The sequence below is a fragment of the Mesorhizobium sp. ESP-6-4 genome, assembly GCF_020164735.1.
Taxonomy (GTDB): Bacteria; Pseudomonadota; Alphaproteobacteria; order Rhizobiales; family Rhizobiaceae; genus Mesorhizobium.
Genome location: NZ_JAIUGS010000025.1, coordinates 1 through 53,408, shown reverse-complemented (window position 1 = coordinate 53,408; position 53,408 = coordinate 1). Strand labels below are relative to the sequence as shown.

Here is a 53,408-nt window from a genome sequence, read left to right as displayed (position 1 = left end):
GAATTGGGCGCCAAGGGCTTGCTCATGGGATCTCCCGGAAGATGAAGGCGGCGCCCTGCCCGCGCGCCGGTGGAACGACGATGTCAGTGCCGCTCATGTTGTGATCGATGGCCCCGGCCGCAAGCGCGTGCGCCGCTGTAGCTTTGTCGCGGATCGAGAAAACAACCGCCTCAAACCGTAAATGCGATGAGGCTTCGGCCGCCAGGCCGAAGCGCTGCGCGTAGCTCTCGGGCGTGACCACGCTCAAGATTGTATTCGGCAACCGCACCATGTCGCCGTCTGCCTCCGACCCGGCGGCGATCGAGATCAATGCGATCTGTGCGGAAGGCACATCGCTCACGGCGATCACCTCGACGATGCCGGTCACGCCATTGGCATGGGCCTGCAACGCCGTGCGATCGATCTTCGGCGGGTTCACGCGCTCGCAGGCGAAGAGGAAGGCGTCCGTCGCTCCCTTGCCGACCGCGAAGGCCAGCTTGAAGGATGCCGTGTCGCTCTTTCCGTTCGCATCTGTGAACGCGCGCGAGAAACGCAGCGTATCGCCGGCCGACAGACCGGCTTCGACAAAACGCATATGGTCGGCATCGGCATTGCCGGTTCCAAGCACGACGGCGGAAAAACCTTCATCGCCCAGTCGTTCGCGATAAAGGCGGTCGCGCGCTACGAAGACATTGCCGGCCGCAATCGCCTGTTCCGTCGCCTGCGCATCTCCCACCGCCAACGGCTCGAGATAGGTGCCGTCGGCGAAAAAGACGCAGGCATTCTCAGTGCCGAACGGGTGGATGCCTGTGGGCGCGACGACAAAGCCGAGCGAGGTCAGACGCGACCGGACGGCATCGAGGCTCGGTGTCGGCAGCACGAGATGGTCAAGCGGATGGGCGGAGTTTCTGGTCATGCCGGCGCGGTGTGCCTCATTCCGGCCGGCTGTTCAAGAGCGGCGGCCCGACGGACCGTGCTCTGCCGCTTCAGGCAGCGGCCACGACATCGGCCGAATAGCGCAGTTCGCGCAGCGGCTTCACCTTGCTGGTTGTATCCGCATAGATCGGATGCGCCTTGTAAGCGGCAAGCGCCGCCTCGTCCTCGAACTCGGCATAGACGACGACATCGATCGCATTGGAGAACTGATCGACCTTGGTATTGAGCGTCACCTCGAAATGCTTCGAGTGCGGAATCTTGCCGAGCGCCAGCAGGCCCGAGCGCACAGTCTCGACATCTTCCTTGCGCCGCACGCTGAAGAAAACGATGTGCCGGATCAAGCCAGCCTCCCTGGTCTTCGCTTCAGCGGCGTTTTTGTGGGAGCAATTCCCAGGCGTCAACCGGCAACGATGTCGCGCCCGCGATGCGAAACCGGCGAGACCTTACCCGGTAACATAGCGCACGATGCGCGAGACTTCCCGCACGGTCACATCGAGGTAGTGGCCGCGATTGTAGAGTCCGTCCCAGAACAGGAAGAAGGTGATGGAGGCGATGACGATCACATAACGCATGGCTAAAACTATCCCATGCGGACGGCCTGAACCAGAGGGGGGAGCGACGGCAGTCGTTCCAGTTAACCGCTTTTTGCCTGGCGCTTTCGGCCAACGGCGCCTGCGCAAGAGGGCCTGGCCGCAGAGTGCGAAGCCACCCTCTTGAGGCGACGGAATGAAACCGCGATCGGCCATCAAGCATCTCCGCTGCCCGCAGGCGGCGGCCTGGGAATCAGCTTTTGTCGTCGTCGCCTTGCGTGATCAGGCGCGCGCTGCGCTGGCCCGTAAAGTATATCCATAGCCAGCTAAGCGAGACCGCCAGGCGGTTGCGGAAATCGATCAGGAAATAGATGTGCGCTATGCCCCAGAGCCACCAGGCGAGCCAGCCGGTGAGCTTGATCCAGCCGAAATCGATGGCCGCGGCGCGCTTGCCGATCGTCGCCAGATCGCCGTCATGACGGTATTGGAAAGGACGCGTCGCCATGTCGCCGGCGAGCCGCGCCTTGATCGTCGCGGCAACATGCTTGCCCTCCTGCTTGGCAGAGGGCGCCACACCCGGCACCGGCTTTCCATCTGGCCGCAGCACATGCGCGGTGTCGCCGATGACGAAAATGTCGGGACTGCCCGGCACCGTGAGGTCCGGTTCGACGATTACCCTGCCCGCCCGGTCGGCCGGCGCTCCCAGCCATTCGGCCGCCGGCGAAGCGGCAACGCCAGCCGCCCAGATGATCGTCCTTGCCGGCAAGCGCGTGTCGCCGAAGACGACACCCTCGGCATCGAGGTGCGTGACCGGACGCCCGAGCTCGATGGTGACGCCCAGCCGTTCCAGCGCCTTGCGGGCATAGTCGGAAAGCTGCGGCGCGAAATTGGCCAGGATTCGGTCGCCGGCTTCGATCAGCACGACGCGCGCCTGGCCTGGGTCGATGTTGCGAAACTCGCCGCGCAACGTGTCATGCGCGAGTTCGACAATGGTGCCGGCGAGCTCGACGCCGGTCGGCCCGCCGCCGACGATGGCCAGAGTCAGCAGTGCCTGGCGCTTGGCCGGATCGGTTTCGCGTTCGGCCTGCTCGAAAGCGAGCAGGATACGGCGCCGGATCGTCGTGGCATCCTCAAGCGTCTTCAGACCCGGCGCGAACGGCTCCCATTCGTCATGGCCGAAATAGGCGTGGCGCGCGCCGGTGGCGAGCACCAGCGTGTCATAGGGGATCGAGCTGCCATCCTCGAGCAGCACGCGCTTGCCGGCGCGGTCGACGCCGGTGACATTGCCAAGAAGCGTCGTCACGTCCTTGCGCCTGCGCAGAAGATGGCGGATCGGCCAGGCGACTTCCGAGGTCGCCAGCGACGTCGTCGCCACCTGGTAAAGCAGCGGTTGGAAGAGATGGTGGTTGCGCTTGTCGATCATGGTGATGCGCACCGGAGCTCCCGCCAGCGCGCGCGTGAGTTCGAGACCGCCGAAGCCGGCGCCGACGACAACGACTTTATGCTCGGTTTCGCTCATTTCATTCCACCTCGCCAAAGTGCAATCCTACCGATGATGTAAGTATTTTTGTGCACTGCAACAATATTGCGCATGGCAACGGTCATGCCCGGGAGTCGTCGTGCGGCGTCGTGAATGCACATGCGGTCGCACACGTGCGAGTATAGCGTGAAACAAAACGACAGGAGCCAAGCATGGCTGACAAACACGACGACGAAGGCCCGGCCCAATACGCCTCACCGCCCTGTTTCATGCACGAACTCGACCCGGAATACCGGGAGCCGCTCTCCGACTGGACGGATGTTCGGCGATGGCGCAAGGCCGAGCGTGAGCGACTCATCACCGGGCGCCTCGCCGTTTCAGCCGATGCGCGCGCCGCGATGTCGGCACGCATCGCGGAAGGCCTCGACGCGTTGATCGGCGACATAGCCGGCCGGATGGTCAGCCTCTACTGGCCGTTTCGCGGCGAGCCGGATCTGCGTGGCTGGATGGCCTCGATCAACGAGCGCGGTGGGCGCACCGCGCTGCCCGTCGTCATCGAGAAGGGACAGCCGCTGGTGTTTCGCGCCTACAAACAGGGCGACCGGCTGGAAAAGGGCGTGTGGAACATTCCGATCCCGGCCGAGGGCAACCCGGTGCTGCCCGACATCGTGATCTCGCCGATCGTCGGCATCGATCCGAGCAACTATCGGCTGGGTTATGGCGGCGGCTTTTACGATCGCACGCTTGCCGCAATGCCGTTCAGGCCGCTGGTGATCGGCGTCGGCTACGAATTGCAGCGCATCCCGACCATCTACCCGCAGCCGCACGATATCCCAATGACTACTGTGGTGACCGAAGCCGCAGCGGTTTAAGCCATCTCAGGCCGCAGCCCGACCGCCGTGCGATCGACGATCTCGCGCAGCGCGAAGGACGAGTTGATCTTGGTGACGTGCGGCATGGCTGACAGCCATTCCTTGTGGATGCGCTCATAGTCGACGAGATCCTTCGCCGCGATGCGCAGGATGTAGTCGTATTCGCCCGACATCAGATGGCAGGAGAGCACGTTCGGGCAGCGCTTGATTGCCGCCTCGAAATCCGACAGCGTTTTTTCGAATTGCCCCGACAGCGATATGTGCACGATCGCCGTCATCTGGTGGCCGAGCGCGGAATTGGACAGCCGCGCGTGATACCCGCGGATGGTTCCGGACTTCTCCAGATTGTCGAGCCTGCGTGAACAGGCTGATTGGGAAAGGCCGACCTTCTCCGCGAGCGCCGCATTGGGGATCCGGCCATCCTTCTGCAAAGTCTCCAGAATGGCGATATCAATCCTGTCGAGCCGCATTTTTCGTGGTTCCTGCGAATTTCAAGTCATTTTGCGCAACGATTATCGAAGAGCGACCATTACCGCAAGTGCATTCGCAAACACATACGGAACGATTCGTGGTTGACTGCGGTTACTGCGTGTCCACCCTCCGCAATTTCGACCCGGTGACATGCACGAGCGACAGTGAGAGCGCCCCCTGAAGGGCGCGGACAGGGAGAAGAAAAATGCGTGTCGGCTGCCCCAAGGAAATCAAGAACCATGAATATCGCGTCGGCCTGACGCCGGGCTCGGTCCGCGAATATGTCGCGCATGGCCATGAAGTGCTGGTCGAGACCGGTGCTGGCACCGGCATCGGCGCCGACGACAACGCCTATCGCGCCGCCGGCGCCACTATCGCCAAGACGGCCGCCGACGTGTTCGCCAAATCCGACATGATCGTCAAGGTCAAGGAACCGCAGCCAAACGAATGGGTCCAGCTGCGCGACGGCCAAATCCTCTACACCTATCTTCATCTGGCTCCGGATCCGGAGCAGACCAAGGGTCTTCTTGGCTCGGGCGTCACCGCGATCGCCTATGAGACCGTGACCGACGACCGCGGCGGCCTGCCGCTGCTCGCGCCGATGTCGGAAGTCGCCGGCCGCCTATCGATCCAGGCCGGCGCGACTGCGCTGCAGAAGGCCAATGGCGGCCGCGGCGTGCTGCTCGGCGGTGTGCCCGGCGTGCTGCCCGGCAAGGTCACGGTGCTCGGCGGCGGCGTCGTCGGCCTGCATGCGGCCAAGATGGCGGCCGGCCTCGGCGCCGACGTCACCATTATCGACCGTTCGATCCCGCGCCTGCGCCAGCTCGACGACATTTTTGGCGGTCGCGTCCACACACGCTACTCGACCGTCGAAGCGCTGGAGGAAGAATGCTTCTCGGCCGACGTCGTCATCGGCGCCGTGCTGATCCCGGGCGCCGCCGCGCCCAAGCTCGTCACCCGCGAAATGCTTTCCGGCATGAAGAAGGGCTCGGTGCTGGTCGACGTCGCGATCGACCAGGGCGGTTGCTTCGAGACCTCACATGCCACGACGCACGCCGATCCGACCTATGAGGTCGACGGCGTGATCCACTATTGCGTCGCAAACATGCCCGGTGCCGTGCCGGTCACTTCGGCGCACGCGCTCAACAACGCGACGCTGCACTATGGCCTACAGCTCGCCGACAAGGGCCTCAAGGCGCTGGTCGACGACCACCATTTGCGCAACGGCCTCAATGTTCATAAGGGCAAGATCACCAACCGCGCCGTCGCTGAGGCGCTCGGCTACGAAATGGTCGAACCGAAGGCGGTCCTTGCCGCCTGATAATTCGCAACGATTTCCTTCAGTCGCCCGCCGGGTCATTTCGGCGGGCTTTTTTCTGGCGCGGAAACTGCGCTTCCGTCGAAAAATCCGGTCAACAAAAAAGCGGAGCAAAAAGCCCCGCTTCCTCGACTGTCGCGATCTGCCGCCGGTCCATCCGCGGTCGACACATCGCAACCGCTGCGTTTTAGCGCAGTAGTACGACGAGAATACGACGGCCTTGCAAATGCGCTTCTTTTCGTTCTTCCGCCATTATGCGGTCTTGTGTGAAATGCTTCACATTCGCTCGACGAGAAAGCTGCCTAGAGACGGACCGTTACTGGCGGTCTGAGCTGCTTGCCGGGTCGGGCAAGTCCGACCCGGACGGCACTGGCCCGACAGCTTCTGTCAGACCCTCCAACGGCCCGCCCGACCATCGGCGGGCTTCTTTTTTGGTCATGCCCGCTCGATGCGGCATTGATAGCAATTGTTGCGGGCCGAGCGGACATGGATGTAGGCGATGTCGTCGCGCCCAAACAGCGTCCGCGCGCGGGCGGCAATCTCGCTGGTCGGCGTGACGGCGCCGCTGCCATAAACGATGCGATCGTCCCTGCCGTAACCCCTGACGATATAGTCGCTGCTTTCGAGCATCTCCGGCAGCGCGTCCCCTTCGGCTGCGCGCTCGCATTCCTCCGCATGCAGGAAGATTGGGCCGGTTTCGGCATAGGGCTGCAGTTCTGGAAACGGGCGGTAGGCAACGATCAGATAGCCGTCACCCTCGGCGACGTTCCTGAGGCAATGCCTGCATGGCACGCCGTCACCGTCGGAGATGCGGTGCTCCGGGGTGCGGCCGTAGGCATCGGGCCCTCCCCGCTGCAGAGCGCGCACGGCTTCGGTCGGCAAGGCTTTGAACTGGATGCTCATGGCGAAATCTCCGTGTCGATGTTCGGAAATTATGCCTTGGCGACAATGCCTCCCACCCGATTCCTGACTGGCGGAACCGTTCTCACCAGTCCTGGAATTGCTCTAGTCTCGCATGACGCTGGCCGACCGCTCGGCGAAGGTCAGCGGATGCACGACCTCCCTCTTCTGCGCCACGGGCGTGAAGCCCAGCTTCTGATAAAGCGGAAGAGCTGCCGGATGATCGAGCGTGCAGGTCTGCACAGTGACGCGCCTTGGCCCGTGCGCCCAGGCCGCCGAGATCGCGGCGCCAAGGAACCAGCGGCCGATGCCCTGGCCATGCGCATGCTCCATCATGCCGAAATAGGCGAGCTCCACTTCGTCCGGAAGATGCGGCTTAAGGTCGAAGAAGCCGGCGGGAGCGCCGTCGAGATAGAGCACGCGGATGTCGCGGTCCTCGCGGTGCAAGCCGGCGGCAAGCTCCTCGTCGCTCAGCCTCAGCACGTTGACCCAATGCCATTTGCGACCGACGCGATCCATCAGATAGCGGTAAAAATGAAGCGGGATATCTTTCGTCTTCAGCAGCGCGATCTGGCGATTGTAGGGGATCGGCGGCGAAACCGCCGGAGCCGCGTGCATCTCCAGGAATGTGACCGTGACTTCGATATCCTGCAGCGCGCCGTGTTCCATCATTCTTTCCCCGTCACCACTGGTGTGTCGCTGAGACCGCCCCACTCAGTCCAGGATCCATCGTAAAGCCGGTTGTCGGTATGGCCGAGCGTCTCGAGCGCCAGCGTGATCGCCGCCGCCGTGATGCCCGAGCCGCAGGACGTGACAACGGGCTTCGAGAGGTCGATGCCGGCATCCTCGATGACCTTGCGCAGGCGATCCTTCGGCAGTAATTCGCCATTCTCGGCAAGCGCCGTGACAGGAACGTTGTGCGCACCCGGCATATGGCCCGAACGGATGCCCGGACGCGGCTCCGGATCGGTCCCGGCAAAGCGGCCGGCCGAGCGCGCGTCGGCGATCTGGCTCTCTTGGCTGCCGACGATCCTGCGCATCTCGTCGAGGCCGACAACCCGGCCGGCATCGAAATCGGCATAAAAGACGCTCGGCGCGATCTTTGTCGGCTCGGCCGTCACGGGTCGCCCCTCGGCCTTCCAGCGATCGATGCCGCCGTTCAGGATGTAGACCTGGAAGACGCCCATGACACGGAACATCCACCAGGCGCGGGGCGCCGAGAACAGGCCGGGCCCGTCATAGACGACGATGGTGTCGTCAGCCGAAACGCCCATGGCGCCAACATATTGGGCGAAGTGCTGCGGCGATGCCAATGTGTGTGGCAGTTTCGAATCCGGATCGGACACCGCATCCTGGTCGAGGAAGCGCGCTCCGGGAATGTGGGCGGCATCGTATTCGGCGCGGGCGTCGCGCTTTTGCGCCGGCAGGTACCAGGAGGCGTCGATGATGGTGAGACCCGGCTCGCCAAGTCGCTTTTCCAGCCAATCGGCGTCGAAGATGAAGGGACTGTCCTGCGCCATTTTATTCTCCTGCCCCGCCCAGCTTTAACGTCAGTTCGCCGGCATCGGTCCGAATCGGATGCGGAAGCGCCGGTTCTCGCGGCCTTTCTTCTCGATTTTGCCGATATGAATCTCGCCAACCTCGCCGGTCGACCTCACATGCGTTCCGCCGCATGGCTGGCTGTCGATCGAGCCGTCCTCGCCGATGCAGACCAGGCGGATCTTGCCGGTGCCGACCGGTGGGCGGACGTTCTTCGATTTGACCAGGCCGGGATTGGCGGCGAGTTCCTCGTCGGTGATCAGCCGGGTAAAGATCGGATGATCGGCGCGCACCAGCTCCATCAGCCTCGCCGTCACATCCTCCTTGGTGAAGCCGGCGTCGGGAATGTCGAAGTCGACGCGGCTGTCGTCCTCTGCGACCGCTGCCCCGGTGATTGGGAAAGGGCAAACGACAGTCAGCAGGTGACAGGCGGAGTGCATGCGCATCAGGAGATGCCGCCGCTCCCAGTCGATCAGGAGTTTCAGCTTTTCGCCGACCGCTGGCAGCGCCTGCTCCGGCGCCGGCACATGGACGATCTCGTCCTTAGTCTCGCCGGTGATGGTGGCGGCGATCGCGATGCGGCCGCCATCGGCGCGTTCAAATATCCCGGTGTCGCCCGGCTGCCCACCGGACGTTGCATAAAAGACTGTCCGATCGAGAAGGATGCCGCCACGATCGTTGATCGCGACGACCTCGGCCTCCGCCGTCTTCTGATAGGCGTCGTCGCGAAACTGCGCCTCGGTTTTGTATGCCATCATGCCACCTTTTCGAACGGCACTGAAATATCGGCTTTTTCTTCCATCCAGCCCGGCACCGGAAGATTCTTGCCGCGCAGGAACTCCGGATTGAAGAGCTTGGCCTGGTAGCGCGTGCCGTAGTCGGCCAGGATCGTCACGATGGTGTGGCCGGGTCCGAGCTCGCGCGCCAGCCGGACGGCACCGGCGATGTTGATGCCGGTCGAGCCGCCGACGCAGAGCCCCTCTTCCTGGATCAGGTCGAAGATAATCGGCAAAGCTTCCTCGTCCGGGATCTGGTAGGAGAAATCCGGCGTGAAGTCTTCCAGATTGGCGGTGATGCGGCCCTGGCCGATACCTTCGGTGATCGAGCTGCCATCGGATTTCAGCTCGCCGCTGGTGTAGAAACTGTAGAGGGCGGCACCCAGCGGGTCGGCGAGCGCGATCTTGACGTCCTTGCTCTTGGCCTTGAGCCCGAGCGCGACACCCGCAAGCGTGCCGCCGGAGCCGACGGCCGAGACGAAGCCATCGATCTTGCCGCCGGTCTGGGCCCATATCTCCTGGGCAGTCGTACGGACATGGCCGTCGCGGTTGGCGACATTGTCGAACTGGTTGGCCCAGATCGCGCCGTTCGGCTCCGAGCGCGCCAGTTGCTCGGCAAGGCGGCCGGACAGTTTTATGTAATTGTTGGCGTTTTTGTAGGGCACCGCCGGCACTTCGATCAGCTCCGCGCCCAGGATCTTGATCGTGTCCTTCTTTTCCTGGCTCTGCGTGTCGGGGATGACGATGACGGTTCGGTAGCCAAGCGCCTTGGCGACCAACGTCAACCCGATGCCGGTGTTGCCGGCAGTACCTTCGACGATCAGCCCCCCGGGCTTGAGCAGGCCGCGCTGCTCGGCATCGCGGATGATGAACAGGCCGGCCCGATCCTTCACCGACTGCCCCGGATTCATGAACTCGGCCTTGCCGAGGATCTCACAGCCGGTCGCTTCCGAAACCTTGTTGAGCCGGATCAGGGGCGTGTTGCCGATCGCTTCGATCACAGAACGGGGCATGCGGGATTCCTTTATGTGTGCGGCGAGACCCTAAAAACCGGACGCCCCGGTTTCAAGGTAAGATTTTGTCTGGTCCAGTCGCATTCTGGACGCTGCAATGCTTGCGATCATTTCAACGCCAAGCGCAAAAGCGCTCTTTTCATTCGATTTCTTCGCCGCTACAGCAAGCCCGAACATTCGCAGGACATCGCATGACACTCTACCGGGCCAATCCGAAGGATGGTGTCGCCTGGATCACGGGCGGCAGCAGCGGACTTGGCCGCGCTTTGGCCAAGGATCTTGCCAATCAAGGCTATGCCGTCGCGGTGACCTCTCTGCCCGAAGATCCGGCCGACACGCTGGTCGTCGAAACGGCGCAAATGTCCGGACATGTGAAATCCTTTCCCTGCGACGTCACCGACGAGCAGGGCATGGCGCGTACGGCCGCCGCAATCGAGGAGCAGATGGGCCCCATCGTGCTTGCCGTCTTCAACGCCGGCAACTACATCGCCACCCCCGGCGAGAATCTGGTTGTGCGCGATTTCCACCGCTCCTTCGCCGTGAACTATTTCGGCATCGTCAACGGCGTGGTGCCTGTCGTCGAGCATATGCGCGTGCGCGGACGCGGCCATATCGTTCTGGTGGGATCGGTCACCGCTTATTCGGGCTGGCCGACCACGGCGGCCTATGGCGGCACCAAGGCCGCGATCAACATCCTGGCGGAGTCGCTGAAATACGATTTCGACAAGATGAATATCCGCATCCAGGTCATCAACCCGGGCTTCGTCGACACGCCGCTGACGGAAAAGAACAGGCTGCCGATGCCGGGCCTCATGCCTGTGCATCGCGCGTCGCGCCGCATGGCTCGCGGCATCCGGAAGGGCGGCTTCGAAGTCACCTTCCCGTACCACATAAGCTTGCCGTTGAAGGTGCTCGGCCTGTTGCCGCGGCCGATCGGCCGCTTCGTCATCGGGCTCACCACCCACTGGTGGGGACGGCCATTGCATTTCGATCGCAGGCTGCCTGGCGACAAGAACCCATCCCGCGACAAGGCGGCATAAACCGGCGAAACGGCGATTGCCTGCCGGCGGGTACGGCCATAGGTTGAGAATCATTGCTTGGAGACTGTAATGGGGCGGCGGATCGTGCTGACGGTGCTTGGCCTTGCAGTCGTCCTGATAGCCGTTTTCTTCCTCGGTCCACGCGTGCCGGTCGACACCACAATCCGGTTCAATCCGTCGGCGATCGGCGACGATCCGCAGGCCTATCTGGCGCGCGAAGAGGCTGCCGTACCCAACATCCGCGACGGCCTCGACAAGGAGATCATCTGGGCGAACCCGATGGTCCATGCCAAGACGCCCTTGGCCATCGTCTATATCCATGGCTTTTCCGCCTCGAAGGGCGAGGTCCGCCCCTTGCCGGACGACATTGCGAATGAATTGGAGGCCAACCTCTTCTACACGCGCCTGACCGGCCACGGCCAGGACGGCGGGGCCATGGCGCAAGGCAGCGTCAATGCCTGGATCAACGACTATGAGGAAGCTTTGGCCATCGGCCGTGCCATCGGTGACAAGGTGATCGTCATCGGGACCTCGACCGGCGGCTCGCTCGCAGCATGGGCTGCAACCCGGCCGGATGCATCGGACGGTGTCGCTGCTATCGCATTCATATCGCCGAATTTCGGCGTCAAGGCCTCCGGCGCCGAGGTTCTCACACTGCCCTGGGGCCGGCAGATCGCCGAGCTTGTCGGTGGCAAGCAGCGCAGTTTCCCTGCCCGCAACGCGCTGCACGAGAAATTCTGGACCACCAAATATCCCATGAGGTCGGTGCTGCCGATGGCGGCGCTCACCAATCTCGCCTATGAGGCGCCGGTCGAGAAGGCGAAAATCCCTGCCCTGTTCATCTTCTCGGATTCCGACAAGGTGGTGCGGCCCGACCGGACGCGCGAGATAGCTGGGCGCTGGGGTGCGCCGCATGAGCTGGTGCCGGTCGACGACACCGGCGATCCGGACAATCACGTCATCGCCGGCGATGTGCTGTCGCCGCAGACCACAGCCTTCCTCACCCAGCGTATCGTGGTGTGGGTGAAGGCGCTGATGCAACAGCAGTCGGGTCAGTGAAATGGAAAACGGCCGAAGCATCGCTCCGGCCGTTCCTGTTCGCGTGGTTCTGCTAGAGCATGATGCCGAAAAGTGTGGAGCGGTTTTCGGACGACATCATGCTCTATGTCTTTGATTTAGAGCCGGATTCAGATTTCAGCTCGACTCGACCTGAAATCATCCGGCTCTAGGCTCAGGCGGCCCGGTTCGCCGGACGCTTGCCGCCAAAGCGGCGCTTGTTGTTACCCTTGAAACGCTTGAAGCCGTCGGGCTTGCTCGAGCCATTCGGCTTGGCCGCTGCCGGGCGTTCGCCCTGCGGCTTCGGAGCGCGCTCGCCGTGAGGCTTGCCGCCGAAACGCTTGTTGTCGCCACCGTTGCCCGGGCGGCGGCCATCGCGACGGGCGCCGTGATGCTCGCGGTCATTGGCCGGTTCGAAATGACGCTCGGTCTTTTCCCTGGGGTCGCGCTGCGGATCCGGGCTGCCGAGATGGTCGGCGACGACCGGCAGCTTCATGCGGATGATGCGCTCGACCTGCCGCAGCTTGGCGTTTTCCGAAGGATCGCACAGCGTGATCGCAATACCGTCCCTGCCGTTGCGGCCGGTGCGGCCGATACGATGGACATAGCTCTCCGCCTCGTCGGGCAAGTCGAAATTCACGACATGGCTGATGCCGGGCACGTCGATGCCGCGCGCCGCGATATCGGTCGCGACCAGGATGCGAACCGAGCCGTCGCGGAAATCGTTGAGCGCCTTCTGGCGCGCGTTCTGCGACTTGTTGCCGTGGATCACGGCCGCCTCGAAACCGTCACGGGCAAGGTCCTTGGTGACGCGGTCGGCACCATGCTTGGTGCGCGAGAACACGATCACCGAACGCATCGCCTCGTCGGCCAGCATCTTTGACAGCACCTGGCGCTTCTGCTTGGTGCGGGCGAGCACCAAGCTCTGCACGATCTCGACCGCGGCGGTGCTTTGCGGCGAGACTTCGATACGGACGGGGTTCTTCAGCAAGCCCTTGGCAAGCTCCGCGATTTCATCGGGCATGGTGGCCGAGAACAGTGCGGTCTGGCGGTCCGGCGCAGTCGCCTTGGCGATACGCTTGACGTCGTTGATGAAGCCCATGTCGAGCATGCGGTCGCCCTCGTCGAGCACTAGCCATTTGGTGTCGGCAAGGATGAGGTCGCCCTCGCGCACCAGGTCGGTCAGGCGGCCGGGCGTGGCGATCAGAATGTCGACGCCGGGCGCAACCTTCTTCACCTGGCTGAAACGCGAGACGCCGCCCAGCACCAGCGCGGTCGAGACATGCGCGCCTTTAGCGAGGATCTTGATGGTGTCCTCGATCTGCACGGCTAGCTCTCGCGTCGGCGCCAGGATGAGCGCCCGCGTCGTCTTCGGCCGGCGCTTGGTGCCAAGGCCGATGATCTTCGAGAGAATCGGCAGCGCAAAGGCCGCCGTCTTGCCCGAGCCGGTCTGGGCGATACCGAAAATATCGCGCCCCTCGAGCTGCGGCGGGATCGCCTGCATCTGGATCGGCTTCGGATCGGTGAAGCCGGCGGCATGGGTCGCCTTGAGCAGCGCGCCGGAAATCCCAAGTGCTGCGAAACCGTTCAGTTCCGCTGTGTTTTCGTTGGTCAAAATAATCTTCTTTCATGCGGCCTTGTGGCCGCAAACATCAATGGCGGCAGGGCGCAACCTGCCGTCGGATAAATTGTCATGGAACGACAAGGCGGCGGAACAATCGTCCGCGCGGCTGCGCTGTCGTGCCCGCAGGCATCATGCCTCGGGGCTTTTTCGCCAGCTTGCCGATCGACCAGGGCCGATTTGCCGGAAAGAGGGAAAACAGACGCAACCAGTCTCATTCGTCGAGAAGGCCGGATGATTCCCGGCCCAAGCGCCTATGCCGCTGCATATGGCTGAGTTTGTCCCGAAATGCAAGGGCGTCATGTTGCGGTGCAGCAAAACAGAGGTTCTTGCGCTCCCCTGCCGGCGCGATTACCACAAATTATCTATTGGTTTTGAGGACTAGCAATGAAAGACGTGCTGAAGGAACTCGAGCGTCGCCGCGAGATTGCCCGCATGGGCGGCGGCAAGGACCGCATCGAGGCGCAGCACAAGAAGGGCAAGCTCACTGCGCGCGAGCGTATCGAGATATTCCTCGACGAGGGCTCGTTCGAAGAGTTCGACATGTATGTCGAGCATCGTTCGACCGATTTCGGCATGGAGAAGACCAAGATCGCCGGCGATGGCGTCGTCACCGGCTGGGGCACCGTCAATGGGCGCCCGGTCTATATCTTCGCCAAGGATTTCACCGTGTTCGGCGGCTCGCTGTCGGAAGCGCATGCCGAAAAGGTCATCAAGGTCCAGGAGATGGCGCTGCGCAATCGCGCGCCGATCATCGGCCTCTACGATGCCGGCGGCGCACGCATCCAGGAAGGCGTGGCGGCGCTTGGCGGCTATGCCGAGATATTCCAGCGCAATGTGCTGGCATCCGGCGTCATTCCGCAGATTTCGTTGATCATGGGTCCCTGCGCCGGCGGCGACGTCTACTCGCCCGCCATGACCGATTTCATCTTCATGGTGCGCGATACTTCCTACATGTTCGTCACCGGACCGGACGTGGTGAAGACCGTGACCAACGAGACGGTGACCGCGGAAAGCCTCGGCGGCGCAAGCGTGCACACCACCAAATCCTCCATCGCCGATGGCGCCTATGACAATGACGTCGAGGCGCTGCTGCAGATGCGCCGGCTGGTCGATCTTCTGCCGGCGTCGAACACAGCCGAGATTCCCGAGATCGAGTGCTACCAGTCGGTGACGGACCACGACCTGTCGCTCGACCGGCTCATCCCCGACAATGCCAACAAGCCCTACGACATCAAGGAACTGATCCTGAAGGTCGCGGACGAAGGCGATTTCTTCGAGATCCAGCAGAGTTTCGCCAAGAACATCGTCACCGGCTTCGGCCGCGTCGAGGGCCGCACGGTCGGTTTCGTCGCCAACCAGCCGATGGTGCTGGCCGGCGTGCTCGATTCCGACGCCAGCCGCAAGGCCGCGCGCTTCGTGCGCTTCTGCGATTGTTTTTCAATTCCCATCGTCACCTTCGTCGACGTGCCAGGCTTCCTGCCGGGCACCGCGCAGGAATATGGCGGGCTAATCAAGCATGGCGCTAAACTGCTCTTCGCCTATGCCGAGGCGACCGTGCCGAAGATCACCGTCATTACCCGCAAGGCTTATGGCGGCGCCTATGACGTGATGGCCTCGAAGCATCTGCGCGGCGACATGAATTATGCCTGGCCGACGGCGCAGATCGCGGTGATGGGCGCCAGGGGCGCGGTCGAGATCATCTATCGCAAGGACATCGGCGATCCGGAGAAAATCGCCGCTCATACAAAGACTTACGAGGACCGCTTCCTGTCGCCTTTCGTCGCCGCCGAACGCGGCTACGTCGACGAGGTGATCATGCCACACTCGACCCGGCGTCGCATCGCGCGGGCGCTGCGCATGCTGCGCAACAAGGATATGCAGAACCCCTGGAAGAAGCACGACAACATTCCTTTGTGAAAGACCTCCCGCCAGCCGAAAGGACAACCGCTAACATGAGCGCGGATACGAAATGCGAATAACACTTGCGGCCCAGGGCCTTATTCCGTGCAAAGGCTATGGCGGCATCCAGCGGCAGGTCGAATGGCTGACTACGGAAATGGTCAAGATGGGGCATCAGGTGACATTGATCGCCGGCCCGGGATCGTCGCATCCGATGTGCGAGGTCCGCCACGCGGTGACCAATGACGAATGCCGCGCGGCTGTTCCCAAGGACACTGATATTGTCCATCTCCATGCCTGGAAGGTCGAAGTTCCTTTTCCGACGCTCAATACCGAGCGCGGCCATCTGCCGGATTACCCCAGGCCGCAGCCGAACTGGAGCTTCATCAGCGCCCGCCATGCCGAGCTGCACGGCCGCAAGACCTTCGTCTACAATGGCTTTCCGGTGGACGCCTATCGGCCGGCGCGGTTGAAGAACGATCATTTGTTCTTCATGGCGGCCATCGCGCGGGCCGGAAAGGGCCTCAATCGGGCGGTGGACCTCGCGAAAAAGTATGATTTCAAGCTCGATATCGCCGGCGGCTCGCGCTGGAAGCTGCTTGGCCGCAGCAAGACGCGACGCGAGGGCGTGTTCTTCAAGAGCCTGTCGCCGCGCTTCCGCTATCACGGCATGGTCGACGGCGAACCGAAGGTGCGATTGCTGGGCGAGACCAAGGCCTTTCTGAATCCGATTTCCTGGGAGGAGCCTTTCGGCAACGCGCCGGTCGAATCCATGCTGTGCGGCACGCCGGTCTTGACCACGGCACGCGGCGCGCTGCCCGAAACCGTCGATGCCAATACCGGCCGTTTCTTCGACACGGATGAGGAGTTCGCGCGCGGTTTCGGTGAAATCGACGGTTTGTCGGCGCAAAGATGCCGCGAATCCGCGGCAGACCGGTTCCCGATCCAAAAGGCCGCAAAAGCCTATATCGAGCTCTACCACCGTATTCTTGATGGCGAAGCGCTTCCATGAGACATCACGCAGGTGTTTCTTAGCAGCGCTGACCGTTCCGGACCGAAAGAGTATCGCGCATTGCGCCCCATCCTGATCTTCTGCCTGCCGGCGATCGGTGATTTCATCCGCTGCCACTCGGCCATCCGGATCATCGCCGAGAGATTCTCGGGGCAGCCGATCGACATCATCACTTCAAGGGTCGCCGCGCCGCTGGCGCGGCTGATGCCGCATGTTCGCAAGGCCTGGATAGCCGAGAAGCACTGGAAGCCAAGGCTGAAAGAGCGGGCTGGTCTGGCACGCGAAATCCGCCGGGAGAATTACCAGGCGGCCTATATGCTCACCAGCAGCACCAAGGCTTGCCTGGTGCCATGGCTGGCCGGAATACCGGAGCGCATCGGCTATCCGCGCGAGTTCCAGTTCGGCATCATCAATCGACTGCCCGCCGGTTGGCTGAAATCGATGCTTGCATTCGGCCCGCGCAAGACGCGGGTGGCAGACCAGGTTTGCGCAATCGCGCGTCTCGGCAAAAGGCCAGCCGAGGACGGACCATTGCCGGCTCCGCAGCTGGTTGTTTCCGCCGAAGAGCTTGCCGGTTGGCGTCGGCGCAACGGGATCGACCCGGCGAAGCCGGCGATTGCCCTCTACACGTCGGACTTTGCCAACAAGCGCTCATGGCCGATGGAGCGCTTCGTCTCGATCGCGCGCGACCATGTTGCCCGCGGCTGGTCGGTTTGGCTGATCGGCGGGCCGCGCGAGCGGCAGGCTGCGGCGGAAATCAGGGCTTGTTTGCCCGAGGCGCTGGATTTTACCTCGACGCCCGATATTGCAGAAGCCATGTGCCAGATCGCGGCCTCGACCATTTTTCTCGGAGTCGATGGCGGCATCTCCCACGCTGCTGGGGCGCTGGGCGGCCCTTGTGTGCTCATATACGGTTTGAACCGAGCCTATATGCACGGTCCGGTGAACGAACAGGTGATTTTTCTCGAGCCGCCGATTTCGACGCCAGGCTGGGTGGAGAACACGTGCGCGGTATCCGAGGACAGGGTTCGCGAGGCGCTTGCGGCGGCGATCCGAAAAAACGCGCCGCAATTCACCTGACCTATTCCTCGGCTGCCGCCCCGAAACCCGCGCCCATGCTCGCGCGCGCCGTGGTCGCCCAAGGCGTGGCGTGATTGTCGATGCGCATCTGGAAGATGAAATAGGTCGGCGAGCAGAAGCCGATGCCCTTGACCCTGGCGGCGCCCGGTGTGTCCGGCGGCAGCGACTGGCACATATAATCCTCGCGGCAGAAATGGTCAGCCGAGCAGGCTGGGCGGTTGCCGCGGTTGACCGAGCCGCCGAGACACTGGTCGAAATTGTTGGTGGCCACGCAGGTGTCGAACTTCTTGCCGCCGACCAAGCCGCAGATCTCGCTCGGCATCGGCTTGCCGGGCTTGAAAGCGGAGAAGGCGCGATCCTTGTCATCGCAGGCGCGATACGCGAAGCCTCCCGGAACGCCGATCTTCGGCGGCCGGCAGGTATAGGCAGTGCGCGAGATCGCCGGCGCAAAAGCGGCGAATTGGCCGGTGATCTTGTAGCGATCGTTGAACGGCTGCGTCACGTTGCTGGCGATCGAGCCGGTGAGGCAAGGATGGCCGGAAAACATCGCGGGACTGTCTTTCGGCAGCAGGCATTGCGCCAGTTTGGTTCTCACCCCCGAAGCGGTGGCGATCGGCGTGCAGACCGTGCCGGCGCCGCATTGCCAGGTGCCGCCAAAGCGGCTTGCGTCATCCGGCATCAGGCATGGCATTGCCGTTTCGGCCGGCGCATAGGCGGGCTCGCCCGCATCCTTCCAGGCGGCGGGCGGTGCGAAGGAGAGCGGACGAAAACGATTGGGCTCCCTGCCCTCGGCGGTCGCCTTGAGCCACGCTTCGCGGCGCGGGATATCGGCGTGGAGATGCGGCGAGATGCCGACTTCGATGCGGTTGAGCGGCGAGGTCGTCGCGTCGTCGAGACCGATGAAATGGAAGCCGGCGGTCGAGCCCGCCTGATGGCAACCCTGGCAGGCACCGTTGTCGAGCCGCTCGATCAAAGCGTCCGGCGTGCGCGCCAAGGTAAACTTCGAATAGTCGAGCCCGGCGAACTCCTTTGGGTCGAACAGCGGCGTGAACGGATGATTGGCTTGCCTTGCGCTGCCGAAGGTCGACCAGGAGACGACTTTTCGGGCGAGGAATTCGTCCGGGATTTCGTAGACGCCGAGATCGACCGCAGCGGCATTGACGCGGACATAGTCGGCAAGCCGCGCTTTCAATGCCGCATCCTGCGCAAGCCTGGCCGTGTCCGGTGTATTTTCCAGCGGCCTCTCGCCGACCGTCGAACCATCGATGCTGAAGATGCGCATCAGGTAGGCGGCCTGCCCGCCGAACTCGGTTTCCTGGCCGGAAGGAAAGCGCACCACCTGCGCGTTGAGCTCGAGTTGCTTGAAGGACAGCGAGGCCTTTTCGAGGGGCCCGCCGGTCAGCCAGCCGGCATCGACCGTTTCGTCGAGCTGCGGCGTCCAGCGGCCGGCAGCGCCCACACAGCCGCCGTCGGCATCTTGAGCGACGCGGTATATGGCGCTGAAGTTGAACGGCAGGCGCGAGGCCAGTTGCTTGCCGTTCTTCCTGAAGCTGTAGGCCAGGCGATAGATGAACCGCACCTCGCCGCAGCTCGTCTCGTTGCCAAGCGTTGCGAAATCGCGTCGGTCGAGCCGGTTGACGACGCCGACAAGGCGGAAGCGCGCCGCATTCGTCTTCAGCCAGCGCATGTCGATGATGCGGCCGACATTGCCGTCGGTCACTTCGTAGAGAGAGCGGCCGCCGGCCTTCATCCCGGTGCGCAACGCGGCGACATCGCCGGCCACTGTGTCGACGATGGCGTGATAGGCTGGTGCCTCATCATAGAGGGATTTCAGATCGTCGCTGCCGTCGACGCCGAAGAGGTCGGCGAAGCCATATCCGCCGGCATCTAGTGCGGCGAGCACGCGTGGGTCGTCGATGATGGCAACCGGATGATCGGTGGCGCGCGCCGGCTGGGCAATAAAAGCGGCCAGGACGGCAACAAGCAGCCCCAGCCGCTTCATAGGACAGCGCTCTGCGCCAGTTCGCGAAGAACCGGCACCATGGCCAAAGGCAGGTCTTCCGCAATCAAACCCGGCCCAAAGCGGCTGCCGGCTTCGGCATGGATCCAGACCGCGGCGCAAGCCGCTTCGAAGGCCGGCATGCCTTGCGCCAGGAGCCCGGCAATGATGCCCGCCAGCACGTCGCCCGACCCGGCGGTGGCGAGCCATGGCGCGCCATTGCTATTGATCGCGGCGCGGCCCTCCGGCGAGGCGACCACGCTGTCGGCGCCCTTGTAGACGATCACGGCGTTGGCGCGCTGCGCGGCTTCGCGTGCCTTGGCCAGCTTCGACAAGGCCTTGTTGCCGGCAATGTCGGCAAACAACCTGCCGAACTCACCCTCATGCGGCGTCATGATCAACGCCGGCGCGTCCGGTCTGGCGGCCGCCTCGAACAGCGTCGAGGCCGCATTGCGGAAAGAGGTGATGCCGTCGGCGTCGAGCACGAGGCCCTCAACGCCGCCGTCCTGCCGGTTTTTGGCGAGCACGGCGAGCGCGAAATCGCGCGCCTTGTCACCGATGCCGAAGCCGGGGCCGAGAACGAAGGCGGACGGCCGGCGATCGCCGATAAGATCATGCACGTCCTCGATCGCGTCAACCTTGCGCAGCATGATCGAGGTCAGATGCGCAGCGTTGACCTGCATGGCGTTGGCGGGCGAGAGCACGGTGACGGCCCCTGCTCCGCTTCTGGCGGCCGCAAGCGCCGACAGGCGCGCCGCGCCGGTCGCCGATGGTCCGCCCGAAAAGACGCTGGCATGACCGCGCTTGTATTTGTGCGTGTCGAGGGCGGGCGCGGGAAAGCTTGCGATCCAGAGCCCGGGGCGGTTCTCAAAGGCCCGCGGCGCGACCTCGTTGATGATCTCGTCATGAATGCCGATGTCGGCCAACACGATCTCGCCGCATCGCTCGCGGCCAGGCAGCAGCAGATGCCCAGGCTTCTTTCGTGCGAAGGTCACCGTGAGAGCCGCGCAAAATGCCGAACCGAGGATTTCGCCGCTTTCGCCTGAAACGCCCGAAGGCAGGTCGATCGCGACAACCGGCAGGTTCATGCCCGTCGCGGTGTCGACCGCGCCTCTGGCGTCGCCGGCGAGAGGTTTCGACAGGCCCGCACCATAGATGGCGTCGACAACCAGCGATCCAGCTTCCGCGGTGAAAGCTGAAAGCGGGTGCCGCTCCAGAGCGCAATCAGCCGCCGCGAGCGCGGCGTCGCTGCCTGCCTTCGGTTCGCCCGACGCCCACAGAGCCACATCGACGCCGGCCGCGGCCAGCAGCCGCGCCACGACGTAGCCGTCGCCGCCATTGTTGCCCGGGCCGCACAGCACGTGCACCTTCTTCGAGCCAGGATAGCGCGCCAGCACGACGGCCGCGACCGCCTCGCCCGCGCGTAGCATCAAGCGATAGCCGTCGAGCGGTCCGGCCGCTATTGTCAGCCTGTCGGCCTCGGCCATTTCGGCCGGCGATAGAAGTTCATTGCGCATGGGATTGCCGATCTCCATGCGATCAAGCATTGTCCAGTTTTCGGTTCGAAGCAAACCAGTGACCGCGCCTTGTCTTGCAAATGCGGTTGCATCCGGGAGGGGTTCAGCCTGCAAATTGCGCTGTCTGCCCATTTTTTGCGCAGGCGCGAGGAGGAGCGATGTATACGGTTTGGGCGTCCATGACGCATCCGATGCAGCCGGTGACGCGAATTTGCATCCGGACGCGGCATGGGCGCGAAAACGCCCCTCACCGTCTGCTCTCCTCAGGATTGGCACGCTTCGTGCTTGATGAAGGCGCAAGCGGGGCACACAACCCGTCTTCTTGGCAGTGGAGGCCACTTTTTACATGAAAAAGATCGAAGCGATCATCAAGCCATTCAAGCTGGACGAAGTGAAGGAAGCGCTTCAGGAGGCCGGACTGCAAGGCATCACCGTCACCGAAGCCAAGGGTTTCGGCCGTCAGAAGGGCCATACCGAGCTCTATCGCGGCGCCGAATATGTCGTCGATTTCCTCCCCAAGGTGAAGATCGAGGTGGTGCTTGGCGACGAAGCTGTCGAAGGCGCAATCGAGGCCATCCGCAAGGCGGCGCAGACCGGCCGCATCGGCGATGGAAAAATCTTCGTCTCCAACATAGAGGAAGTCGTGCGCATCCGCACGGGCGAGACCGGCATCGACGCCATCTGACCAAAACCTACAATCCATTTCCGGACGTCATCACACAGGGAAGAAATGACATGACGACAGCCAAAGACATCATGAAGCAGATCAAGGACAACGACGTGAAATTCGTCGACCTGCGCTTCACCGATCCGCGGGGCAAGCTGCAACATGTGACGATGGATGTCGTCGAAGTGGAGGAAGACATGTTCGCCGACGGCGTCATGTTCGACGGCTCCTCGATCGCCGGCTGGAAGGCAATCAACGAGTCCGACATGGTGCTGATGCCGGACACCGATACCGTCCATATGGATCCGTTCTTTGCCCAGTCGACCATGGTCATCCTGTGCGACATCCTCGATCCGATTTCGGGCGAGGCTTATAACCGCGATCCGCGCGGCACCGCCAAGAAGGCCGAGGCCTACATGAAGGCGGAAGGCATCGGCGACACCATCTATGTCGGTCCCGAGGCCGAGTTCTTCGTGTTCGACGACGTCAAGTACAAGGCCGATCCCTACAACACCGGCTTCCGTCTCGACTCGACCGAACTGCCCTCCAACGACGACACCGACTACGAGACCGGCAATCTCGGCCACCGTCCGCGCATCAAGGGCGGCTATTTCCCGGTGCCACCGATCGATTCCTGCCAGGACATGCGCTCCGAGATGCTGACCGTGCTCGCCGAAATGGGCGTGCGCGTCGAAAAGCACCACCACGAGGTCGCCGCCGCGCAGCACGAGCTCGGCATCAAGTTCGACACGCTGGTGCGCAACGCCGACAAGATGCTGATCTACAAGTATGTCGTGCACCAGGTCGCCAACGCCTACGGCAAGACAGCCACCTTCATGCCGAAGCCGGTGTTCGGCGACAACGGCTCGGGCATGCACGTCCACCAGTCGATCTGGAAGGGCGGCAAGCCGACCTTCGCCGGCAACGAATATGCCGGCCTGTCGGAGAGCTGCCTCTATTACATCGGCGGCATCATCAAGCACGCCAAGGCGATCAACGCCTTCACCAACCCGCTGACCAACTCCTACAAGCGTCTGGTGCCGGGCTATGAGGCGCCGGTGCTGCTCGCCTATTCGGCGCGCAACCGCTCAGCTTCCTGCCGCATTCCGTTCGGCAACTCGCCGAAGTCGAAGCGCGTCGAGGTCCGCTTCCCCGATCCGGGCGCGAACCCCTATCTCGGTTTCGCCGCCATGCTGATGGCCGGCCTCGATGGCATCAAGAACAAGATCCACCCCGGACAGCCGATGGACAAGGATCTCTACGACCTGCCGCCGAAGGAGCTGAAGAAGATCCCGACCGTCTGTGGCTCGCTGCGCGAAGCGCTGCAGAACCTCGACAAGGACCGCGGCTTCCTGAAGGCCGGCGGCGTCTTCGACGACGATCAGATCGACAGCTATATCGAGCTCAAGATGGCCGAGGTCATGCGCTTCGAAATGACCCCGCACCCGGTCGAGTACGACATGTACTATTCGGTCTAAACTTCTGATCGGATAGAAAATTCTGCCCTTGGAAGGCATTCCCTTCCAAGGGCTTTTCATTTCTGAAGACGGGCTTTCGAGCCGGCGCGGCGCGTGCCGGTCGGGCTCGCGCACCGGCACCGCCGGCTGCTCGCATTTCTCCGGCAACATCTTCCTCGCCCTGGTCAACCGCGACGGGAACCGCACGCCGCGCCCTGCCCCACGCCAAGACGTAGTGGCAGCGCTCAAATCGCGTGCGTGATTGCCGCCTGACGGTGGCGGCAGACTGGCCTGGATTGCCGGCTCTCCCATGCAAAAAGCCCCAGCGGGTTTCCGCTGGGGCTTTTCTAGCGTGCCCATCGCGCCAGGGGCCCTGCGCCCTGGCAAGCGAGGAATCAGGCGGCGGCCGAAACCGCGGCGGTCGAAACCTGCGAGATCGTCTTCAGCACCTGCGAGGCGATCTGGTAGGGGTCGCCCTGCGAGTTCGGGCGACGGTCTTCCAGGTAGCCCTTGTAGTCGTTCTTGACGAAGGAGTGCGGCACGCGGATCGAAGCGCCGCGGTCGGCGACACCGTAGGAGAACTTGTTCCACGGCGCGGTTTCGTGCTTGCCGGTCAGGCGCTTGTCGTTGTCCGGGCCGTAGACCGCGATATGATCCATCAGGTTCTTGTCGAACTGCGCCATCAGCGCCTCGAAATAGGCCTTGCCGCCGATTTCACGCATGTACTTGGTCGAGAAGTTGCAGTGCATGCCCGAGCCGTTCCAGTCGGTGTCGCCGAGCGGCTTGCAGTGGAACTCGATGTCGATGCCGTATTTTTCGGTCAGACGCAGCAGCAGATAGCGCGCCATCCAGATCTGGTCGGCGGCCTTCTTGGAGCCCTTGCCGAAAATCTGGAATTCCCACTGGCCCTTGGCCACTTCGGCGTTGATGCCTTCATGGTTGATGCCGGCGGCGAGGCAAAGGTCGAGATGTTCCTCGACGATCTGGCGGGCGACATCGCCGACGTTCTTGTAGCCAACGCCGGTGTAATACGGACCCTGCGGGGCCGGGTAGCCGCTCTCGGGGAAGCCAAGCGGACGGCCGTCCTTGTAGAAGAAATATTCCTGCTCGAAGCCGAACCAGGCATCCTCGTCGTCGAGGATGGTCGCGCGGCTGTTGGATTCATGCGGGGTGACGCCATCGGGCATCATCACTTCGCACATGACCAGAATACCGTTGGTGCGGGCCGGGTCTGGATAAAGCGCGACCGGCTTCAGCACGCAATCGGAGCTGCGGCCCTCGGCCTGGTTCGTGGAGGAACCATCGAAGCCCCATAGCGGCAGCTGCTCGAGCGTCGGGAACTCGGCGAATTCCTTGATCTGGGTCTTGCCGCGCAAATTGGGGACCGGTGTGTAGCCGTCCAGCCAGATATACTCGAGCTTGTATTTGGTCATTCTAGAGCCTCTCGTTGCTTGATCACCGCCAAATGGTGGCGACGCTCGGCCGGCTCGAGCCGGCCTGCCGACGGTCAAAAAGCAATTCGTATGCCACTCGGCCTTCGCGGGGTGCGGCAAAATGGTCATGGCAACGCGTTGATTTTGTTGAGCCGTCTCAGCAATGCGACTGGATCGTTCAGGCGCCGTTTTTGCTTACAAAATAGGCATTTGCTGATCTTTTTGTAAGCATATTGCCTAAAGGAGTCGCAGGGCATACTTTGATGGGAAGGTGAATCGGTACGCTCCTGAAAAGGCGAGGAGATCGGCAATGCAAGTCACGCCATCGCGGCCGTCGGCAAAAGTCCTGCTGTTCCCGCTCGCAGCACGCAAGTCTGCCTCAAATTTAGGCGCCAAGGCCAAATTCGCGGCAGAACTTGCGGCACTTCGCGGCGAGCACGCCGACTTCGACGGCTGGTACCACGAAGCCGCGATCGAGGAAGAGAACCAGCAGCGCAGGAGCTGAGCTGTCCGCTTTCTTCCAATTGGGCATGAAAAAAGCCCGGCGTGATCGCTCACGCCGGGCCTTCTGTTTGAGCGGGATGACCGAGGTCATTCCTTGGCGTGGAGGTCTGTGCCGAGCGTATCCCTGACGAAGATCATGCCGATGATAAGCGACATTGCCGCGATGATAACCGGGTACCAGAGACCGTAGTAGATATCGCCCTTGTAGGCGCTGAGCGCGAACACCGTTGCCGGCAGCAGACCGCCGAACCAGCCATTGCCGATGTGGTAGGGCAGCGACATGCCGGTGTAGCGAATGCGGGTCGGGAACATCTCGACCAGGATGGCCGCGATCGGCCCATAGACCATGGTCACGAACAGCACCAGGATGAACAGGATGCCGATCGTGAGCGGCCAGTTGATGGCTGCCGGATCGGCAGTCATGGCGAACGGACCGCCGCCCGGGATGTTGTAGACGGTGACTTCGGGCGCACCCGCCGCCTCCTCCTTGGTCAGCAGCTTGTCGGCGATCGCCTTGTCGGCCGGAACCGTCGCCTTTTCGCCGCCGCGGATGGCCGCGGCATCGAGCTTGAGTTCGGGATTGGCCGCGATGAAGGCGTCGAGCTTCTGGTCCGGAACCTTGGCCGCGGCGCGCTTCAGCGGATAGCCGCCGTCCCGCAGCGCCATGTTCACCGCTTTCTGGAAGGCCGCCTCCTTGGCCTTGGCCTGATCGCCAGCGGCAACGGCGTCATAGGACGCCACCGTCTCGTTTCCGACCTTGACCGAGGCCGCGGTTCCAGGCGCTGCCGTCGCAACGACGTCGTAAGGCACCGAGTTCTTGGTCAGGAACGACGTCGCGATATCACAGGATGTCGTGAACTTCGCCGTGCCGACAGGATTGAACTGGAACTTGCAGTCGCCGGGCGCCGCCGTCACCGTCGCGCGGGTGTTCTGCTGCGCGGTGGCCAGAGCCGGATTGGCGGCCCAGGTCAGAGCCTTGAACAGCGGGAAGGTGCAGACGATGCCCAACGCAAGGCCTGCCATGATGATGGGCTTACGGCCGATCTTGTCCGACAGCCAGCCGAACACGACGAAGAAGATCGAGCCGACGGCCAGCGCGATAGCGATCATGACGTTGACCGACCATGCGTCGACCTTCAGCACGTTCTGCAGGAAGAACAGGGCGTAGAACTGCCCGTTGTACCAGATCACGGCCTGGCCGGCGGTAAGGCCGAGCAGCGCCAGAAGGGCGATCTTGGCGTTCTTCCACTGACCGAAAGCTTCCGTTAACGGCGCCTTGGAGCCCTTACCTTCCTCCTTCATGCGCTGGAAGGTCGGCGACTCCGAAAGCGACAGCCGGATCCAGATCGAGATGGCGAGCAGCAGGAACGAGACGATGAAGGGGATGCGCCAACCCCAACTGGCGTAGGTCTCCTTGCTGAGCGAGCCCTGGACGATCAGGATGACGATCAGCGACAGGAACAGGCCGAGCGTCGCCGTGGTCTGGATCCAGGACGTGTAGTAGCCGCGTCGGTCGTCCGGCGCGTGTTCGGCGACGTAGGTCGCGGCACCGCCATACTCGCCGCCAAGCGCAAGGCCCTGCAGCATGCGCAGCCCGATCAGGATCACGGGCGCCGCGATGCCCCAACTGGCATAGCCGGGCAGCAGGCCCACCAGGAAGGTGGACAGGCCCATGATCGTCATAGTGACGAGGAAGGTGTATTTGCGGCCGACGAGATCGCCGATGCGGCCAAACACGAGCGCGCCGAACGGACGCACAAGGAAGCCGGCGGCAAAGGCCAGCAGCGCGAAGATGTTGCGCGTCGCTTCGGGAATCGCCGGGCTGAAGAAGGTCGAGCCGATGAAGGCGGCCAGCGAGCCGTAGAGATAGAAATCATACCACTCGAAAACGGTACCGAGCGAGGAGGCGAAGATGACCTTCTTCTCCTCCCGCGTCATGCCGCGGCTGGTTCCGCCGGCGGTCGAAGCCATTGCCATTGATGTATCCTCCCGTGAGATCCCGTCTGTCCTCGATGGCTGCGCGCCACCGTCCGCGCTCCTGCGAACGCGGACTCAAAAACGCAGCCAACGAAGGAAAAATGACAGAAAGGGCGGGCGAAAGGCACCGCGACGATGGGATTATGACTTTGGTATTAGGTGCGCTGCGAAAGCTGAGTGCAGCACTTGGAGCGGATCATTTCCGGCACTAGGCAGCAAATACCACCGATCGAATGTCTCTTCTTGGAAAGGAAGCGTTTCTCAAGATGCATGGCCAAGTGTCAGCGATTGATCGCCACCGTCTCGTCGTTGATTATCCCAAGGCGTGCTTCAATCAATGCGATCTCGTCGGGCGCGTCGGCGCCAGAGGCCTCTATCTCCATGAAGAGTTGCTCGAAGCCACCCGGCGTCACTATTGCGAACATCTGCCCGGGCTCGTCGCCAATGTTTCGCCAACTGTGACGCACATGAGGAGGCAAAACAACGACGGCGCCTGGATGGGCATCGAATTCCTCGTCGCCACATTGGAAACGATAGATCCCGCGTATCACCCGAAAAACCTCGGTCTCTCGGGTGTGAGTGTGAGGGGCCGGGCCTTTCCCGGGCGGGGTGAAAGTTTCCCACATCCCGAATGCGCCGTTCGTCTCGGCGGCAGTGGCATGGATCACAACTTTTGCGCCATGGGGCGCTTTGGCCAGGCGCTCCCTGCCCGGCATTGAGGTTACCGCATTCCGAAAGTCCGACATTGCCGCCCCCCATTGAGCGGCGAATAATAGCATGGGATCGGTTGCCGGATAGCTGGCAGTGGCCCAACGGTATTCTGAACAGAACCCGTTGTGCGGCGTTCCTGAAGTTACTTTAGCCTTGCAGCGCCTCGAGCAGGCTGACCGCCGCCATCATGTCGCGCTTGCGTGCCAAGCGGCGCGCCATGGCCTCCGCATCCTGGCCCCAATGCTCGATCTGCCAATCCTCGTCGACATGGCCGGCCGCCCAGGCTTCCTCGCCATCGAGCTCGCCGAAATCGACGGCCAGCGCCAGCAGCGCCGAGCCGGTCAGCGCGGTCATGACATGGATGGCGGCCAGCCGCATCGGCTCCGAGCGCTGGCCAAGATGCGCGCCGAGGACGGCGATGGTTTCGCGGGGCTGCTCGACATGGACGACGCCTTCGGCAAGGTTGAAGCGTGCGCCGAGATGGCCGCGCGCCCAGTCCAGCACCGGGTCCCAATGCTTGTTCTGGCGATCGACCAGGCCTTGCGGGCCGTCGGCGCGGTAGCAAAGAAGATCGGACGAGGCGAAGCGCAGGATATCTTCGAGCACCGCCTGCGGATCGGAGGCGACGCCGTCGATGGCGGTGTTCACCAGCCGCATGATAGGCATTGTCACGGGATCAATGACTTCGCCTTGCGCGCTGAATTCAGCGGCCACAAGTGCTGCAGCCTTTTCGGTCGGCAGCACCATCACAGCCTTGCCCGGCGTGCGCACGGGGCGGCCGTCCAGATGAACGGCAAAGCCATTCTCGATAGGAGCCACCGAAACAGCCTTGTAGAAACGCTTCGGCAGCGGCGTCTTCATCTGGATCTGGGCGCGGCGCACAGGATCGGGATCTGAAAGCAGCTTACCGGCTTCGAGGTCTTCGAGGATGTCGCGCATGCCGAACTCCTTAAAGCAATTTGAGGAAAAGTGTGAAGCGGTTTTGCGTCCGCAATCGCGCCAACACAAAGAGATAGGGCAGCTTGCCGTTTCGCAAGCTGATCTATGGTGTGGGCTGTCTGCGCGCCGGGCGATTGACGATGATCAGCCCGGCGGCAATCAGGCCGAGCGCCAGGAAAATCCTGATCGTCGGCAGCTCGCCCAACAGCACCGCGCCGCACAGGACGCCGAACACCGGCGACAGAAAGGCGAAGCTCGACAAGCCGGCTGCCGGATAGCGCGTGAGCAGCCAGAACCACAACACATAGGTGAAGGCGACGATATAGATAGACTGGAACAGCAGCGCCAGTGTCGGCAGGACAGCAAGCGCGCGGATGGGTGGGCCGGCGAAAGGCATCACCAGGACACCAACGACGGCGGCGCCGGCCAGCTGATAGAGCAGCAGTTTCTCCGCGCGCGTGTCGACCAGCCTCGATCGTTTGATGACGATGCTGGTCGCCGCCCAGAGAATGCCCGAGCCGAGACTGAGCAGATCGCCGGTCAGTGTCGCGCCGCTGCCGGCAGTGATGCCGTCGGAGAAGACCGCCGCCAGGCCGCAGAAGGCGAGAACAAGGCCACCGAGCTTGCGCGCATTGATACGCTCGCCAAGCAGGAAATGTCCGCCGATCAGCACCCAGAACGGCATGGTGTTGACCAAAAGCGTGTTGCGGGCAACGGTCGTGTATTCGAGGCCGATATAGAGACACAGGAACTCGACGCCGAAGAGCACGCCGACGACGATACCGGCGGCCAGCGTCCGATCCGCTTCGAAGAGCTTGATGCCGCGCAGCCGGCACCAGGCGAACACGCAGGCTCCCCCGATGAGCGAACGTGCGATCGAGACGAAGACAGGGTCGTAGCCGGAGTATGACACCTTGGCGGCGACATAGTTCAGGCCCCAGGAAAAGGTCAGCCCGACCATGATGGCCGCCGCGGCCATGTCGACTGCATCGCGGCGATCCAATGCGGGGGCGACAGCCAAGTCAGTCTTCCGCGCTCTGGTCGTCGAAGCCGATCAGGTTCCAGCTCTGGCGCATATGCGGCGGCATCGGCGCCGTGACGTCGATGACGCCGTGGTCCGGATGCGGGATGATGATGCGGCGCGCATGCAGGTGCAGGCGGTTTTGAATGCCGCCCGGGAAATCCCAGCTGGTATCGGCCTCGAAATATTTGGGATCGCCGATGATCGGGCAACCTATGTAGGCGGCGTGAACGCGAAGCTGGTGCGTGCGGCCGGTATAGGGCTCCATCTCCAGCCAGGTCATCGTCTGCGCCGCCTGCTCGATGACACGGTAGTAGGAGACGGCGTGGTCGGCGCCCTTCTCGCCATGCGCAGCCACGCGCACGCGGTCGCCATCTTCCGTCGGCTCCTTGATCAGCCAGGTCGAGATCTTGTCCTCGCGCTTGGGCGGCACGCCCTTGACCAGCGCCCAGTAGGTTTTCTTGGTCTCTCGCGCGCGGAACGCTTCCGAAAGCTTCATCGCCGCAAGACGGGTGCGGGCGACCACCAGCACGCCGGACGTGTCACGGTCGAGGCGGTGGACGAGGCGTGGCTTCTCGCCCTTCTTGTTGCGCCAGGCCTCCAGCATGTCGTCGACATTGCGGGTGACGCCGGAGCCGCCCTGCACGGCGAGCCCCGCCGGCTTGTTGAAGACGAAGACTTTCGGGTCCTCATGCAGAAGCATCTTGGCGAGCACGTCGGCATCGCCCTGGTTGCGGATCGAGTGGCCGGTGAGCGGCGCATCGCCCTTCTTATCGACATCGAGCGGCGGAACGCGGACAGACTGGCCGGGCTCCACACGCGTGTCGGCCTTCACCCGGCCGCCATCGACGCGGATTTGCCCCGACCGAAGCAACTTCTGCAGATGGCCGAAGCCGAGGCCCGGATAATGGACCTTGAACCAGCGGTCGAGCCGCATGCCCGCCTCGCCGGCCTCAACCGTGATCTGTTCAACACCTGCCATGACTTTGCTTTTCCATTCGAAAGCGGCGCCATAGCACTAAGGCGGACAGGTTGCGAGCCAAAGGCCCAACAAAGCGCGATAATTACCCCAACGTCGTCTGATCAACTGCCCGAAGGCTAAGCACCGCGCAGACCGTCGAGCGCGTCAGGAAGCGCTTCTCGCGGCCATTGTCGAGCGAGAACATGCCGCCCCTGCCCTTCACCACATCGATGATGAGGTCGGTGTGCTTCCACGCCTCATATTGCGAGACACTGATATAGACCGGCGTATCGCCGATTTCGCCCAATTTCACGTCATTGTCGCCGATCATGAACTCGCCACGCGGGTAGCACATCGGCGAAGAACCGTCGCAGCAGCCGCCGGACTGATGGAACAGAACCGGGCCGTGATCGGCGATGATCTCGGCAAGCAGCGCCTCGGCCTCCGGCGTGGCCGACACCTTGCCCAATGAAGGCTTGTCCATCAAATCCTCCTCGACTGACGGGAGGACGCGGGTGGGCCGCGCCCTCCTCTTCGCCCTGGGAGGATCAGAAGAAGCCGAGCTTCTTCGGGCTGTAGCTGACCAGCATGTTCTTGGTCTGCTGATAATGGTCGAGCATCATCTTGTGCGTCTCGCGGCCGATGCCGGACTGCTTGTAGCCGCCGAAGGCGGCATGCGCCGGATAGGCGTGATAGCAGTTGGTCCAGACACGTCCCGCCTGGATGGCGCGCCCGAAGCGGTAGCAGCGGTTCGCGTCGCGGCTCCAGATGCCGGCGCCGAGGCCGTAGAGGGTGTCGTTGGCGATCGACAGCGCCTCGTCATCGTCCTTGAAGGTCGTCACGGACACGACGGGTCCAAAGATCTCCTCCTGGAAGATGCGCATCTTGTTGTTGCCCTTGAACACGGTCGGCTTGACGTAGTAGCCGCCGGCGAGATCGCCCGGCAGATGGTTCCGCTCGCCGCCGGTCAGAACTTCGGCGCCTTCCTGGCGGCCGATGTCGAAGTAGGACAGGATCTTTTCCAGCTGCTCGCTCGAGGCCTGCGCGCCGATCATGGTGGCGGGATCGAGCGGATCGCCCTGGACGATCGCCTCGACACGCTTCAGCGCGCGCTCGATGAACTTGTCGTAGATCTTCTCATGCACCAGCGCGCGGCTGGGGCACGTGCAGACCTCGCCCTGGTTGAGCGCGAACATGACGAAGCCCTCGATCGCCTTGTCGAAGAAATCGTCGTCTTCGGCCATCACGTCCTGGAAGAAGATGTTGGGCGACTTGCCGCCAAGCTCGAGCGTCACCGGAATGAGGTTCTGGCTGGCATATTGCGAGATCAGGCGGCCGGTGGTCGTCTCGCCGGTGAAAGCGATCTTGGCGATGCGGTTCGACGAGGCGAGCGGCTTGCCGGCCTCAAGGCCGAAGCCGTTGACGATGTTGAGCACGCCTTCTGGCAAGAGGTCACCGATGAGGTCGGCCCACAGCATGAGCGTGGCGGGTGTCTGCTCGGCGGGCTTCAGCACCACGCAATTGCCGGCGGCGAGCGCCGGCGCCAGCTTCCACACCGCCATCAGCAGCGGGAAGTTCCACGGAATGATCTGGCCGACGACACCGAGCGGCTCATGGAAGTGGTAGGCGACGGTGTCGTGGTCGATTTCGGAGATCGAGCCTTCCTGGCTGCGCAGTACGCCGGCGAAATAGCGGAAATGGTCGATGGCCAGAGGCAGGTCGGCGGCGGTCGTCTCGCGGATCGGCTTGCCATTGTCCCAGGTCTCGGCGAGCGCCAGCAGGTCGAGATTGTCTTCCATGCGATCGGCGATGCGGTTGAGGATCAGCGCGCGAGCCGCGGGGCTGGTCTTGCCCCAGGCGTCCTTGGCCTTGTGGGCGGCATCAAGCGCGGCCTCGATGTCATTTGCGTCCGACCGGGCAATTTCGCAGAGCGGCCGGCCGGTGACCGGCGAGATGTTGTCGAAATATCTGCCGGAGAGCGGCGCCGCCCATTTGCCGCCGATGAAGTTGTCGTAGCGCTTGGCGAAAGGAACCTTGGCCGTACGCGAGAATTCCACCTTGTTCATCACTGCCTCCCAATGAGCACGCCGCGGGATGCGGCGCTATGGGAGGAAGGGTTGCTGATCGGCACTGGCTTGTCAGCCCGGGACTGGATGATCGTGGCGCCCGACTGTCGCAGAACTGCGACAGTCCGGTCTGCAATCAATGCGGGCGGCGAATGTCGAAGCGGGCGAGCTTGCGATGCAGGGTGGCGCGGGAGATGCCGAGGTTCTGCGCGGCGGCCGAGACGTTGCCGCCGGCGCGCGCCGGCGCCCGCTGAACCACACCACGCTCGGCATCGTCCAAATCCTCAGCGGCCTTTGCGCAGTCGCCGAGAATATCGGTGGCAAGCAGTCCTCTCGCCAGCGCTTCCCGCGTTATGCCGAGACCAAGACGGGCAGAGCGCGTCGCGCCGATCACAAGATCATCCGAATCGACCGCTACCAGCGCACCGGCGCTGCGCTCGGTGACGGGTGCGAGCAAGATGCGGGCATCCGAAAACACCATGCGGAAATTTTCCGCTTCGATCCGGCGCGCGGCGTCGCCGACGGCGACCGCGATGAGCTGGACAAAGCCCTCGGTCAGGTCCGACCGGCAGGACGAGACATCGAGCGCCGCCGCCAGATTGCCTTCATGATCATAGACCGGCGCCGTGGTGCAACTCAGCAGCGTGTTGCGGGAGAAGAAATGCTGATCGCGGTGGATGGTCAGAGCGCGCTGGTCGGCGATGCAGGTGCCGATGCCGTTAGTGCCTTCGCTGTCCTCGCTCCAGACGGTGCCGGTCCACAGGCCCCATTCATCGAATGTCTCGTCGTCCGCGACAGCGCCCCGTCGCTCCACCGGGATGCCGTCGCGATCCGCCAGCATGACGCAGCAGCCGACGCCGCCCACGGCGAGATAGAGCCGATTGAGGCTGGGTTCGGCCGCGCGGATCAACCGTTCCATGCGCTGCCTCGTGAGCCTGAGCTCGCCTTCGGTCAGCCGCCGCGGCGCCGTGCGTGCTGCGGGGTCCAGGCCGTGCAATTGGAGGGACCGCCGCCACGAAGCGACGACCGCCGAATGGGCTGCATCGCTCTTGGCGACCGAGGCCTGGACCTGGTCCGCGTGCACGGCTGGTTGCCGTCCAATCACCTAATCCTCCCGGTGAGCGGAACCTCCTGCCGCTCCGTCATCATGCTCGGTAGACTATTCCGCTACCAGTTGCGGGTCAGCTTTCGATAGAACGCCGGCCGGAACGCGTATTTGATCTTGCGCAATTCCCGACGAAAAATCGCTACGCGTGTCCTGGAGCCGCGTTGGAGTCCTAAAGGTCCCGGTTCGTCCGCGCCATTGGACGTTGGTTTAAGGCGGATCGAGGCGAGGTTCCGCCGTGGTCAGTTGGCGGCCGCCTTCGGCTTGGACGAGCCGATCATCTTCCAGTTCTTGTAGAAGACCGAATTGATGCGCTCCACGCTGACCGAGACGACGGCGAGAAGGCCCGCGATCAGCCTCGGAAACGGAGACGGGCGGATGATGTCGACGAAGACGCAGTAGCGGCGGCCGTCATATTCGTTGACCGAGCGGTGGAACAGCGTGTCGTCGAAGATAAACAGGGGATTGTCATACCAGTAGTTCTTCTTGCTGCCGCACTGGACGAAGATCTCGGCCTTCACCGGTATCAGATTGTAGAGGATGCGCAGGCTGAGCCTGAGCGGACCGAAATGCCAGGACGTCGATTCGCGCTTGCTGAAAACGGATACCGCGATCGTCTTGATGTATTTGTAGTCCTTGTTGAATTCGGGGACGTTGTCGATCTTGTGCTTGCCGTACCACTGGTAGACATACATGCCGCGGCGGCCGGCGCCGAAATTGGCATCGATATCGGCGATGATCTCGTCCTTGCGCGCCTTGAAGACGCCCAGCACCTCGTTGATCTCGCGCTGATAGTCCTCGGGGAACTGCTCGGGCTTCCAGACGCCGAGGTTGCGGTAGCTGAGAAGGTCGACGATCAGGTTGAACGGCGACAACAGCCAGGTGAACAGGCCGTTGCCGAGGAAGTAGCGCTCGAACAGGTTCTGGTTTTTTTGGTCGTTGCGCATGACATCGATCAGGCCGCAGACGACCCAGACGGTGGTCAGGATCGGGATGAAGTAGAAGGCGAGCGCGAGAACTACGACGGCGATGGCGGCCTTGCGGAGCGTCTTGACGGTTTGCTTTGTCATTGTCATTCGCGCGGGAGCGCGATCCTGTTCCATGGGACAACATCACGGCGACCCCCGCCAGCCGTGCGTCTTGATAGGATTTTTTGTTTCCCGGCACAATGCCGCAGCAGGTGTGGTCCACCACAACGCGGCTTCGCGTCGAAGCGTGCCGACCGCCGGGCCGCGTAACTCAGCTGTTCCGTTCGCTTCGCAGCTTTGCCCAGTATTCCAGCCGCTTGCGGATGTCGCGCTCGAAACCGCGTTCCGGCGGATCGTAGAAAGTGCGCCGGCCCATCTTCTCCGGAAAATAGTCCTGGCCTGAAAACGCCTCCGGCTCGTCATGGTCGTACCGATAGCCGGCGCCGTAATCCTCTTCCTTCATCAGCTTGGTCGGCGCGTTGAGGATGTGCTTGGGCGGCAGCAGCGAGCCGAACTCCTTGGCTGCCGCGGTCGCGGCCTTGAAGGCAGTGTAGACGGCGTTCGATTTCGGCGCCGTGGCGAGATAAACGGCGGCCTGGGCAAAGGCGAGCTCGCCCTCTGGCGAGCCTAGATAGTCATAGGCGTCCTTGGCCGCATTGGCCACGACAAGCGCCTGTGGGTCGGCGAGCCCGATATCCTCCACCGCCATGCGCACGAGCCGGCGGCCGAGATAGAGCGGATCCTCGCCAGCATCGAACATGCGGGCGAGGTAATAAAGCGCGGCATCCGGATCGGAGCCGCGCACCGATTTGTGCAGCGCCGAGATCAGATTGTAATGGCCGTCCTGGCCCTTGTCGTAGATGGGCGCACGGCGCTGGATGACGCGTTGCAGGCCTTCCGGCCCGAACACTTCGCCTTTCTTGGCGGCGCGCCAGACTTCCTCAGCCAGCGTCAGCGAGGCGCGGCCGTCGCCATCCGCCATGCGGATCAGCATGGCACGCGCTTCTTCGTCGAGCGGCAGCGCCCTGCCCTCTGTTTCTTCCGCTCGCGCCAGAAGCTTGGCGATGCTGTCCTCACCCAGCGAACGGAACACCAGCACGCGCGCGCGGGACAAAAGCGCGGCATTCAATTCGAAGGACGGGTTCTCCGTCGTGGCGCCGACCAGCACCACGGTGCCGTCTTCCATCACCGGCAAAAAGCCGTCCTGCTGGGCGCGGTTGAAGCGATGGATCTCGTCGACGAAGAGCAGCGTCTGGCGGCCGTTGGTGCGCCTGAGCTTGGCCGCCTCGAAGACTTTCTTGAGATCCGCGACACCGGAAAACACGGCAGAGATCTGCTCGAAGGCAAGGTTGGTCTCGCCGGCGAGCAGCCGCGCCACCGTCGTCTTGCCGGTGCCGGGCGGACCCCAGAAGATCATCGAGCCGAGCGAGCCGGAATCGATCAACCTGGTCAGCGCGCCGTCAGGGCCGGTCAGATGCTCCTGCCCGACGACCTCGCCGAGGTTTTTTGGGCGCAACCGATCGGCCAGCGGCCGCCCGGGCGGCGCCTTTTCCGGCTCATCGGAACTGAACAGATCTGCCATGCAAGTCTTTTGTTTGAGACGCGATTCCGTTCTTTTGCGAGCACCATCTTATCCGAACGCCGGTTCCCACTTCTTGCTACGCCGGCCTTCGGTTCGGGATCATGATCATGCTCTAAATGGGCAGATCGCCTCAATAACGCAACACCTGGCGCAGAATCTGCCCGCCGCGCTCGACGGTAAAGCGCCACCAGCGCGTGTCCTGCTGGGCAACCTGCGCCAGCGTCGCCGCGGTCTCGATGGTGGTGCCGTTCACCTCGCGCACGATGTCGCCCGGCTGGAAACCGAAATCGGCGGCCGGCGAATCGCGGCTGATATCGATGACGGTGACGCCCTTGAGATCGGTGCGAAGGCCAAGCCGCTGGGCAAGCCTGGGCGACAGTTCCGCCACCTTGGCGCCGGAAAAGGGACTGCGGCCACGCAAGGTCACCTCGCTGGGCTTGGCGCCTTCCGGCGCGCGCTCCAGCGGAATCTCCAACGTCGCCTGCTGCCCCTTGCTCAGCACGGCGAAGGTCGCCTTGGTGCCGATCGACAGCGTCGCCATGCGGTAGTCGAGCGCCTCGATGCTTTCGACCGGCGTGTTGTTGAGCGACAGGATGACGTCGCCAGGCTTCAGGCCGGCCTTGCCCGCCGGCCCGGTGGCGTCCACGGACGACACCAATGCGCCGGTGGGTTTCTCCATGCCGAGCGACTCTGCGATCTGTGGCGTCACCAGTTCGAATTCCGCACCGATATAGGGACGCTCGAAGAAGTCGAGCCCGGCCTTGGCGGCGTCGGCGAAGGCGCGCACCATGTTCGAAGGAATGGCGAAGCCGATGCCGATCGAACCGCCGCTGCGGCTGTAGATGGCCGTGTTGATGCCGACCAGCTGGCCGCCCATGTTGATCAGCGCGCCGCCGGAATTTCCGGGATTGATGGCGGCATCGGTCTGGATGAAATAGCCCGAATCCGAAACACCGATATGGCTGCGGGCGAGTGCCGAGACAATGCCGCTGGTGGTGGTCTGGCCGACACCGAACGGATTGCCGATGGCGAGCACAAGGTCGCCGACCTCAAGCGCGTCGGAATCGCCGATGGCAATCACCGGAAACGGCTTGTCGGCCGAGATCTTGAGCACCGCGAGATCGAGTGTCTCGTCCTTGAGCATGACCTTTGAGGTGAACTCGCGCCCGTCGGCGGTCGCGACCTTCACCTCGTCAGCATCTTTGATGACGTGGAAGTTGGTGACGATCACGCCGCTCGGATCGACCAGCACGCCGGACCCCAGCGAGGACTGGGCGCGCGGCTGGGCACGGCCGAAGAACTCCTCGAAGAAGGGATCGCCTTCGAAGGGCGACGTCACCTTTGCGGTCTGCGAGGCATAGACATTCACGACGGCCGGCGCCGTCTGCTTGACCAGCGGCGCGAAGGAGAGCTGCACCTCCTCGCGGCCGAACGGCACGCGCTTGTCGGGGCCGGACGTGCCGTTCTCGCCTTCGACGCCATGCAACAGATCGGTCAGCACGTCGGAGAGGCCCGGATCCGCCGGCTTGGCGGCGTCCTCGGCAAAAGCCTGTCTTGCGGCCGGTGCCGCGGCAAAGACCGCCAGCGCGGCAACAAGAAACAGTCGTTTGAGGTGCATTCTCGAATCCCTCCAGATAGGGCGCCATTGTCTCGACGAATGTGCAGAATGAAAGGCTAATGCACACAAATGCGACACTTGTCGCGCAAAAGCTTGAGCCTGGGCGTGAAATTCCGCTCAGCCGCTCAAACCTGCTCCAAATGCAAAAGGGGCCCGTAGGCCCCTCGAAGTCATTGACGAAACAGCGACCTCAGGCGGCCGCGGCTTCCTCGTTGGCGCCCTCAGCCTCTATGCGGGCGCGGTCGGCGGCGCCCTTGGCCGAGGTATCGCGATCGACGAATTCGATCACCGCCATCGCGGCGTTGTCACCCTTGCGGAAGCCCGCCTTCATGATGCGCAGATAGCCGCCATTGCGGGTGGCGTAGCGCGGGGCGATGGTCTCGAACAGGCGCTTGACGACGCCTTCATTGCCGATCTGCGCGATCACCTGGCGGCGGGCGTGCAGGTCGCCGCGCTTGCCGAGCGTCACCAGCTTCTCGACGATCGGACGCAGGTCCTTCGCCTTCGGCAAGGTGGTGACGATCTGCTCGTGCTCGATCAGCGACACGGCGAGATTGGCGAACATCGACTTGCGGTGGCTGATGCTGCGGGCGAAACGACGGCCTTTGAAACCGTGGCGCATGGCTCTTTTCCTTCTTCAGTTGTTCAAGAGGCCACGGCCTCTGATGGTTTTCCGCATGACCGTCGGATCGAGCGGCTCTCGCCGCCGATCCTTGGAATTCATGCTCAATATTGGTCTTCGTAACGCTTGGCGAGGTCTTCGATGTTTTCCGGCGGCCAGTCCGGCACTTCCATGCCGAGATGGAGGCCCATGGCCGCCAGCACTTCCTTGATCTCGTTCAGCGACTTGCGGCCGAAGTTCGGGGTGCGCAGCATCTCGGCTTCGGTCTTCTGGATCAGGTCGCCGATGTAGACGATGTTGTCGTTCTTCAGGCAGTTGGCCGAACGCACGGAAAGCTCGAGCTCGTCGACCTTCTTGAGCAGCGCCGGGTTGAAGGCGAGCTCGGTGACGGCCTCGGTGGCGACTTCCTTCTGCGGCTCGTCGAAGTTGACGAACAGGCCAAGCTGATCCTGCAGGATGCGGGCGGCGAAAGCGACCGCGTCCTCGCCCGAAATCGAGCCGTTGGTCTCGATCGTCATGGTCAGCTTGTCATAGTCGAGAACCTGGCCCTCGCGGGTATTCTCGACCTTGTAGGAGACCTTCTTGACCGGCGAATAGAGGCTGTCGACCGGGATCAGCCCGATCGGCGCGTCCTCGGCGCGGTTGCGCTCGGCCGGCACATAGCCCTTGCCGGTGTCGACGGTGAACTCCATGCGGATCTCGGCGCCCTCGTCCAGCGTGCAGATCACGTGGTCGGGGTTGAGGATCTCGACGTCGCCGACCGTCTGGATGTCGCCGGCGAGCACGGCGCCCGGGCCCTGCTTGCGCACGACCATGCGCTTGGGGCCATCGCCTTCCATGCGGATGGCGATTTCCTTGATGTTGAGCACAATGTCGGTCACGTCCTCGCGCACGCCGGCGATGGACGAGAATTCATGCAGCACGCCGTCGATCTGCACGGCGGTCACAGCCGCGCCGCGCAGCGAAGACAGAAGCACGCGCCGCAGCGCGTTGCCCAGCGTCAGGCCAAAGCCGCGTTCGAGCGGCTCGGCCACCAGCGTGGTCAGCGTCTTCTTCTTCGACGAGAACTCGATCTTGTTCGGCTTGATCAGTTCCTGCCAGTTTTTCTGGATCATAAAAGTCTTCCTTCCTTTGCCCCGCCACCATCCAATCGTGGCGGGCGACACGGAAAACCGCGGAGGAACGCCTTGGCGTTCGCGCGGCGTTTAAAAATCAGACGCGGCGCTTCTTGCGCGGGCGGCAGCCATTGTGCGGGATCGGCGTCACGTCACGGATCGAGGTGATGGTGAAGCCCGCCGCCTGCAGCGCGCGGAGCGCCGATTCACGACCGGAGCCGGGTCCGCAGACCTCGACCTCGAGCATGCGCATGCCGTGTTCCTGGGCCTTCTTGGCGACGTCCTCGGCAGCCATCTGGGCTGCGAACGGGGTCGACTTGCGCGAACCCTTGAAACCCTGAGCACCGGCCGACGACCAGGCGATCGAATTGCCCTGCGCGTCGGTGATGGTGATCATGGTGTTGTTGAAGGTCGAATTGACGTGGGCAACGCCCGACGAAATGTTCTTGCGTTCGCGACGGCGAACACGAGCGGCTTCCTTGGCCATGGTATTCCTTTCAGTTGATCTCTACACCGCCGTAATGCCAGCGGCTCCACCTTGGAAAAGCGAGTAGTGAGTAGGGAATAGCGAATAGGGTCCCCTACTCGCTAACCGCTACTCGCTATTCGCTCAATTACTTCTTCTTGCCGGCGATCGCCTTGGCCGGACCCTTGCGGGTGCGGGCGTTGGTATGCGTGCGCTGGCCGCGGACCGGCAGCGAGCGACGGTGACGTAGGCCGCGGTAGCAGCCGAGGTCCATGAGCCGCTTGATGTTCATCGAGACTTCGCGGCGCAGGTCGCCTTCGACCTGGTAGTCGCGGTCGATCGTCTCGCGAATCTGCAGCACTTCCGCGTCGGTCAGTTGGTTGACGCGGCGGTCCGCCGGGATGCCGACCTTGTCGACGATCTCCTGGGCAAACTTCTTGCCGATGCCGTGAATGTACTGAAGCGCGATGACGACGCGCTTGTTGGTCGGAATGTTGACGCCGGCTATACGAGCCATTTTCTTCTCTTTCTCCATTTGGGCCGGACGAGCCGGCGCTGTCGAAGTTGCCCCGCGTCCGGTGGAGGCCGGCCCTTGCGGGAGTTTCCTGGTTCAAAGCGGATGCCTTGCCCGCAAGGGCAAGCAAAGTCCATGCCTGATAGGAAGACGGGCCGCCATACCCCAACGGCCCACTCCAGTCAAGCGCAATCGTTAATCGTCGCCAAGCGCTATCTTTAGTTGTCGGCCCGGTCTACTTCACCGCGGCCGCGAGCACCTTGCCGATCTCGGCGGTCACGGCATCGATACTGGCCATGCCGTCGACGGTCTTGAGCTTGCCCTTGGCATAGTAGTAGCCGGTCAGCGGCGCCGTCTTCTTGTAGTATTCGCGCAGGCGTTCCTCGAACACCTCCGGATTGTCGTCCTTGCGCACCGGCTGGCCGGCCGCCTTGGCGTCCTCGGCGCGTTTGACGATTCGGCCAACCAGCGCCTTGTCGTCGACGACGAGCTCTATGACGGTGTCGAGCGCTATGCCGCGTTCGGCAAGCATGGCCTCGACCGCGTCGGCCTGGACCAGCGTGCGCGGATAGCCGTCGAGGATGAATCCCTTGGCGCAATCCGGCTGATCGATACGCTCGGCGACGATGGCGTTGACGATCGCATCCGAGACCAGCTCACCGGCATCCATCACCGCCTTGGCACGCTTGCCGACCTCGGTTCCGGCCTGGACGGCGGCACGCAGCATGTCACCCGTCGAGAGTTGAGGGATGCCGTGTTTTTCAACCAGTCTTTGTGCTTGTGTCCCCTTGCCCGCTCCTGGCGGCCCAAGCAAAATCAGCCTCATCTGCTCCTCTTCCCCCCGCGCAACTTCGACTTCTTGATCAGGCCCTCATACTGGTGCGCGATCAGGTGACCCTGAATCTGCGCCACCGTATCGAGCGTGACACTGACCACGATCAGAAGCGATGTGCCACCGAGGTAGAAAGGTACGCCAGTCGCCGAAATCAGGAACTCCGGCAGCAGACAGACCAGCACCAGGTAAATGGCGCCGATGACGGTAATGCGCGTCAGAACATAGTCGATATAGTCGGCGGTGCGCTCGCCCGGCCGATAACCCGGGATGAAGCCGGAGTGCTTCTTGAGCTGGTCGGCCGTGTCCTTCGGGTTGAAGACGATCGCCGTGTAGAAGAAGGCGAAGAAGATGATCATGCCCGCATAGAAGATCATGTAGAGCGGCTGGCCGTGGCCGAGCGAGGCGAGGATCGTGCTTGCCCAGGCCGGCAGGTTGGTCGCCTGCGAGAAGCCCGCCACGGTCGCCGGCAGAAGCAGCAGCGAGGACGCGAAGATCGGCGGGATGACGCCGGAGGTGTTGAGCTTCAGCGGCAAATGCGAGGTATCGCCCTGGAACATGCGATTGCCGACCTGGCGCTTCGGATACTGGATGAGCAGGCGCCGCTGCGCGCGTTCGAAGAAGACGATGAGCGCAATGACGATGATGGCCAGCACGATGATCGCGAGGATGAGGCCCGTCGACAGCGCGCCGGTACGGCCGAGTTCCAGCGTGCCGGAGATCGCGCGCGGCAGGCCCGCGACGATGCCGGAGAAGATGATCAGCGAAATGCCGTTGCCGATGCCGCGCGCGGTGATCTGCTCGCCGAGCCACATCAGGAACATGGTGCCGCCGACGAGCGTGACGACCGTCGAGATGCGGAAGAACATGCCGGGATCGTTGACGATGCCGTTGCCGCCCTCGAGGCCGATCGAAATGCCGTAGGCCTGGATCAGCGCCAGGAGCACGGTGCCGTAGCGCGTGTACTGGTTGATGATCTTGCGGCCCTGCTCGCCTTCCTTCTTCAGCGTTTCCAGCGACGGGATGACCGAGGTCATCAGCTGCATGATGATAGAGGCGGAGATGTAGGGCATGATGCCCAGCGCGAAGATCGCCATGCGCTGCACGGCGCCGCCGGCGAACATGTTGAACATGCCGAGCACGCCCTTGCTCTGCGAGGAGAAGGCCTGGGCGAAAGCATCGGGGTTGATGCCGGGAAGCGGGATATAAGTGCCGAGGCGGTAGACGAGCAGCGCGCCGATGGTGAACCAGATGCGCTTCTTGAGATCCTCGGCCTTGGCGAAGGCCGCGAAATTCAGATTGGAGGCTAGTTGTTCAGCAGCCGAGGCCATGCCTGATTCTCCGCTAGAGCACGATGCCGAAAAATGTGGAGCGGTTTTCGGACGACATCATGCTCTACTTCTTTGATTTCTACGTCGCGCTCGATGCCGCAGCTCAGGCGGCGCGTGTCACCGAAGCTCACGAGATAAGCTCGGGACCGTAAACATGCAAGCGGCCGCGTTGACGCGGCCGCCCAATTCATCCGGTCAAAGCGCGGTTCGACGGAATATGCGAAGTCATCCCGGCCGGCCGCGCTTCAAATCGCCGTTACTCGGCGGCGGCCGCTTCCGGCAGCTTCACCGAACCGCCGGCCTTCTCGATTTTCTCGATCGCGGCCTTGGAGGCGCCGGCGACGTCGAAGGACAGCTTGGCTTTGAGTTCGCCGTCGGAGAGCACGCGCACGCCGTCCTTGGCGCGGCGGATGACGCCGGCGGCAACCAGGGCCTCGGCCGTCACGGTCGCCTTGGCGTCGAGCTTCTTGGCGTCGATAGCAGCCTGGATGCGGGCCAGCGACACGACCGTGAAGCTCTTGGCGAAGATGTTGTTGAAGCCACGCTTCGGCAGGCGCCGGTAGAGCGGCATCTGGCCACCCTCGAAGCCGTTGATGGCAACGCCAGAGCGGGCCTTCTGGCCCTTGACGCCGCGACCGGCGGTCTTGCCCGAGCCGGAACCGATGCCGCGGCCGAGACGCTTCTTGGAGTGCGTCGCGCCGTCCTTGTCACGCAGATCGTTGAGTTTCATGTTTCTTCTCCTGCCCTTCCGTTCAGGCCTCGTCCACGACGCGGACGAGGTGCTGGACGGCGGCGATCATGCCGCGCACCGAAGGGGTATCTTCCAGCGTGCGCCGCTTGTGCATCTTGTTCAGGCCGAGGCCGACCAGCGTCGCGCGCTGCTCCTTCGGCCGGCGGATCGGGGAGCCGATCTGCTCGACGGTGATGGTTTTGGTAGCTTTCTTGGCCATGGTCGAAATCCCTGGTCAGCGTCGACTATTCTTCAGCCGCAACGGCGGTGCCGCGGCGGGCCTGAAGGGTCGAGTACTTGATGCCGCGCGCGGCAGCCACATCCTTCGGATGCATCTGGCTCTTCAGCGCGTCGAAGGTGGCGCGAACCATGTTGTAGGGGTTCGACGAACCCATCGACTTGGCGACCACGTCATGCATGCCGAGCGTCTCGAAGACGGCGCGCATCGGACCGCCGGCGATGATGCCGGTACCTTGCTTGGCGGCGCGCAGCAGAACGCGTCCGGCGCCCCAGCGGCCCTCGACGTCATGATGCAGCGTGCGGCCCGAACGCAGCGGCACGAAGATCATGTCGCGCTTGGCCGACTCGGTCGCCTTGCGGATCGCTTCCGGCACTTCGCGCGCCTTGCCGTGGCCGAAGCCGACGCGGCCCTTCTGGTCGCCGACGACGACGAGAGCGGCAAAACCGAAACGACGGCCGCCCTTCACCACCTTGGCGACGCGGTTGATGTGGACGAGCTTGTCCACCATGCCGTCGTCACGCTCTTCGCGCTCGCGGCCGCGGCCGCCTTCTCTACGTTCCTGTGCCATATCCTGTTCCTTGTTCTTTTCCGGAAGCACGGGTTGCTAATTACTGACGCCGCCTTTGGGTCGTCAGCGGCGAAAAATCAGAAGCTGAGACCGCCTTCGCGGGCAGCCTCGGCCAGCGCCTTGACGCGGCCGTGATAGATGTACGGGCCGCGGTCGAAGACGACTTCCTTGACGCCGGCCTTGGCGGCACGCTCGGCGATCAGCTTGCCGACAGCGGCCGCGGCTGCGGTGTCGGCGCCGGTCTTGAGCGAACCCTTGAGGTCCTTCTCCAGCGTCGAGGCGGCGGCCAGCGTGTGGCCGTTGGCGTCGTCGATCACCTGGACGTAGATGTTCTTCGAGGTGCGGTGCACCGAAAGCCTCGGACGCTCGCCGGCGACCTTCTTCAGCTGGCGGCGCACGCGCTGCGCGCGGCGCTGGATGGTTTCTTTGGGGCTTGCCATAATGTCAGTTCCTTGCCTTCAGAAAACGGGGGCAACCCTGTGCGGTAGGCCAAGCCTCCCGCGGCCGCTCCCCGCGGCGTTACACTTCTGCGGCTTGGCCCTTTTCGAAAAGTCTGCAACTTCTCGGGGCCAGGCCTATTACTTCTTCTTGCCTTCCTTGCGCACGATGCGCTCGTCGGCATAGCGCACGCCCTTGCCCTTATAGGGCTCGGGACCGCGATATTCGCGGATCTCGGCTGCGACCTGGCCGACCTGTTGCTTGTCGATGCCGGAGACCGTGATTTCGGTCGGCTTCGGCACCGTGATGGTGATGCCCTGCGGCGTCTGATAGACCACGTCGTGGCTGAAGCCGAGCGCCAGCTGCAGGTTCTTGCCCTGCAACGCCGCGCGATAGCCGACGCCGGTGATCTCGAGCTTCTTCTCGAAGCCGTCCTTCACGCCCTGCAGGATGTTGACGATCTGCGTGCGCGACATGCCCCACTTCGAGCGGGCGGTCTTGGTCTGGTCGCGCGGCTCGACGGAGATCTCGTTGTTCTCCATCTTCACCAGCACTTCGTCGTTCACCACGAACTTCAGCTCGCCCTTGGGGCCCTTCGCCGTCACGGTCTGGCCGTTGACGGACGCGGTCACGCCTTGCGGCAGCGAAACGGGTTTCTTTCCGATACGAGACATTTTGTTGTCCTCGTCACTTCTTTCGTTTCAGGTTCCAGTTCCCGGGCGCGATCCCGAGAACCGAAGCCCATTCATCAATCTCTTGGCCGATCAGAAGATCTGGCAGAGGATTTCGCCGCCGACATTCTGCTCGCGCGCTTCATGGTCGGCCATGACGCCCTTCGGCGTCGAAAGGATGGCGATGCCCAGGCCGTTGGCGACGTGCGGGATCGACTTGGCCGAGACATAGACGCGACGGCCAGGCTTCGAGACGCGCTCGATCTCGCGCACAACCGGGGCGCCGTCGAAATATTTCAGCTCGATCTCGATTTCCGACTTGCCGTTTTCGAAGTCCGTCTGGCTGTAGTCGCGGATATAGCCTTCCGACTTCAGCACTTCGAGGACGCGGGCACGCAGACGCGAGGCCGGGGTCGAAACGCTCGACTTCTTGCGGCCATAGGCGTTGCGGATGCGGGTCAGCATATCGCCGAGAGGATCGCTCAATGACATCTCAGTGTCTCCTTACCAGCTCGACTTGACCAGGCCCGGGATCTGGCCGGTATTGCCCAGATCGCGAAGCGCGATACGCGAAAGCTTCAGCTTGCGATAGTAGGCGCGCGGACGGCCCGTCACCTCGCAGCGGTTGCGGATGCGGATCTTGGCCGAGTTGCGCGGCAGCGCCGAAAGCTTCAACTGGGCGCGGAAACGCTCTTCCATCGGCTTGGACTGATCCATGATGATGGCCTTGAGCGCCGTGCGCTTGGCGGCGTACTGGTCGGCGAGCTTGCGGCGCCGGTTGTTCTTCTCGACTGAGCTGGTCTTTGCCATTTCAGATGTTTCCTTTTTCGCTGCCGTTACTGGCGGAAGGGGAAGTTGAAGGCCTTGAGCAGCGCTCTTGCCTCGTCGTCCGTCTTCGCCGTCGTACAAACGATGACGTCCATGCCCCAGACCTGATCAACCTTGTCGTAGTTGATCTCCGGGAACACGATGTGTTCCTTGATGCCCATGGCGTAGTTGCCACGGCCGTCAAAGCTCTTCGGGTTCAGTCCGCGGAAGTCGCGAACGCGCGGCAGCGCGATGTTCACCAGGCGGTCGAGGAACTCGTACATGCGTTCCTTGCGCAGCGTGACCTTGGCGCCGATCGGCATGTTCTCGCGCACCTTGAAGCCGGCAATCGAGTTGCGGGCGCGGGTGACGACGGCCTTCTGGCCGGCGATCAGCGCGAGATCCTCGGCCGCTACCGAGGGCTTCTTGGAGTCTGCGGTTGCTTCGCCGACACCCATGTTCAGCACGATCTTGTCGATGCGCGGAACCTGCATGTCATTGTCGTAGCCGAACTGCTCCTGCATCGCCTTGCGGATGGTCTCGTTGTAGACCTTCTTGAGGCGCGGCTCGTTCTTGGCAGTTGCCTGCTTGGTTTCAGCCTTAGTCATTGATGACTTCTCCCGAACGCTTGGCGACGCGCACCTTCTTGCCATCCTTCTGAATGGTGAAGCCGACGCGGGTCGGCTTGCCGTCCTTGGGGTCGGCCAGCGCGATATTCGACAGGTGGATCGGCGCTTCCTTGGTGATGATCCCGGCCTCTTGCGACTGGGTCTGCTTCTGGTGACGGCGAATGAGGTTCACGCCGCGAACGACCGCGGTGTCTTCCTTCGGCTGCACCGACAGGACTTCGCCCGAACGGCCCTTGTCCTTGCCGGCAAGCACGACGACCTTGTCGCCTTTTTTGATCTTTTGCATTGGTCCGGCTCCTTACAGCACTTCAGGCGCGAGCGAGATGATCTTCATGTGGTTCTTGGCGCGCAGCTCGCGCGGAACCGGTCCGAAGATACGGGTGCCGATCGGCTCTTTCTTATTGTCGACGAGAACGGCCGCGTTCTTGTCGAAACGGATCACGCTGCCGTCCGGGCGGCGGATGTCCTTGGCCGTGCGAACCACGACCGCCTTCATCACATCGCCCTTCTTAACGCGGCCGCGCGGAATGGCTTCCTTGATCGACACCACGATGATGTCGCCGACGGAGGCATATTTCCGCTTCGAGCCGCCCAGCACCTTGATGCACATGACACGACGGGCGCCGGAATTATCCGCGACGTCGAGGTTTGTTTGCATCTGAATCATGACTGGCCGCCTTCTTCTTTTCTAACGGGACGGGTTCTTCACCCCTCCCCGGTCTGTCCAAAATTCGGTTCGTTCGCCCGGATCAAGCCTGATCCGAAGAGACGACAACCCAGCGCTTGTCCTTGGAAATCGGCTTCGATTCCTGGATGAACACCTGGTCGCCGACCTTGTGGGCGTTGTTCTCGTCGTGCGCCTTGTACTTCTTGGTCATGCGCACGGTCTTCTTCATCACGGGATGCGTGAAGCGACGCTCGACCTTGACCACGACCGTCTTCTCGTTCTTGTCGCTGACGACGGTGCCCTGCAGGATGCGCTTTGGCATGGTCTTAACCCTTCTTGGCCGCGGCTTTTTCCGCGGCGATGGTCTTGATGCGCGCGATGTCCTTGCGGACCTGCTTCACGCGCGCGGTCTTTTCGAGCTGGCCGGTGGCCTTCTGGAAGCGCAGGTTGAACTGCTCCTTCTTGAGAGCGGCCAGGTCGTCGGTCAGTTGATCCTGGGTCTTGGTCCGGATGTCTTCGGCTTTCATGATCGCCTGTCCTTATTCTGCGATGCGCTGCACGAAGCGCGTCTTGACCGAGAGCTTGGCGGCGCCGAGACGCAGCGCTTCACGAGCGGTCTCCTCGCTGACGCCGTCGATCTCGAACATGATACGGCCGGGCTTGACGCGCGCCGCCCAGTAGTCGACGGCGCCCTTGCCCTTACCCATGCGGACTTCGGTCGGCTTCGAGGTGACCGGCAGGTCCGGGAACACCCGGATCCAGACGCGGCCGGCGCGCTTCATCTCGCGGGTGATCGCGCGGCGGGCCGCCTCGATCTCGCGCGCGGTGACGCGGTTCGGCTCAAGCGCCTTCAGCCCGAAACCGCCGAAATCCAGGTTGGTGCCGCCCTTGGCGGCACCGTGGATACGGCCCTTGAACTGCTTGCGGAACTTTGTGCGCTTTGGCTGCAGCATCGTTTAACTCCAAATTCTCAAATGTCTCAGGCGTTCTCGCGACGGCGGCCGCGTTCGCGCTCACCGCCAGCACCGCCGCCGCCATGCGCGGCATCGCCTTCGGTTGCACGGCGCTCGGAAGCCATCGGGTCATGCTCGAGGATCTCGCCCTTGAACACCCACACTTTGACGCCGCAGATGCCATAGGCCGTGTTCGCCTCGGCCGTACCGTAGTCGACGTCGGCGCGCAGCGTATGCAGCGGCACGCGGCCTTCGCGGTACCACTCCATGCGCGCGATCTCGGCGCCGCCGAGACGGCCGGAGCAGTTGATGCGGATGCCTTCGGCGCCGAGACGCATGGCCGACTGAACGGCACGCTTCATGGCGCGGCGGAACGCGATGCGGCGCTCGAGCTGCTGGGCGATCGACTGGGCGACCAGCGTGGCGTCGATTTCCGGCTTGCGCACTTCAACGATGTTGAGGTGCGTTTCGGACTTCGTCATCTCGGTCAGCTTCTTGCGAAGCTTCTCGATGTCGGCGCCCTTCTTGCCGATGATGAGGCCCGGACGCGCGGCGTGGATGGTGACGCGGCACTTCTTGTGCGGACGCTCGATCACGACTTTCGAAATCGCGGCCTGCTTGAGTTCCTTCTCAAGATACTTGCGGATCTTGAGGTCCTCGTGCAGCAGCTGGCCGTATTCGCCGGTGTTCGCGAACCAGCGCGAATCCCAGGTACGGTTGATGCCGAGACGCAGCCCGATCGGATTGACTTTCTGGCCCATTATGCGGCCTCCCCTTTTTCCTCGACTTCACGAACGACGATCGTGAGGTGCGAGAACGGCTTTTCGATACGGCTGGCGCGGCCGCGGCCACGAGCGTGGAAACGCTTCATGACGATCGACTTGCCGACATAGGCTTCCGCCACGATCAGAGCGTCGACGTCGAGGTCGTGATTGTTTTCCGCATTGGCGATCGCCGACTCCAGCGTCTTCTTGACCGTGCCGGAAATCCGCTTGGCCGAGAATTCGAGGTCGGAAAGCGCTGTCGCGACCTTCTTGCCGCGGATCAGCGCGGCAACCAGGTTGAGCTTCTGCGGGCTGATGCGGATCGTGCGCAGAACGGCACGCGCCTCGTTATCAGCAAGCCTGCGCGGAGCTTTGGCCTTGCCCATGATTATTTCCTCTTCGCCTTCTTATCCGCGCCGTGACCGTAATAGGTCCGGGTCGGAGCGAATTCACCGAACTTGTGGCCGACCATGTCCTCGTTCACCGAGACGGGAACGTGCTTCTGGCCGTTGTAGACACCGAAGGTGAAGCCGACGAACTGCGGCAGGATGGTGGAGCGACGGCTCCACATCTTGATCACCTCATTGCGACCACCTTCACGAACCTTGTCCACCTTCTTGAGAAGGTAGCCGTCGATAAAGGGGCCTTTCCAAATCGAACGAGTCACTTGGCGTTACCTCTTCTTAGCTCTTGCGCTGATGACGCGAGCGCAGGATGAACTTGTCGGTCGCCTTGTTGGACCGCGTCTTCTTGCCCTTGGTCGGCTTGCCCCAGGGCGAAACCGGATGACGGCCGCCCGAGGTGCGGCCTTCGCCGCCGCCATGCGGATGGTCGACCGGGTTCATGGCCACGCCGCGATTGTGCGGGCGCTTGCCGCGCCACACGGTGCGACCGGCCTTGCCGTCGTTGATGTTGCCGTGGTCGGGGTTCGATACGGCGCCGACGGTGGCCATGCAGGAGCCATGGACGACACGCTGCTCGCCCGAGTTGAGGCGCAGGATCGCCATGCCCTGGTCGCGGCCGACGAGCTGGGCGTAACCGCCAGCCGAACGGGCGACCTGGCCGCCCTTGCCCGGCTTCAGCTCGATGTTATGGACGATCGTGCCGACCGGCATCGAGGCCAGCGGCATCGCGTTGCCCGGCTTCACGTCGACCGCTTCGCCGGCCACGATCTTGTCGCCGGCAGCAAGGCGCTGCGGGGCCAGGATGTAGGACAGCTCGCCGTCGTCATACTTGATCAGCGCGATGAAGGCGGTGCGGTTCGGATCGTATTCGATGCGCTCGACCGTGCCGACGACGTCGTACTTCTTACGCTTGAAATCGATGATGCGGTACGAACGCTTGTGACCGCCGCCGATGAAGCGGGCCGTGATGCGGCCGTAGTTGTTGCGGCCGCCCGACTTGGTCAGGCCTTCGGTCAGGCCCTTGACGGGCTTGCCCTTGTAGAGGCCCGAGCGGTCGACGATGACCAGCTGGCGGGTGCTCGGCGTTACCGGGTTGAATTTCTTAAGTGCCATTGTCCTGTCCTCGCGGCCTTGCTCAGAGACCCGTCGCGACGTCGATCGACTGGCCGTCGGCCAGCGTCACAACCGCCTTCTTGACGTCGCCCTGGCGGCCAACGGTGCCGCGGAAGCGCTTGATCTTGCCCTTGCGGACGAGCGTGTTCACAGCCGTCACCTTGACGCCGAAGAGAGCCTCCACGGCAGCCTTGATTTCCGGCTTCGACGCCTTCTTGGCGACGTTGAAGACGACCTGGTTCTGCTCGGAAGCCATGGTCGACTTTTCGGTGATCGCCGGCGAGACGATCACGTCGTAGTGACGGAGGTCGGTCATTTAAAGCGCTCCTCGAGAGCCTCGACGGCGGCCTTCGAAAGGACCAGCGTGCCGCGGCGCAGAATGTCGTAGACATTGATGCCCTGGATGGGCAGCACGTCGATGTTCGGAATGTTGGTCGCCGCCAGCTTGAAGTTCTGGTCAAGCTCGGCGCCGCCGATGACCAGGGCGTTGGTCAGCCCCAGCGTCTCGAAATTCGCCACCAGCGCCTTGGTCTTGGCTTCGGTGAGCTTCAGCTCGTCGACGATGATCAGCGAAGCGCTCTTGGCCTTGGCCGAGAGAGCGTGCTTGAGGCCAAGCGCACGAACCTTCTTCGGCAGCTCGTGCTCATGGCTGCGAACGACCGGGCCGTGTGCCTTGCCGCCGCCGCGGAACTGCGGAGCGCGGGCCGAGTGGTGACGGGCGCGGCCCGTACCCTTCTGCTTGTACATCTTGGCGCCGGTGCGCGCGATTTCGGCGCGCCCCTTGGCCTTGTGCGTGCCCTGCTGCTTCTTGGCGAGCTGCCAGCGCACGACGCGCTGCAGGATGTCTTCGCGCGGGTCAAGGCCGAAAATCTCCTCGGAGAGTTCCACCTTGCCGGCGTCCTTGCCGCCCAGCGTTGTGATCTTGAGATCCATTATTCGGCTCCCTCAGTGGCCGGGGCTTCGTTCTTGGCGGCAGCGGCGCGGATCGCGGCCGGCTTCGGCGCATTGGCCGGCAGCGCAACCTTGGCGGCGTCGCGAACCAGGATCCAGGCGCCCTTGACGCCGGGAACCGCGCCGCGGATCAGGATCAGGCCGCGATCGGCGTCGGTCGAGACGACCTCGACATTCTGCGTGGTGACGCGGGTGTCGCCCATGTGGCCGGCCATCTTCTTGCCCTTGAACACCTTGCCGGGGTCCTGGCGCTGGCCGGTCGAGCCGTGCGTGCGGTGCGAGACCGAGTTACCATGCGTGGCGCGGCCACCGCCCATGTGGTGCCGCTTGATCACGCCCTGAAAACCCTTGCCGGTCGAGGTGCCGGTGACGTCCACCTTCTGGCCGGCGACGAAATGCTCGACGGTCAGCTCGGCGCCGACGTCGATCATGTTGTCGGCGGAGACGCGAAACTCGGCGACCTTGGCCTTCGGCTCGACGGAAGCGGCGGCGAAATGGCCGCGCATCGCCTTCGACGTGTTCTTCACCTTGGCAAGGCCAACGCCGAGCTGGACGGCGGTGTAGCCGTTCTTCTCCTGCGTGCGCTGGGCCACGACCTGGCAGTTCTCCATCTGGAGAACGGTGACGGGAACGTGTTCGCCGGCATCGTTATAGATGCGGGTCATTCCCACCTTCTTTGCAATCACACCTGAACGCATCGGTTCAATTCCTTTAGAGTTCCGGGCCAGGGGCACCGCCCCTTACCGCTCTCTCATTCCCTTAGAGCTTGATCTCGACGTCGACACCGGCGGCCAGATCGAGCTTCATCAAAGCATCGACTGTCTGCGGGGTCGGATCGACGATGTCGAGCAGCCGCTTGTGCGTGCGCATCTCGAACTGTTCGCGGCTCTTCTTGTCGACGTGGGGCGACCGGTTGACCGTGAATTTTTCGATCCGCGTCGGCAGCGGGATTGGGCCGCGGACGTTGGCGCCGGTGCGCTTGGCGGTCGACACGATTTCGCGCGTCGAGGCGTCGAGCACCCGGTGGTCAAACGCCTTAAGGCGGATGCGGATATTCTGTCCGTTCATGCGTCAATTCCTTGTTCTGGCGCGGCGCGGGCAGCTCCCGCGCCCGCGACAGATCGGTTTCAGTCCAAATTACTCTTTGATGGTGACGACGATGCCGGCACCGACGGTGCGGCCGCCTTCACGGATGGCGAAGCGCAGCTTCTCTTCCATCGCGATCGGCACGATCAGCTCGACGTCGACGGTGATGTTGTCGCCGGGCATCACCATCTCGGTGCCGGCCGGCAGCGTCACGATGCCCGTCACATCCGTCGTGCGGAAGTAGAACTGCGGACGGTAGTTGGTGAAGAACGGCGTGTGACGGCCGCCCTCGTCCTTGGTCAGGATGTAGGCTTCGGCCACGAACTTCTTGTGCGGCTTGACCGTGCCGGGCTTGGCCAGAACCTGGCCGCGCTCCACACCTTCACGGTCGACGCCACGCAGCAGCGCGCCGATGTTGTCGCCGGCCTGGCCCTGGTCGAGCAGCTTGCGGAACAT

Annotated in this window: 64 protein-coding genes and 1 pseudogene (1 of these 65 running past the window's edge); 11 read left to right on the top strand and 54 right to left on the bottom strand. The window is 63.1% G+C overall.

All coding sequences use genetic code 11. The annotated features are described in order from the left end of the window. The 5 genes from kdsA to LB523_RS27230 form a co-directional block, all read right to left on the bottom strand. Positions 1-26: the 5' end (the start) of a 3-deoxy-8-phosphooctulonate synthase gene (gene kdsA / locus LB523_RS27245; protein ID WP_224608837.1), read on the bottom strand. Its footprint begins 820 nt before the window's first position; 26 of the gene's 846 nt are visible here — the first part of the coding sequence; it begins with the start codon at positions 24-26; its stop codon lies off the left edge, out of view. Beyond that, on the bottom strand, positions 23-895 hold the full coding sequence (locus tag LB523_RS27240; protein ID WP_224530137.1) for a VOC family protein: 873 nt from the start codon (positions 893-895) through the stop codon (positions 23-25). The genes kdsA and LB523_RS27240 overlap by 4 nt, the downstream gene beginning before the upstream one ends. 70 nt (positions 896-965) lie before the next feature. After that, a complete protein-coding gene (locus tag LB523_RS27235; RefSeq protein ID WP_095765474.1) occupies positions 966-1,256 on the bottom strand; it encodes a Dabb family protein in 291 nt (96 codons plus the stop codon). Positions 1,257-1,358: 102 nt separating this feature from the next. Then, positions 1,359-1,487 (bottom strand): hypothetical protein, encoded by a 129-nt coding sequence (locus LB523_RS29320; RefSeq protein WP_263481783.1) that lies wholly within the window; start codon positions 1,485-1,487, stop codon positions 1,359-1,361. A gap of 211 nt (positions 1,488-1,698) precedes the next feature. Next, positions 1,699-2,964 (bottom strand): NAD(P)/FAD-dependent oxidoreductase, encoded by a 1,266-nt coding sequence (locus LB523_RS27230; protein WP_224608834.1) that lies wholly within the window; start codon positions 2,962-2,964, stop codon positions 1,699-1,701. A 173-nt stretch (positions 2,965-3,137) separates the two neighbouring features. On the opposite strand from LB523_RS27230, the gene LB523_RS27225 reads away from it, so the two are divergent. Continuing rightward, a complete protein-coding gene (locus LB523_RS27225) occupies positions 3,138-3,797 on the top strand; it encodes a 5-formyltetrahydrofolate cyclo-ligase (protein ID WP_224608831.1) in 660 nt (219 codons plus the stop codon). Here the strand turns inward: LB523_RS27225 and LB523_RS27220 are convergent. Further along, positions 3,794-4,267, bottom strand: coding sequence for an Lrp/AsnC family transcriptional regulator (locus LB523_RS27220; RefSeq protein ID WP_040982960.1), 474 nt, complete (start codon positions 4,265-4,267; stop codon positions 3,794-3,796). The genes LB523_RS27225 and LB523_RS27220 overlap by 4 nt on opposite strands. A 206-nt stretch (positions 4,268-4,473) precedes the next feature. On the opposite strand from LB523_RS27220, the gene ald reads away from it, so the two are divergent. Continuing rightward, positions 4,474-5,589 carry an alanine dehydrogenase gene (gene ald / locus LB523_RS27215; RefSeq protein WP_224547534.1) on the top strand — a complete coding sequence of 372 codons (1,116 nt, stop codon included), beginning with the start codon at positions 4,474-4,476 and terminating at the stop codon, positions 5,587-5,589. 432 nt (positions 5,590-6,021) lie between these two features. Here the strand turns inward: ald and LB523_RS27210 are convergent, their stop codons facing one another. The 5 genes from LB523_RS27210 to LB523_RS27190 all read right to left on the bottom strand — a co-directional run bounded on the left by LB523_RS27210 (position 6,022) and on the right by LB523_RS27190 (position 9,814). Then, positions 6,022-6,489, bottom strand: a complete 468-nt coding sequence (locus LB523_RS27210) for a DUF1203 domain-containing protein (protein WP_140843424.1) — start codon at positions 6,487-6,489, stop codon at positions 6,022-6,024. Positions 6,490-6,591: 102 nt separating this feature from the next. Further along, entirely contained in the window at positions 6,592-7,155 is a 564-nt protein-coding gene (locus tag LB523_RS27205) for a GNAT family N-acetyltransferase (protein ID WP_224608828.1), read from the bottom strand. Continuing rightward, entirely contained in the window at positions 7,155-8,006 is an 852-nt protein-coding gene (gene sseA / locus LB523_RS27200; protein WP_224608825.1) for a 3-mercaptopyruvate sulfurtransferase, read from the bottom strand. The genes LB523_RS27205 and sseA overlap by 1 nt, the downstream gene beginning before the upstream one ends. Positions 8,007-8,036: 30 nt before the next feature. Continuing rightward, the gene (locus LB523_RS27195; protein ID WP_224608854.1) at positions 8,037-8,780 is read right to left on the bottom strand and encodes an alanyl-tRNA editing protein; all 744 of its coding nucleotides are present in this window, start codon (positions 8,778-8,780) and stop codon (positions 8,037-8,039) included. Further along, the gene (locus LB523_RS27190) at positions 8,780-9,814 is read right to left on the bottom strand and encodes a cysteine synthase A (RefSeq protein ID WP_224608822.1); all 1,035 of its coding nucleotides are present in this window, start codon (positions 9,812-9,814) and stop codon (positions 8,780-8,782) included. Before LB523_RS27190 ends, LB523_RS27195 begins: the two co-directional genes overlap by 1 nt. Before the next feature lie 191 nt (positions 9,815-10,005). Here LB523_RS27190 and LB523_RS27185 point away from each other — a divergent pair, with 191 nt between their 5' ends. Together LB523_RS27185 and LB523_RS27180 are read left to right on the top strand one after the other, a co-directional pair. Continuing rightward, positions 10,006-10,854 (top strand): SDR family NAD(P)-dependent oxidoreductase, encoded by an 849-nt coding sequence (locus LB523_RS27185; RefSeq protein ID WP_140843434.1) that lies wholly within the window; start codon positions 10,006-10,008, stop codon positions 10,852-10,854. A gap of 69 nt (positions 10,855-10,923) precedes the next feature. Continuing rightward, the gene (locus tag LB523_RS27180) at positions 10,924-11,913 is read left to right on the top strand and encodes an alpha/beta hydrolase (RefSeq protein ID WP_224608819.1); all 990 of its coding nucleotides are present in this window, start codon (positions 10,924-10,926) and stop codon (positions 11,911-11,913) included. A 172-nt stretch (positions 11,914-12,085) separates the two neighbouring features. On the opposite strand, the gene LB523_RS27175 is transcribed toward LB523_RS27180, so the two are convergent. Further along, positions 12,086-13,525, bottom strand: a complete 1,440-nt coding sequence (locus LB523_RS27175) for a DEAD/DEAH box helicase (protein WP_224608817.1) — start codon at positions 13,523-13,525, stop codon at positions 12,086-12,088. A 393-nt stretch (positions 13,526-13,918) separates the two neighbouring features. On the opposite strand from LB523_RS27175, the gene LB523_RS27170 reads away from it, so the two are divergent. Genes LB523_RS27170 through waaF form a run of 3 tightly spaced genes read left to right on the top strand, consistent with a single transcriptional unit; the run spans position 13,919 to position 17,525 of the window. Beyond that, complete coding sequence (locus LB523_RS27170) at positions 13,919-15,451, top strand: acyl-CoA carboxylase subunit beta (RefSeq protein ID WP_224608814.1); 1,533 nt, start codon at positions 13,919-13,921, stop codon at positions 15,449-15,451. A 52-nt stretch (positions 15,452-15,503) separates the two neighbouring features. Then, positions 15,504-16,445, top strand: a complete 942-nt coding sequence (locus tag LB523_RS27165; RefSeq protein WP_224608811.1) for a glycosyltransferase — start codon at positions 15,504-15,506, stop codon at positions 16,443-16,445. A 60-nt stretch (positions 16,446-16,505) separates the two neighbouring features. Beyond that, positions 16,506-17,525, top strand: coding sequence for a lipopolysaccharide heptosyltransferase II (waaF, locus tag LB523_RS27160; RefSeq protein ID WP_224608808.1), 1,020 nt, complete (start codon positions 16,506-16,508; stop codon positions 17,523-17,525). Between the two features lies 1 nt (position 17,526). Here waaF and LB523_RS27155 read toward each other — a convergent pair whose 3' ends face one another. Further along, positions 17,527-19,527, bottom strand: a complete 2,001-nt coding sequence (locus LB523_RS27155) for a hypothetical protein (RefSeq protein ID WP_224608805.1) — start codon at positions 19,525-19,527, stop codon at positions 17,527-17,529. After that, positions 19,524-21,041, bottom strand: a complete 1,518-nt coding sequence (locus LB523_RS27150) for an NAD(P)H-hydrate dehydratase (protein ID WP_224608851.1) — start codon at positions 21,039-21,041, stop codon at positions 19,524-19,526. Before LB523_RS27150 ends, LB523_RS27155 begins: the two co-directional genes overlap by 4 nt. A gap of 346 nt (positions 21,042-21,387) precedes the next feature. Here LB523_RS27150 and LB523_RS27145 point away from each other — a divergent pair, with 346 nt between their 5' ends. Genes LB523_RS27145 through LB523_RS27135 form a run of 3 tightly spaced genes read left to right on the top strand, consistent with a single transcriptional unit; the run spans position 21,388 to position 23,427 of the window. Then, on the top strand, positions 21,388-21,726 hold the full coding sequence (locus LB523_RS27145) for a P-II family nitrogen regulator (protein WP_018428041.1): 339 nt from the start codon (positions 21,388-21,390) through the stop codon (positions 21,724-21,726). A gap of 50 nt (positions 21,727-21,776) precedes the next feature. Then, complete coding sequence (gene glnA / locus LB523_RS27140) at positions 21,777-23,186, top strand: type I glutamate--ammonia ligase (protein ID WP_095765489.1); 1,410 nt, start codon at positions 21,777-21,779, stop codon at positions 23,184-23,186. Between the two features lie 28 nt (positions 23,187-23,214). Next, the gene (locus tag LB523_RS27135) at positions 23,215-23,427 is read left to right on the top strand and encodes a hypothetical protein (RefSeq protein WP_224608802.1); all 213 of its coding nucleotides are present in this window, start codon (positions 23,215-23,217) and stop codon (positions 23,425-23,427) included. A 133-nt stretch (positions 23,428-23,560) separates the two neighbouring features. Here LB523_RS27135 and LB523_RS27130 read toward each other — a convergent pair whose 3' ends face one another. Then, entirely contained in the window at positions 23,561-24,598 is a 1,038-nt protein-coding gene (locus LB523_RS27130; RefSeq protein ID WP_224608799.1) for a glutamine synthetase beta-grasp domain-containing protein, read from the bottom strand. Positions 24,599-24,908: 310 nt separating this feature from the next. Between LB523_RS27130 and LB523_RS27125 the strand changes: the two genes are divergently transcribed. Next, positions 24,909-25,103 (top strand): DUF2735 domain-containing protein, encoded by a 195-nt coding sequence (locus tag LB523_RS27125; protein WP_224530070.1) that lies wholly within the window; start codon positions 24,909-24,911, stop codon positions 25,101-25,103. Between the two features lie 86 nt (positions 25,104-25,189). Here LB523_RS27125 and LB523_RS27120 read toward each other — a convergent pair whose 3' ends face one another. The 39 genes and pseudogenes from LB523_RS27120 to tuf form a co-directional block, all read right to left on the bottom strand. After that, positions 25,190-27,079, bottom strand: a complete 1,890-nt coding sequence (locus LB523_RS27120; protein WP_224608796.1) for an MFS transporter — start codon at positions 27,077-27,079, stop codon at positions 25,190-25,192. 281 nt (positions 27,080-27,360) lie between these two features. Beyond that, positions 27,361-27,825, bottom strand: a complete 465-nt coding sequence (locus tag LB523_RS27115) for a cupin domain-containing protein (protein WP_224608793.1) — start codon at positions 27,823-27,825, stop codon at positions 27,361-27,363. A gap of 112 nt (positions 27,826-27,937) precedes the next feature. Beyond that, a complete protein-coding gene (locus tag LB523_RS27110; protein ID WP_224608790.1) occupies positions 27,938-28,729 on the bottom strand; it encodes an ATP12 family chaperone protein in 792 nt (263 codons plus the stop codon). Positions 28,730-28,832: 103 nt separating this feature from the next. Continuing rightward, positions 28,833-29,708, bottom strand: a complete 876-nt coding sequence (locus tag LB523_RS27105; protein ID WP_224608849.1) for a DMT family transporter — start codon at positions 29,706-29,708, stop codon at positions 28,833-28,835. A 43-nt stretch (positions 29,709-29,751) separates the two neighbouring features. Next, complete coding sequence (locus tag LB523_RS27100) at positions 29,752-30,732, bottom strand: RluA family pseudouridine synthase (RefSeq protein ID WP_224608787.1); 981 nt, start codon at positions 30,730-30,732, stop codon at positions 29,752-29,754. Positions 30,733-30,814: 82 nt separating this feature from the next. Continuing rightward, complete coding sequence (locus tag LB523_RS27095; protein ID WP_224608784.1) at positions 30,815-31,195, bottom strand: DUF779 domain-containing protein; 381 nt, start codon at positions 31,193-31,195, stop codon at positions 30,815-30,817. 64 nt (positions 31,196-31,259) lie between these two features. After that, positions 31,260-32,777: an aldehyde dehydrogenase gene (gene adh / locus LB523_RS27090; protein ID WP_224608781.1), complete on the bottom strand. Its 1,518-nt coding sequence runs from the start codon at positions 32,775-32,777 to the stop codon at positions 31,260-31,262. A gap of 136 nt (positions 32,778-32,913) precedes the next feature. Continuing rightward, positions 32,914-33,882, bottom strand: a complete 969-nt coding sequence (locus LB523_RS27085) for a GAF domain-containing protein (protein ID WP_224608778.1) — start codon at positions 33,880-33,882, stop codon at positions 32,914-32,916. Between the two features lie 242 nt (positions 33,883-34,124). Then, positions 34,125-34,952, bottom strand: a complete 828-nt coding sequence (locus tag LB523_RS27080; RefSeq protein WP_224608775.1) for an aspartyl/asparaginyl beta-hydroxylase domain-containing protein — start codon at positions 34,950-34,952, stop codon at positions 34,125-34,127. A gap of 169 nt (positions 34,953-35,121) precedes the next feature. Beyond that, positions 35,122-36,432 (bottom strand): replication-associated recombination protein A, encoded by a 1,311-nt coding sequence (locus tag LB523_RS27075; protein ID WP_224608772.1) that lies wholly within the window; start codon positions 36,430-36,432, stop codon positions 35,122-35,124. Positions 36,433-36,562: 130 nt separating this feature from the next. Further along, positions 36,563-38,050 (bottom strand): DegQ family serine endoprotease, encoded by a 1,488-nt coding sequence (locus tag LB523_RS27070; RefSeq protein WP_095765502.1) that lies wholly within the window; start codon positions 38,048-38,050, stop codon positions 36,563-36,565. A 190-nt stretch (positions 38,051-38,240) separates the two neighbouring features. Next, complete coding sequence (gene rplQ, locus LB523_RS27065) at positions 38,241-38,672, bottom strand: 50S ribosomal protein L17 (protein ID WP_140544883.1); 432 nt, start codon at positions 38,670-38,672, stop codon at positions 38,241-38,243. A gap of 104 nt (positions 38,673-38,776) precedes the next feature. Then, positions 38,777-39,787, bottom strand: coding sequence for a DNA-directed RNA polymerase subunit alpha (locus LB523_RS27060; RefSeq protein WP_027170350.1), 1,011 nt, complete (start codon positions 39,785-39,787; stop codon positions 38,777-38,779). A 97-nt stretch (positions 39,788-39,884) separates the two neighbouring features. Beyond that, positions 39,885-40,274: a 30S ribosomal protein S11 gene (rpsK, locus tag LB523_RS27055; RefSeq protein ID WP_006205444.1), complete on the bottom strand. Its 390-nt coding sequence runs from the start codon at positions 40,272-40,274 to the stop codon at positions 39,885-39,887. A gap of 127 nt (positions 40,275-40,401) precedes the next feature. Beyond that, positions 40,402-40,770: a 30S ribosomal protein S13 gene (gene rpsM / locus LB523_RS27050; RefSeq protein ID WP_027170351.1), complete on the bottom strand. Its 369-nt coding sequence runs from the start codon at positions 40,768-40,770 to the stop codon at positions 40,402-40,404. A gap of 232 nt (positions 40,771-41,002) precedes the next feature. Next, positions 41,003-41,593 (bottom strand): adenylate kinase, encoded by a 591-nt coding sequence (locus LB523_RS27045; protein WP_095765504.1) that lies wholly within the window; start codon positions 41,591-41,593, stop codon positions 41,003-41,005. After that, positions 41,590-42,930 carry a preprotein translocase subunit SecY gene (secY, locus tag LB523_RS27040; protein ID WP_095765505.1) on the bottom strand — a complete coding sequence of 447 codons (1,341 nt, stop codon included), beginning with the start codon at positions 42,928-42,930 and terminating at the stop codon, positions 41,590-41,592. Before secY ends, LB523_RS27045 begins: the two co-directional genes overlap by 4 nt. A 256-nt stretch (positions 42,931-43,186) precedes the next feature. Next, positions 43,187-43,660 carry a 50S ribosomal protein L15 gene (gene rplO / locus LB523_RS27035; protein ID WP_140708828.1) on the bottom strand — a complete coding sequence of 158 codons (474 nt, stop codon included), beginning with the start codon at positions 43,658-43,660 and terminating at the stop codon, positions 43,187-43,189. A gap of 22 nt (positions 43,661-43,682) precedes the next feature. After that, entirely contained in the window at positions 43,683-43,880 is a 198-nt protein-coding gene (gene rpmD, locus LB523_RS27030) for a 50S ribosomal protein L30 (RefSeq protein WP_027170355.1), read from the bottom strand. A 25-nt stretch (positions 43,881-43,905) separates the two neighbouring features. Continuing rightward, on the bottom strand, positions 43,906-44,469 hold the full coding sequence (gene rpsE, locus LB523_RS27025; RefSeq protein ID WP_032933400.1) for a 30S ribosomal protein S5: 564 nt from the start codon (positions 44,467-44,469) through the stop codon (positions 43,906-43,908). A 77-nt stretch (positions 44,470-44,546) separates the two neighbouring features. Continuing rightward, positions 44,547-44,909: a 50S ribosomal protein L18 gene (gene rplR, locus LB523_RS27020; RefSeq protein ID WP_095765507.1), complete on the bottom strand. Its 363-nt coding sequence runs from the start codon at positions 44,907-44,909 to the stop codon at positions 44,547-44,549. 138 nt (positions 44,910-45,047) lie between these two features. Then, positions 45,048-45,581, bottom strand: coding sequence for a 50S ribosomal protein L6 (gene rplF / locus LB523_RS27015; protein ID WP_095765508.1), 534 nt, complete (start codon positions 45,579-45,581; stop codon positions 45,048-45,050). Between the two features lie 90 nt (positions 45,582-45,671). Continuing rightward, positions 45,672-46,070 (bottom strand): 30S ribosomal protein S8, encoded by a 399-nt coding sequence (gene rpsH / locus LB523_RS27010; protein WP_066989600.1) that lies wholly within the window; start codon positions 46,068-46,070, stop codon positions 45,672-45,674. A gap of 12 nt (positions 46,071-46,082) precedes the next feature. Further along, positions 46,083-46,388, bottom strand: a complete 306-nt coding sequence (gene rpsN, locus LB523_RS27005; protein WP_042642199.1) for a 30S ribosomal protein S14 — start codon at positions 46,386-46,388, stop codon at positions 46,083-46,085. Positions 46,389-46,414: 26 nt separating this feature from the next. After that, complete coding sequence (rplE, locus tag LB523_RS27000) at positions 46,415-46,993, bottom strand: 50S ribosomal protein L5 (RefSeq protein WP_224608769.1); 579 nt, start codon at positions 46,991-46,993, stop codon at positions 46,415-46,417. Further along, entirely contained in the window at positions 46,986-47,300 is a 315-nt protein-coding gene (rplX, locus tag LB523_RS26995) for a 50S ribosomal protein L24 (protein WP_224608765.1), read from the bottom strand. Before rplX ends, rplE begins: the two co-directional genes overlap by 8 nt. A gap of 12 nt (positions 47,301-47,312) precedes the next feature. Continuing rightward, entirely contained in the window at positions 47,313-47,681 is a 369-nt protein-coding gene (rplN, locus tag LB523_RS26990) for a 50S ribosomal protein L14 (protein ID WP_006205457.1), read from the bottom strand. Positions 47,682-47,763: 82 nt separating this feature from the next. Beyond that, complete coding sequence (rpsQ, locus tag LB523_RS26985; protein WP_023675136.1) at positions 47,764-48,003, bottom strand: 30S ribosomal protein S17; 240 nt, start codon at positions 48,001-48,003, stop codon at positions 47,764-47,766. Between the two features lie 4 nt (positions 48,004-48,007). Further along, positions 48,008-48,208, bottom strand: a complete 201-nt coding sequence (gene rpmC, locus LB523_RS26980; protein WP_042642190.1) for a 50S ribosomal protein L29 — start codon at positions 48,206-48,208, stop codon at positions 48,008-48,010. A gap of 12 nt (positions 48,209-48,220) precedes the next feature. After that, positions 48,221-48,634: a 50S ribosomal protein L16 gene (rplP, locus tag LB523_RS26975; protein WP_095765511.1), complete on the bottom strand. Its 414-nt coding sequence runs from the start codon at positions 48,632-48,634 to the stop codon at positions 48,221-48,223. 26 nt (positions 48,635-48,660) lie between these two features. Then, positions 48,661-49,395 carry a 30S ribosomal protein S3 gene (rpsC, locus tag LB523_RS26970; RefSeq protein ID WP_095765512.1) on the bottom strand — a complete coding sequence of 245 codons (735 nt, stop codon included), beginning with the start codon at positions 49,393-49,395 and terminating at the stop codon, positions 48,661-48,663. After that, on the bottom strand, positions 49,395-49,784 hold the full coding sequence (gene rplV / locus LB523_RS26965) for a 50S ribosomal protein L22 (protein ID WP_006205462.1): 390 nt from the start codon (positions 49,782-49,784) through the stop codon (positions 49,395-49,397). The genes rpsC and rplV overlap by 1 nt, the downstream gene beginning before the upstream one ends. A gap of 2 nt (positions 49,785-49,786) precedes the next feature. Beyond that, positions 49,787-50,065, bottom strand: a complete 279-nt coding sequence (gene rpsS / locus LB523_RS26960) for a 30S ribosomal protein S19 (RefSeq protein WP_006205463.1) — start codon at positions 50,063-50,065, stop codon at positions 49,787-49,789. A gap of 16 nt (positions 50,066-50,081) precedes the next feature. Next, on the bottom strand, positions 50,082-50,915 hold the full coding sequence (gene rplB / locus LB523_RS26955; protein WP_126084116.1) for a 50S ribosomal protein L2: 834 nt from the start codon (positions 50,913-50,915) through the stop codon (positions 50,082-50,084). Between the two features lie 22 nt (positions 50,916-50,937). Continuing rightward, on the bottom strand, positions 50,938-51,231 hold the full coding sequence (locus tag LB523_RS26950; RefSeq protein ID WP_040983033.1) for a 50S ribosomal protein L23: 294 nt from the start codon (positions 51,229-51,231) through the stop codon (positions 50,938-50,940). Beyond that, positions 51,228-51,848: a 50S ribosomal protein L4 gene (gene rplD / locus LB523_RS26945; RefSeq protein WP_095765514.1), complete on the bottom strand. Its 621-nt coding sequence runs from the start codon at positions 51,846-51,848 to the stop codon at positions 51,228-51,230. Before rplD ends, LB523_RS26950 begins: the two co-directional genes overlap by 4 nt. Beyond that, complete coding sequence (gene rplC, locus LB523_RS26940; RefSeq protein ID WP_095765515.1) at positions 51,848-52,564, bottom strand: 50S ribosomal protein L3; 717 nt, start codon at positions 52,562-52,564, stop codon at positions 51,848-51,850. Before rplC ends, rplD begins: the two co-directional genes overlap by 1 nt. Before the next feature lie 61 nt (positions 52,565-52,625). Next, entirely contained in the window at positions 52,626-52,934 is a 309-nt protein-coding gene (gene rpsJ, locus LB523_RS26935) for a 30S ribosomal protein S10 (protein ID WP_006205468.1), read from the bottom strand. A gap of 69 nt (positions 52,935-53,003) precedes the next feature. Continuing rightward, positions 53,004-53,408: pseudogene (gene tuf / locus LB523_RS26930) on the bottom strand (elongation factor Tu); the annotation flags it as partial.

What these genes read in the sequence shown, in the direction of transcription:
- LB523_RS27240 (WP_224530137.1), bottom strand. Translation starts at nt 895, where the DNA reads ATGACCAGAAACTCCGCCCATCCGCTTGACCATCTCGTGCTGCCGACA.
- LB523_RS29320 (WP_263481783.1), bottom strand. Translation starts at nt 1,487, where the DNA reads ATGCGTTATGTGATCGTCATCGCCTCCATCACCTTCTTCCTGTTCTGG.
- LB523_RS27230 (WP_224608834.1), bottom strand. Translation starts at nt 2,964, where the DNA reads ATGAGCGAAACCGAGCATAAAGTCGTTGTCGTCGGCGCCGGCTTCGGC.
- LB523_RS27225 (WP_224608831.1), top strand. Translation starts at nt 3,138, where the DNA reads ATGGCTGACAAACACGACGACGAAGGCCCGGCCCAATACGCCTCACCG.
- LB523_RS27220 (WP_040982960.1), bottom strand. Translation starts at nt 4,267, where the DNA reads ATGCGGCTCGACAGGATTGATATCGCCATTCTGGAGACTTTGCAGAAG.
- ald (WP_224547534.1), top strand. Translation starts at nt 4,474, where the DNA reads ATGCGTGTCGGCTGCCCCAAGGAAATCAAGAACCATGAATATCGCGTC.
- LB523_RS27210 (WP_140843424.1), bottom strand. Translation starts at nt 6,489, where the DNA reads ATGAGCATCCAGTTCAAAGCCTTGCCGACCGAAGCCGTGCGCGCTCTG.
- LB523_RS27205 (WP_224608828.1), bottom strand. Translation starts at nt 7,155, where the DNA reads ATGGAACACGGCGCGCTGCAGGATATCGAAGTCACGGTCACATTCCTG.
- sseA (WP_224608825.1), bottom strand. Translation starts at nt 8,006, where the DNA reads ATGGCGCAGGACAGTCCCTTCATCTTCGACGCCGATTGGCTGGAAAAG.
- LB523_RS27195 (WP_224608854.1), bottom strand. Translation starts at nt 8,780, where the DNA reads ATGGCATACAAAACCGAGGCGCAGTTTCGCGACGACGCCTATCAGAAG.
- LB523_RS27190 (WP_224608822.1), bottom strand. Translation starts at nt 9,814, where the DNA reads ATGCCCCGTTCTGTGATCGAAGCGATCGGCAACACGCCCCTGATCCGG.
- LB523_RS27185 (WP_140843434.1), top strand. Translation starts at nt 10,006, where the DNA reads ATGACACTCTACCGGGCCAATCCGAAGGATGGTGTCGCCTGGATCACG.
- LB523_RS27180 (WP_224608819.1), top strand. Translation starts at nt 10,924, where the DNA reads ATGGGGCGGCGGATCGTGCTGACGGTGCTTGGCCTTGCAGTCGTCCTG.
- LB523_RS27170 (WP_224608814.1), top strand. Translation starts at nt 13,919, where the DNA reads ATGAAAGACGTGCTGAAGGAACTCGAGCGTCGCCGCGAGATTGCCCGC.
- LB523_RS27165 (WP_224608811.1), top strand. Translation starts at nt 15,504, where the DNA reads ATGCGAATAACACTTGCGGCCCAGGGCCTTATTCCGTGCAAAGGCTAT.
- LB523_RS27155 (WP_224608805.1), bottom strand. Translation starts at nt 19,527, where the DNA reads ATGAAGCGGCTGGGGCTGCTTGTTGCCGTCCTGGCCGCTTTTATTGCC.
- LB523_RS27150 (WP_224608851.1), bottom strand. Translation starts at nt 21,041, where the DNA reads ATGCGCAATGAACTTCTATCGCCGGCCGAAATGGCCGAGGCCGACAGG.
- LB523_RS27145 (WP_018428041.1), top strand. Translation starts at nt 21,388, where the DNA reads ATGAAAAAGATCGAAGCGATCATCAAGCCATTCAAGCTGGACGAAGTG.
- glnA (WP_095765489.1), top strand. Translation starts at nt 21,777, where the DNA reads ATGACGACAGCCAAAGACATCATGAAGCAGATCAAGGACAACGACGTG.
- LB523_RS27130 (WP_224608799.1), bottom strand. Translation starts at nt 24,598, where the DNA reads ATGACCAAATACAAGCTCGAGTATATCTGGCTGGACGGCTACACACCG.
- LB523_RS27125 (WP_224530070.1), top strand. Translation starts at nt 24,909, where the DNA reads ATGCAAGTCACGCCATCGCGGCCGTCGGCAAAAGTCCTGCTGTTCCCG.
- LB523_RS27120 (WP_224608796.1), bottom strand. Translation starts at nt 27,079, where the DNA reads ATGGCAATGGCTTCGACCGCCGGCGGAACCAGCCGCGGCATGACGCGG.
- LB523_RS27115 (WP_224608793.1), bottom strand. Translation starts at nt 27,825, where the DNA reads ATGTCGGACTTTCGGAATGCGGTAACCTCAATGCCGGGCAGGGAGCGC.
- LB523_RS27110 (WP_224608790.1), bottom strand. Translation starts at nt 28,729, where the DNA reads ATGCGCGACATCCTCGAAGACCTCGAAGCCGGTAAGCTGCTTTCAGAT.
- LB523_RS27105 (WP_224608849.1), bottom strand. Translation starts at nt 29,708, where the DNA reads ATGGCCGCGGCGGCCATCATGGTCGGGCTGACCTTTTCCTGGGGCCTG.
- LB523_RS27100 (WP_224608787.1), bottom strand. Translation starts at nt 30,732, where the DNA reads ATGGCAGGTGTTGAACAGATCACGGTTGAGGCCGGCGAGGCGGGCATG.
- LB523_RS27095 (WP_224608784.1), bottom strand. Translation starts at nt 31,195, where the DNA reads ATGGACAAGCCTTCATTGGGCAAGGTGTCGGCCACGCCGGAGGCCGAG.
- adh (WP_224608781.1), bottom strand. Translation starts at nt 32,777, where the DNA reads ATGAACAAGGTGGAATTCTCGCGTACGGCCAAGGTTCCTTTCGCCAAG.
- LB523_RS27080 (WP_224608775.1), bottom strand. Translation starts at nt 34,952, where the DNA reads ATGACAAAGCAAACCGTCAAGACGCTCCGCAAGGCCGCCATCGCCGTC.
- LB523_RS27075 (WP_224608772.1), bottom strand. Translation starts at nt 36,432, where the DNA reads ATGGCAGATCTGTTCAGTTCCGATGAGCCGGAAAAGGCGCCGCCCGGG.
- LB523_RS27070 (WP_095765502.1), bottom strand. Translation starts at nt 38,050, where the DNA reads ATGCACCTCAAACGACTGTTTCTTGTTGCCGCGCTGGCGGTCTTTGCC.
- rplQ (WP_140544883.1), bottom strand. Translation starts at nt 38,672, where the DNA reads ATGCGCCACGGTTTCAAAGGCCGTCGTTTCGCCCGCAGCATCAGCCAC.
- LB523_RS27060 (WP_027170350.1), bottom strand. Translation starts at nt 39,787, where the DNA reads ATGATCCAGAAAAACTGGCAGGAACTGATCAAGCCGAACAAGATCGAG.
- rpsK (WP_006205444.1), bottom strand. Translation starts at nt 40,274, where the DNA reads ATGGCCAAGGAAGCCGCTCGTGTTCGCCGTCGCGAACGCAAGAACATT.
- rpsM (WP_027170351.1), bottom strand. Translation starts at nt 40,770, where the DNA reads ATGGCTCGTATAGCCGGCGTCAACATTCCGACCAACAAGCGCGTCGTC.
- LB523_RS27045 (WP_095765504.1), bottom strand. Translation starts at nt 41,593, where the DNA reads ATGAGGCTGATTTTGCTTGGGCCGCCAGGAGCGGGCAAGGGGACACAA.
- secY (WP_095765505.1), bottom strand. Translation starts at nt 42,930, where the DNA reads ATGGCCTCGGCTGCTGAACAACTAGCCTCCAATCTGAATTTCGCGGCC.
- rplO (WP_140708828.1), bottom strand. Translation starts at nt 43,660, where the DNA reads ATGAAACTCAACGATCTGCGTGACAAGGACGGCGCGACGCACTCCAAG.
- rpmD (WP_027170355.1), bottom strand. Translation starts at nt 43,880, where the DNA reads ATGGCCAAGAAAGCTACCAAAACCATCACCGTCGAGCAGATCGGCTCC.
- rpsE (WP_032933400.1), bottom strand. Translation starts at nt 44,469, where the DNA reads ATGGCACAGGAACGTAGAGAAGGCGGCCGCGGCCGCGAGCGCGAAGAG.
- rplR (WP_095765507.1), bottom strand. Translation starts at nt 44,909, where the DNA reads ATGGCAAGCCCCAAAGAAACCATCCAGCGCCGCGCGCAGCGCGTGCGC.
- rplF (WP_095765508.1), bottom strand. Translation starts at nt 45,581, where the DNA reads ATGTCTCGTATCGGAAAGAAACCCGTTTCGCTGCCGCAAGGCGTGACC.
- rpsH (WP_066989600.1), bottom strand. Translation starts at nt 46,070, where the DNA reads ATGTCATTGAGCGATCCTCTCGGCGATATGCTGACCCGCATCCGCAAC.
- rpsN (WP_042642199.1), bottom strand. Translation starts at nt 46,388, where the DNA reads ATGGCAAAGACCAGCTCAGTCGAGAAGAACAACCGGCGCCGCAAGCTC.
- rplE (WP_224608769.1), bottom strand. Translation starts at nt 46,993, where the DNA reads ATGACTAAGGCTGAAACCAAGCAGGCAACTGCCAAGAACGAGCCGCGC.
- rplX (WP_224608765.1), bottom strand. Translation starts at nt 47,300, where the DNA reads ATGCAAAAGATCAAAAAAGGCGACAAGGTCGTCGTGCTTGCCGGCAAG.
- rplN (WP_006205457.1), bottom strand. Translation starts at nt 47,681, where the DNA reads ATGATTCAGATGCAAACAAACCTCGACGTCGCGGATAATTCCGGCGCC.
- rpsQ (WP_023675136.1), bottom strand. Translation starts at nt 48,003, where the DNA reads ATGCCAAAGCGCATCCTGCAGGGCACCGTCGTCAGCGACAAGAACGAG.
- rpmC (WP_042642190.1), bottom strand. Translation starts at nt 48,208, where the DNA reads ATGAAAGCCGAAGACATCCGGACCAAGACCCAGGATCAACTGACCGAC.
- rplP (WP_095765511.1), bottom strand. Translation starts at nt 48,634, where the DNA reads ATGCTGCAGCCAAAGCGCACAAAGTTCCGCAAGCAGTTCAAGGGCCGT.
- rpsC (WP_095765512.1), bottom strand. Translation starts at nt 49,395, where the DNA reads ATGGGCCAGAAAGTCAATCCGATCGGGCTGCGTCTCGGCATCAACCGT.
- rplV (WP_006205462.1), bottom strand. Translation starts at nt 49,784, where the DNA reads ATGGGCAAGGCCAAAGCTCCGCGCAGGCTTGCTGATAACGAGGCGCGT.
- rplB (WP_126084116.1), bottom strand. Translation starts at nt 50,915, where the DNA reads ATGGCACTTAAGAAATTCAACCCGGTAACGCCGAGCACCCGCCAGCTG.
- LB523_RS26950 (WP_040983033.1), bottom strand. Translation starts at nt 51,231, where the DNA reads ATGACCGACCTCCGTCACTACGACGTGATCGTCTCGCCGGCGATCACC.
- rplD (WP_095765514.1), bottom strand. Translation starts at nt 51,848, where the DNA reads ATGGATCTCAAGATCACAACGCTGGGCGGCAAGGACGCCGGCAAGGTG.
- rplC (WP_095765515.1), bottom strand. Translation starts at nt 52,564, where the DNA reads ATGCGTTCAGGTGTGATTGCAAAGAAGGTGGGAATGACCCGCATCTAT.
- rpsJ (WP_006205468.1), bottom strand. Translation starts at nt 52,934, where the DNA reads ATGAACGGACAGAATATCCGCATCCGCCTTAAGGCGTTTGACCACCGG.